This is a genomic window from Aeromonas sp. DNP9, assembly GCF_001728955.1.
GTDB classification, from domain to species: Bacteria; Pseudomonadota; Gammaproteobacteria; order Enterobacterales; family Aeromonadaceae; genus Aeromonas; species Aeromonas veronii.
In genome coordinates this window covers 1-57,430 of record NZ_LYSQ01000022.1, presented here as the reverse complement: position 1 = coordinate 57,430, position 57,430 = coordinate 1, and the positions used below count along the sequence as shown (strand labels likewise).

Here is a 57,430-nt window from a genome sequence, read left to right as displayed (position 1 = left end):
GCACCACGCAGGATCTCGGCGGCCTGTTCCGGATTGTGACGGATCGCCCCGCGGATAAAGATGGTGCAGATGTGGGTACGGGCGGAGAGCAGCTGAGCTATCAGATCAGGTACCTTGTCCTGATCCAGACGAGCCAACGTCTCCAGAATATTGAGGCCGGACGTTTCCCAGAAATTGTTCACCTTGGTCGGCTTGCCATGCTGTATGGTCAACCAGCCATCACGGGCCAGTCGCTGCAGCACTTCGCGCAAGGTCGTCCGCGTCACCCCGATCAACTCGGATAATTCACGCTCGGCGGGCAGAATAGATCCGGGAGGAAAGCGATTGTTCCAGATGGACTCGATGATGTATTCCTCGGCAAACCCAGCTGGGCTCTGCGCTTTTATAACCATGAATTGACTCTGTTGTAATGCGTAAAAAGGCTGACGAATGATATCAAAGCGATGATGGCTGGCAAGCATAAGGTCAGTCCTCTGCTCACATATGGCAAATATAGTGTTGGGAATATGTATCTAATCGCCACGAGGGAGCCAGCCAACCCCGACAAGGTGGTTATAAAACAGACAGATGGGCAGAGATCCATCGGCTATCATTTATAATCGTCACGCTTTTTGATTAAAATCACGAGGAATCAGACAGATAAAGGCCAACATCCGGAGGCACAGGTCGAATCATCCTTGACTGCATAGAAGCAGATCCTAACAACAAAGTTGAGACCCATTATCATGCCAATAAGCCTAGGGCAGGCATTCGCCAAGAACTTCTTGGGCAATGCACCACAGTGGTATAAAAGCGCCATCTTGCTATTTCTGGTGATCAATCCGATAGCCTTCCACCTTGATCCTTTCATTGCGGGCTGGTTACTGGTCGTTGAGTTTATCTTCACCCTGGCCATGGCCCTCAAATGCTACCCCCTGCAACCGGGTGGTCTGCTCGCGATCGAAGCCGTGCTGATTGGCATGACCTCCGCCGATCAGGTCAAACACGAGCTGGTCGCCAATATCGAAGTACTGCTGTTGCTGGTGTTCATGGTGGCAGGCATCTATTTCATGAAGCAGCTGCTGCTCTATGTCTTCACCAAGCTGCTGATCGGCGTACGCTCCAAGATCCTGCTCTCCCTCTCCTTCTGTCTGGTCTCCGCCTTCCTGTCAGCCTTTCTCGATGCCCTGACCGTGATTGCCGTGGTGATCAGCGTCGCCACCGGCTTTTATGCCATTTATCACAAGGTCTCGTCCGGCAAGGAGTTTGGTCACAGCCATGACCATACCGATGATAAGGAAGTCGCCGAGCTCAATCGCCAGGATCTCGATGATTTTCGCGCCTTCCTGCGCAGCCTGATGATGCATGCCGCCATCGGTACCGCGCTGGGTGGTGTCTGCACCCTGGTGGGCGAGCCGCAAAACCTCATCATCGGCGAGCAAGCCAGCTGGAACTTCGCCGAATTTGCCATTCGCATGTCACCCGTCACCGTCCCCGTCTTTATCTGCGGTCTGCTGACCTGCGTGCTGGTAGAGCAGTTCCGCTGGTTTGGCTATGGTGCACGCCTTCCGGACACGGTGCGTGCCATCATGGAGGAGTACAACCGCTACGAAGAGGCAAAACGCAACCCGCAAGACAAGGCCAAGCTGATCGTTCAGGCGTTGATTGCGGTCTGGCTGATTGTCGGTCTGGCCATGCACCTGGCAGCCGTTGGCCTGATTGGTCTCTCGGTCATCGTGCTGGCCACCTCCCTGACCGGGATCACCGAGGAGCACTCGCTGGGTAAAGCCTTCCAGGAGGCACTCCCCTTCACCGCCCTGCTGGCAGTCTTCTTCAGCGTGGTCGCCGTCATCATCGATCAGCAGCTGTTCAAGCCGGTGATCCAGCTGGTACTGGCAGCAAAACCGGAGAACCAGCTGGCCCTCTTCTATCTGGCCAACGGGGTGCTCTCCATGGTCAGTGACAACGTCTTTGTCGGCACCGTCTACATCAATGAGGTGAAAACGGCCATGCTCAATGGTGCCATCGACCGCGCCCAGTTCGATCTGCTGGCGGTAGCCATCAACACAGGTACCAACCTGCCATCGGTCGCCACCCCCAATGGTCAGGCCGCCTTCCTGTTTATGCTCACCTCGGCATTGGCGCCGCTGCTGCGTCTCTCCTATGGCCGCATGGTCTGGATGGCGCTGCCCTACACATTGGTGCTGGGGCTGATCGGCTTTTTCTCTGTCGAATTGCTGCTTGGTCCTGCCACCGAGTGGTTCTATCAGCACGGATGGCTGGTGATGGAGAGTGCGCTGCCAGCGGTACAGCCGGCGCTGCATTAATCCATTGAGATGGTTTCCGAGGGCCCTTTCAGGGCCCTTTTCTTTTCTGCCCCGCTCTGCTCTAATTCAGCCACTGTTTTTTCTGAGAGATCAATGAGATGATCGAGTTTCTCCGCCGTATCGCCGCCCATCGGCTGGCTTGGGGCCTGTTGGCAGCATCAGCCCTGTTCCTCGAGTTGTGCGCCCTCTTCTTCCAGCATGTGCTGGGCCTCTCCCCGTGCGTGATGTGTGTTTACGAACGGTTGGCGACCCTGGGTGTGCTGGCCGCCGGTCTGCTCGGCATGGTGGCGCCGGATAAGTGGTATGTTCGCTGGAGTGCCATGTTGCTGTGGGGCTACAGTGCCTTCCGCGGCTTCCAGCTGGCCCTCAAGCATGTGGACTATCAGGTCAACCCCTCCCCGTTCAACGTCTGCAGCCCGTTTGCCGACTTCCCTAGCTGGGCTCCACTCGATCAGTGGCTCCCCTGGCTCTTTATGCCGGAAGGGGATTGTGCCCAGATCACCTGGCAGTTCTTCGGTTACTCCATGCCACAGTGGCTGGTCGTCATCTTCGCCGCTTACCTGTTGGTCTTCACCGTAGTGGCCATCGGCAATCTGGTGAAAGGGCGCTGCTGCAACTGAGTGTCATGCCCGCCTGGAGATAAAAAGGGGGAGCCATGATGGCTCCCCCTTTCTCGTTCTGGTTGACCGTATTTCTGGTTACGCCCTGGCAGTGCTCATCTTGGCCTTGACCGCGCCAATTACCATGGGCAACAGGGAGATACCGATGATGCCGAAGATCAGCAGGGTAAAGTTGTGACGCACCACCGGCAGATTGCCAAAGAAGTGGCCAGCATAGACGAAGGAGAGTACCCACAGCAGACCGCCAACCAGGTTGAACGCCAGGAAGCGCGGATAGGTCATGGCCCCCATTCCTGCCACGAACGGCGCAAAGGTACGCACGATTGGCAGAAAGCGGGTGATGATGATGGTCTTGCCGCCATGCTTGGCATAGAAGGCGTGGGTCTTCTCCAGATAATCCCGGCGGAAGATTTTGGACTCCGGGTTACGGAACAGCTGCTCGCCGAAGAAGTGACCAATGGTGTAGTTGACCACGTTGCCCAGCACAGCTGCGATGATCAGCACGGCCGCCAGGGTATGGACATCCAGCACGCTGCCCACGGTAAGCGCACCGGCGGCAAACAGCAGGGAGTCACCCGGCAGGAACGGCGTCACTACCAACCCGGTTTCACAGAAGATGATCAGAAACAGGATGGCGTAAACCCAAACGCCATAGTTCTCGAACAGCTCTTTCAAATGCACGTCAACGTGCAGAATAAAGTCGATTGCAAAGAGGATCAGATCCATTTTTTCCATACCCATAAAGTGAACGGCGTGGAGTCTACGCCAATGCCATCCGGGCGACAATCACCGGGGCAGCCTCTTTTTTGTCCCGTAGCGCCCACCTTCAAATGAAACCGTTTTTCCGCTTCCTTCGAAGGTGGGAGCACAAAGAGAGATGCCGAGCGTGGAGTTGAAAGGGGAACTAGGAGGCCTGTTCCAGATCGCTGCGCACTGCGGGGGGCAGGCAACGCTCCCAGCCCCATAGCAACACCAGCAGCAGGGTCACATCATCGAACCACCCCAGCAAGGGCACCACGTCAGGGATAAGATCCACCGGACTGATGCCATAGAGCAGGATAAGGATCACCAGTCCCCTCGCCCACCAGGGGGTACCGGGATGGCGAAAGCCCTGATAGAGACGACGCAATCGTTGCCAAATCAGCCAGCGTTTACGGCTCATGATTCGATCAACTCGCTGCGCAACCGCTGGATCTGATCCCGCAGTGCCGCCGCCTGTTCGAACTCCAGATCCCGGGCATGTTGGAACATCTGCTCCTCCATCCGCTTGATCTCTTTGGCAATCTCGCTGGCAGAGCGGGCATGGTACTCCCCTTGCGGCTCGGCTGCCTTGCGCATCCCCTTGCCTGGTTTGCCTGCCGTGCGGCTGCCCCCCATGTCCATCACATCGCCAATGGATTTGTTGAGCCCTTTGGGGGTGATCCCATGCTTGAGGTTATGGGCATGCTGCAAGGCGCGGCGCCGCTCGGTCTCCTCAATGGCTACCTTCATCGAGTTGGTGATGGTATCGCCGTAGAGAATGACCTTGCCGTTGAGGTTACGCGCCGCCCGGCCGATGGTCTGGATCAGCGAGCGGGTCGAGCGCAGGAAGCCCTCTTTATCCGCATCCAGAATCGCCACCAGCGACACCTCCGGCATGTCGAGACCTTCCCGCAACAGGTTGATGCCCACCAGCACATCGAACTTGCCAAGGCGCAGATCGCGGATGATCTCCACCCGTTCGACCGTGTCGATATCGGAGTGGAGATAGCGCACCTTGACGTCGTGCTCCGCCAGATACTCGGTCAAGTCTTCCGCCATCCGCTTGGTCAGGGTAGTAACCAGCACCCGTTCCTCGACGGCGACCCGCTTGCGGATCTCGGAGAGCAGATCGTCCACCTGCGTGGTCACCGGACGTACCTCGATCTCCGGATCGAGCAGGCCGGTTGGGCGCACCACCTGCTGCACCACATCGCCGCCGGACTTCTCCAGCTCGTAAGGGCCGGGAGTCGCCGAGACAAACACCGTCTGCGGCATCAGCGCTTCAAATTCGTCGAACTTGAGCGGCCGGTTGTCCAGCGCCGAGGGGAGCCGGAAGCCGTACTCCACCAGGGTCTCCTTGCGGGATCGGTCCCCTTTGAACATGGCGCCAATCTGCGGCACCGTGACGTGGGACTCGTCGATGATGAGCAGGCCGTCCCCCGGCAGGTAGTCAAACAGGGTGGGCGGCGGCTCCCCCGGCGCACGGCCGGAGAGGTAGCGGCTGTAGTTCTCGATGCCGGAGCAGTAACCCAGCTCCTGCATCATCTCCATGTCAAACTGGGTGCGCTGGCTGATGCGCTGCTCCTCCACCAACTTGTTGAGGGACAACAGCTGCTCGCGGCGACTGCGCAGCTCCTCCTTGATATGCTCGATAGCCCCCAGAATGGTCTCGCGCGGGGTGGCGTAGTGGGTCTTGGGGTAGATGGTGTAGCGCACTACCGTCTGCTCGATAGCGCCGGTCAGCGGGTCGAACAGGGAGAGGCGCTCCACCTCTTCATCAAACAGCTCCACCCGCAGCGCCAGCTTGTCAGATTCGGCAGGGTAAATATCGATGACTTCACCGCGCACCCGGAAGGTACCGCGTTGAAACGCCATGTCGTTGCGGGTGTACTGCAGCTCGGCGAGGCGACGCAGGATATCCCGCTGGTTGATCACATCCCCCACTTTGAGATGCAGCATCATGCTCAGATAAGCTTGGGGATCCCCCAGACCATAGATGGCCGACACCGAAGCAACGATCACCACGTCGCGCCGCTCCAGCAGCGCCTTGGTGGCGGACAATCGCATCTGCTCGATGTGATCGTTGATCGAGGCATCCTTCTCTATAAAGGTGTCGGTGGTCGGCACATAGGCTTCGGGCTGGTAGTAGTCGTAGTAGGAGACGAAATACTCCACCGCATTGTCGGGGAAGAACTCCTTCATCTCACCATAGAGCTGGGCGGCCAGGGTCTTGTTGGGAGCCAGGATCATGGTCGGGCGGTTCAGGGTGGCGATGACGTTGGCCATGGTGAAGGTCTTGCCCGAACCGGTCACCCCGAGCAGGGTCTGGTGGGCCAGCCCCGACTCGATGCCATCCAGCAGTTGGGCAATCGCCGTGGGCTGATCCCCAGCGGGTTGAAACTGGCTGGCTAACTTGAACAATTTGCTCATGAACACTCCCGACACAAAACAGCAGAGGAGCAGTGTAACCGAGGGTTTGGCAGCGGTATACCCGTGCCATCATCCCGCGAATGGCTTGACCACCTCGGACACCTTCTGTATGATGCTCCTCCTTGCCTGATGTTCCCCCGTAGTTCAGTCGGTAGAACGGCGGACTGTTAATCCGTATGTCACTGGTTCAAGTCCAGTCGGGGGAGCCAATTCCTCACCATCTCGGTGCAAGTTATCCACTTTAGTGCTCTCTCCTGCCAATTTTAATGCACAAGATCCTTCTTGCTGCTGACGCTCCCTTTTGTTACCCGTTCCTGCTCGACAGAGTTTTCTCCTGTCGCACCTAACTATTTGATTTTTATACAAACATTTTTCTTCCGGTATTTTTTGAACAGCCCTTGCATCCCAGTGCTGGCGCGGCTTTCAGGGCGATGAACAAGTTTCATGAACAGGGTTATCCACAGATTCTGTGGGTAAGTGCAGCAAGCCCTGTCAGGACGCGGGATTGCCCTTGATGGCCCCCGGCGAAGAGTCATTTTGCTGGTCAACCTGATTTTATGCTGTTTTTTTGCTCCCTCCGGAACCACCTAGTGACAGGCTCTATTGGCACTTTTCAGAAGCATCTTTTTGCCAACCCATGCCCCGTGGGCGAACGGGTAAATATCAAGCTGATTTGCCCCTCAGCCAACCATGGTGGCCATCGGTTGAATCTGCTGAAACTGATCCCCGCCAAGCGGCTGAACAGCAGAATCTAAAATATCGGCCTGCGCCAGAGCGCTTCGGTCGCGGGCAGCAGATTTCACTAATTGACAACGGCGGTTACAGCAAAAATTGCCAGATTTCATCCGCTTGTCTCCCTATCACGCCGCAGGTTCCACAAATAGCGTCCGATAACGTCCGATTAATCGCTCCCTTGCGCTTCTTTATTGGGGATAGATCCGGCACAATATCGACCCCACTTTTTTCCTCGGTTTTTCCGGGCATGACCATAGATTTCGTGACACTGCTACATCAAAGCGACTCCCTGCTGCTGTTCGTGGTATTGGCCTTCGGCCTGCTGCTTGGCAAGGTGCGAATTGGCAACTTTCAGATTGGCAACACCATAGGTGTGCTGTTTACCGCCCTGCTGTTTGGCCAGATGGGCTTCGAGTTCACCGCCACGACCGAGAACGTCGGCTTCATGCTCTTCATCTTCTGCGTGGGGATCGAAGCCGGGCCCCACTTCTTCAGCGTCTTCCTGCGCGATGGCATCCACTACATCACCCTGACCCTGGTGATCTTGCTGACCGCCCTGTTGCTGACGGTGGGGCTGGCCAAGTTCTTCAATCTGGGGCCGGGCATGGCGGCGGGGATCCTGGCGGGTTCCCTCACCTCGACCCCAGCGCTGGTGGGTGCCCAGGATGCCTTGCGCAGCGGTCTGCTCAACCTGCCCCATCAAACCGATATGCAGGCGGTGCTCGACAACATGGGCATCGGCTACGCTCTCACCTATCTGGTGGGTCTGGTTGGTCTGATGCTGGTGGTGCGCTATCTCCCTTCGCTGGCACGGCTCGATCTCAATACCGAAGCGCAAAAAATCGCCCGTGAGCGGGGCCTCTCCGACAGCGACAGTCGCAAGACCTACCTGCCCATCATCCGCGCCTATCGGGTTGGCCCCGAACTGGCAGCCTGGATCGGTGGCCGTACCCTGCGGGAGACCGGCATCTACCCCCATACCGGCTGCTATGTTGAACGGATCCGCCGCAACGGCATTCTGGCCAGTCCCGATGGCGATGCCGTCATTCAGGAAGGGGACGAGATCGCTCTGGTGGGCTATCCCGAGAGCCACGAGAAGCTGGACGTCAACTACCGCAACGGTAAAGAGGTGTTTGACCGCAACCTGCTTGACCTGCAGATCGTCACCGAAGAGATAGTGGTAAAGAATGACTCCGTGGTAGGCCGCCATCTGGTGGAGCTCAACCTGACCGAGAAGGGGTGCTTCCTCAACCGGGTGGTACGCTCCCAGATCGAGATGCCGTTCGATCGCAACATCATGCTGCAAAAGGGCGACGTGTTGCAGATCAGCGGCGAGAAGCAGCGGGTCAAACTGCTGGCCAACAAGATCGGCTTTATCAGCATCCACAGCCAGACCACGGATCTGGTGGCCTTCACCACCTTCTTCGTACTCGGCCTGCTGATCGGCTCCGTTTCGCTGGTGTTCGGTCAGATCGAATTCGGTCTCGGCAACGCCGTCGGCCTGCTGCTGGCAGGCATTCTGATGGGTTACCTGCGGGCCAACCACCCGACGGTCGGCTATGTGCCGCCCGGCGCGCTCAGATTGGCCAAGGATCTCGGTCTGGCGGTCTTTATGGTGAGTACGGGTCTGAAAGCCGGTGGCGGCATCCTCGACCACCTCAGCGAGGTGGGTACGGTAGTGCTCTTCTCCGGCATGCTGGTGACCACCTTGCCGGTGCTGGTCGGCTATCTGTTTGGGGTCTGGGTGCTCAAGATGAACCCGGCCCTGCTGCTCGGTGCTATCACAGGTGCCCGGACCTGTGCCCCGGCGATGGATGTGGTCAACGAGGCAGCCAACAGCTCCATTCCGGCGCTCGGTTATGCCGGTACCTATGCGGTGGCCAACGTGATGCTGACCCTGGCGGGCTCCTTTATCATCGGCTTCTGGTTCTAGCAGCCATCACATTACCGCTAACAAAGAAGGGAGCCTCATGCTCCCTTCTTGCTATCTGCCCCGCTAGAGAGATGTAGATCAGGCTCATTGATGTGGCGTCACCTCCCCCCACCATCTGCGCTGAAATCTGCCACTAACCCACTCTTCCTATTCCAAAATGGCCGATGCTCTGCTCTGCTCTGCTCTGCTCTGCTCTGCTCTGCTCTGCTCTGCTCTGCTCTGCTCTGCTCTGCTCTGCTCTGCTCTGCTCTGCAATGAGTGATGGCAGCTCCCGAAGACAAAAAAAGCGCCCTGAGGCGCTTTTTTCATATCAACCGGATATCAGCCTTTGAACTTGCTGAACACCAGAGAGGCGTTGGTACCGCCAAAGCCGAAGCTGTTGGACATGACGGTATTGAGTTCGGCCGCTTCGTACTCGCGCACGATGGGTAGACCTTCGGCCTTCTCGTCCAGAGTCTCGATGTTGATGCTGGGAGCGATAAAGCCGTGTTCCATCATCAGCAGGGAGTAGACAGCCTCGTGCACGCCCGCAGCGCCCAGCGCATGGCCGGTCATCGCCTTGGTGGCAGAGATCTTGGGACCGTTGGCGCCAAAAAGCGTCTGGATAGCTTCAAGCTCTTTGGTATCACCCACCGGAGTGGAGGTGCCGTGGGTGTTGATGTAGTCAACCTTGCCTACACCCTGCATCGCCATCTTCATGCAACGCACCGCGCCTTCACCGCTCGGGGCGACCATGTCGTAGCCATCGGAGGTGGCACCGTAACCGGTCAACTCGGCATAGATGTGAGCGCCACGGGCCAGCGCATGTTCCAGCTCTTCGATCACCAGAATGCCACCGCCACCGGAGATAACGAAACCGTCGCGGTTCGCATCATAGGTACGGGACGCTTTTTCCGGCGTGTCGTTGTACTTGGTGGAGAGCGCGCCCATGGCGTCAAACTGGATGGTAGAGGACCAGTCCAGCTCTTCACCGCCACCAGCGAAGACCACATCCTGTTTGCCAAGCTGGATCAGTTCAAGCGCGTGACCGATGCAGTGAGCAGAGGTGGCGCAAGCTGAGCTGATGGAGTAGTTGACACCCTTGATCTGGAACGGGGTCGCGAGGCAAGCAGAGGTGGTGGAAGACATGGTGCGCGGCACCATGTAAGGGCCCACACGCTTGACCCCTTTCTCACGGGCGATGTCCACAGATTCCGAGGTGTTCTTGCCGGAGGCACCACCTGAACCGACCACCAGGCCGGTACGCTCGTTGGAGACCTGATCTTCCGCCAGACCGGCATCTGCAATGGCCTGCTGCATGGAGAGGTAGGCGTAGGCCGCAGCGTCGCCCATGAAACGCATGACTTTACGGTCGATCAGTTCAGACGGATCGAGTTTGATGTTACCCCAGACACGGCTGCGCAGGTTGTGCTGCTCGAACTGCTCGGAATAGGTGATGCCGGATTTACCTGCTTTCAGGGAGGCCAGCACTTCTTCCTTGTTGTTGCCGATACTGGAGATGACGCCGATACCGGTGATCACTGCTCTTCTCATTAATTCATCTCGTCTGGAAAAACTGGCGCCAAGTCTACCCGCTTTCGGCTGCCAAACTGGTCTGCTTTCACGTAGAATGCCCGCGATTTTGTGACGCGAGCCGAGGAAAACGTGAGTCAAACATCCTTACATCATGCCCGATTGGACTGGAATGAAGCGGGAACTCCTGTCTCCAGTGACTTCGGGGATGTGTACTTTTCCAATGATAACGGTCTAGGTGAAACCCGCTACGTCTTTTTGCAGCAAAACCGACTACCTGCGCGATTTTCGCACCACGATAGTGACAGTTTCGTGATAGGTGAAACAGGTTTCGGCACAGGCCTTAACTTTCTGGCGACAATGCAAGCCTTCCTGGAACAGGCGCCTCAATCCGGCAACGGCTCCCGTCTGCACTTCATCAGTTTCGAGAAATACCCCCTGACCCAAGACGATCTGCGCAAGGCGTTGGCCGCCTGGCCTGAACTTGACCACTTGAGTCAGGATCTTGTCGCCCAATGGCCGCTGCCGGTTTCCGGTTGCCACCGCCTGCATTTTGCGGGTGGCCGCATTCGCCTCGATCTCTGGTTTGGCGATATCAAGGATATGCTGCCGCAGGTGCCTCACCGAACAGAAGGTCTGGTGGATGCCTGGTATCTGGATGGTTTCTCCCCTGCCAAAAACCCGGAGATGTGGACACAGGAGCTGTTTGATGGTCTCGCTCGCCTCGCCCGTCCCGATTGCTCCATCGCCACCTTTACCTGTGCCGGTTTTGTCCGTCGCGGCCTGATTGCCGCCGGTTTTGCCATGAAGAAAGTGAAGGGCCACGGTAGCAAGCGGGAGATGCTGGTGGGGGATCGCACCGACAAGCAGCCGCAGCAGACCATCGCCCCCTGGTATGCCCGTCCTGCCGGACGCGCTGGCGAGGTGGTGATCATCGGCGGCGGCATCGCCTCGGCCATGACGGCGCTCTCTCTGGTGGAGCGGAGTCGCAAGGTGACGTTGCTGTGTGCAGATGACGAACCGGCCACCGGCGCCTCGGGCAACCGCCAGGGCGCGCTCTACCCCCTGCTCAACGGCGAGCACGATGCCCTGTCACGCTTCTATTCCCTCGCCTTTGGCTATGCCCGCCAACGGCTGCTGGCGTTGGCCGAACGCCATCCTATCGCTTTCGAATTATGCGGAGTGACACAGCTCGGTTATGACGACAAATCGGCAGCCAAGTTGGTGAAAATGAGCCAGGGCCCCTTCCCGTCCGAACTGATGCATCCCCTCTCTACAGCAGAGGTAGAGCAGGTGGTTGGCCTGCCCTGTGGCCACAGCGGCGTCAGCTATCCGCTGGGAGGCTGGCTCTGTCCGGCCGATCTCACCCGAGCCGCCCTGAAAGAGGCGCAAGCCAGCGGCCTGCTGCAGGTGGAGTACCACACCCAAGTAAGCGCCATTGCCGAGCAGGCCGATGGCTGGCAAGTAGAAAGCCAGGATGGCCGCCACTGGCAGGCCCCCAATCTGGTGGTCGCCGCCGGTCACCAGTTGCCAGCACTGCTCCCCTTTGCCGAGCTGCCGCTCTATCCGGTGCGCGGTCAGGTGAGCCATTTGCCGACCACGGCCAGCTTGCGTCAGGTCAAGACCGTGCTCTGCTACGATGGCTACCTCACGCCAGTGCACAACGATCAACACTGCATCGGCGCCAGCTATGGCCGTAACCAGAGCAGCCTTGAGTTTCGTGCCGATGAACAGATCCAGAATCAGGTGCGGTTGCAAGCCTGCCTGCCGGAGCAGACCTGGCCCGCCGAGGTGGATGTGAGTGGCAATGAGGCGCGCGTAGGCGTGCGTTGCGCCAGCCGGGATCACCTGCCGGTGGTGGGGCCAGTGGCCAGATTGCAAGGTCTGGCTGATCACTATGCGCAGCTGCAGCATGATCAACACAACGCCCAGCCGCTCCCCCTTCACCTCGGCCTCTATGTGCTGGGGGCGCTCGGCTCGCGGGGCCTCTGCTCGGCGCCGCTCTGTGGTGAGCTGCTCGCCAGCGAGATCTGCGGCGATCCCCTGCCGCTGGCCGCCGATCTGCTGGAAGCGCTCCACCCAGCCCGTTATTGGGTTCGCAAACTGCTCAAGGGCAAAGCGCTAGTCTGAACCTGACTCTGCAAGGAAATAGAATGGCCGCCCATCGGGCGGCCATTCTATTTATCAAATCGTGCGATGCTGGATATTGCGTCTTGAGATAGCGCTCACTTGGGCCAGTGCACCCCGAGCTGTTCGCCGTAACCTGTCTGACGCTGGAATCCGTCGAGCCGTCCCTTGATCTTGTTCAGCTCGCCACTGCCTGCTGCCCACGCGGCATAGCGCAGCGCCTGGCAATCTGCATGGCCCGGTAACGCCGCAATGGCGCCCCCCACCTGATTGGCCCCCTGCAGCACCATCTCCTTGAAGCGGGATTCGTAGTCAAACATGCTGGAGAGCAGCCGCCCCCAGCGCTGACGGGCAGGATCGTTACTGTTCGCGCTCTGACGCCAGCGGGGCAGCAACACAGTGGCGTTGGTGGTCACCGTCACCCGGTTGAGCTGGCAGCGACCCGGCAACTGCTCGGTATCCAGCTGCCAGTTCACCTGATAACTCGCCTTGCCGAGTACGGGCTTGCCATTCACCTTGGGAGCACTCTGGGCAATCGCCCGGGCAAGCTGCTCCGGACTGGTTGCATTGACCTCATAAAAACGGACATTGATGCGGGACTCTGGCACCACTTGCGGCCGGCTCGGTTGAGCCTGACTCATCAGGGGCAACAGCAACAACCCGACCCCCACTACTCCATAAACCTTGCTGACCATGCCAGACTACCTTCCTTGATTGCACGGGCGGAGTACCAACCTTGGTGAACCCCACCGCCACACAGATGACGGGTATAGCCTATGTGTGACGACGAGGCGGCGCAATACAATGATGGGCCCAAAAATCAGAGCACGCTCACAGGTTGCGTGAGCAGAGTATGGCACAAGGCCAAAACTGTATTTTTATTGAGCATGACGGCTGATGCGCTGCCAGTCGAGGTGATAGTTTTTCACATTGATGTCATGACCATCTATCTGAATAAAATGATCATTTTTAAGGCGGTTGGCAAAAAAGTCCTGATCTGCCCCCTCATTGAGCCACAGCTCGCAAAGTCCCCGTTTTCCCTCTTTGGCATAGAATCTCGGGGTGACCAGCAGCGCAACCCCATCTACCCGGATGGCATGACGGGCCAGGCAGTTTGCTTCCGTGGTTTTGGATGCCAGCGCGGCAAAACGGGGTCTGTTCCCCTCGGCAACCACCAGTACCCCGTAAGAGTGAGGAGCCATAAGACGCCGCATGGCGACCGCCTGATGAGGACCGGTTTGATGAAAACCGTCATTGGTTACCGCAAACACGCAAGTAGGTGAAAATAGCATCGCAAGCAGGAAAATAGAGCGTTTAATGCCTGAAAAATCACCAACCACCATATAAAAGCCTCAAAAGACAACCAAGGCTGGCAAGGGTAGGTAGCCAAACCCGCTGGGTAAAGTACCTTTACCTTTCTTTAATTCTGTTCACGGGGTTAAACGTTGATTTAGCTCACACAACATCCGGTTTTCAGTCGCCACTCTACCCCTATCGGAATAGACTCCCTCCACTCTCATCCAATCAGAAGGCAACATATGCTCGAACTCATCGTTGGCACCCTGGTCACCCTGGTGGTGGGCCGTGCCATTTTCAAAGGATACTCCGCGACCGGGGTGCTGCTGAGCGGCGGCTTGCTGCTGCTGGTCATCACCGCCATGATGGGCAAGCCGGTACTGCCGAGCAAGGTGGTCAGCACCGGTTATATCGCGACCGATATCTTCGAATACATCCGCTTCCTGCTCAATGACCGTGGCGGTGGACTGGGGATGCTGATCATGGTGCTGTGCGGCTTCGCCGGCTACATGAGCCATATCGGCGCCAACACCATTCTGGTCAAGCTGGCCAGCAAACCGCTCGGTATCATCAAGTCCCCCTATATCCTGCTGGTGGCTGCTTATCTGGTAGCCTGCGCCATGTCGCTGGCGGTCAGCTCCGCTACCGGCCTCGGCGTGCTGTTGATGGCTACCCTGTTCCCGCTGATGGTCAACATGGGGATCTCCCGTGGCGCGGCAGCCGCCGTGTGCGCCTCGCCAGCCGCCATCATTCTGGCACCGACCTCCGGTGACGTGGTGATGGCTGCTCAGGCAGCCAACATGCCGCTGCTGGACTTCGCCTTCAAGCTAACCCTGCCCATCTCGCTAGTGGCGATCGCCTGCATGGCGGTGACCCACTTCTTCTGGCAGCGCTACCTTGATCAAAAATCCGGTGAGCACAACGAGCCGGTCGCCCCGGGTGATCTGGTGACGACTGCGCCTGCCTTCTACGCCATCCTGCCCTTTACCCCCATCATCGGGGTGCTGGTGTTTGACGGCAAATGGGGTCCGCAGCTGGATATCGTCACCATCATCGTGATGTGCATGGTGCTGGCCAGCCTGCTGGAACTCGTGCGTATCCGCAATGGCAAGGAGCTGCTGGACGGTCTGCAGGTCTGCTGGCGCAACATGGCTGACGCCTTCGCCGGTGTGGTCATGCTGCTGGTCGGTGCCGGCGTATTTGCCCAGGGTCTGATGACCATCGGCTTTATCGACACTCTGCTGGCTCACGCGCAGGATCTCGGCTCCGGCGGCCTGATCATGATGCTGTCACTGGTGGTGATCACCACCCTGGCCGCCTTCACCACCGGTTCGGGCAATGCCCCCTTCTACGCCTTTGTGGAGCTGATCCCTAATCTGGCCAGCAGCCTTGGCATCAACCCGGCCTATCTGGTGATCCCGATGCTGCAAGCCTCCAACCTGGGTCGCACCATTTCTCCGGTCTCCGGGGTGGTGGTCGCCTGTGCGGGGATGGGCAAGCTCTCGCCGTTTGAGGTGGTCAAGCGCACCAGTATGCCGGTCGCCGTCGGCCTGCTGGTGGTGATCGTCGCCACCCAGATCATGGTACCCGCCTGATCGCTGACCAGCCCGGCACCCTGCCGGGCTGGTATCCGCCCCCCCCTTTGCAGTAGACTCGGTGCTCATTTTCCCCCTAAGGAGGACCGAGATGAGTATTACGGTTCAACTTGCCCATTTCAGCGATTGCCACTCCCACTTCGATGGCGCGCCCATGAGCTTCTCCCCTGTCGGTGAAGGCCAATGGCGCACCCAGTGCGGCGGTTATGCCCGGATCCTGACCCGACTGACCCAACTGCGTGCCCAAGCCGCAGCAGCCGGCCAGCGTTTTCTGTTTCTGCACGGTGGCGACTCCTTTCAGGGCTCGCTCTATTTCAACCGCTTCAAAGGGCGCGCCAACGCCGACCTGCTCGCCATGCTGGCCCCCGATGCCATGGTGCTCGGCAACCACGAATTCGATCTGGGCAACGGCCCGCTGGTGGAGTTCTTGCGCCAGCTCGATTTTCCGGTGCTGGCCGCCAATCTGGACAACAGCCAGGAGCCTGCCGACACAACCCTCGGGCTGTGGGATATCCCCCACCTCTACGATGCCCATCAGCCCTGGCATCGCCGGGTGATCGACGGGGTTCCCTTTGCGCTGCTCGGCATCACACTCGCCCAGATGGCTGCCATCGCCAACCCGGATCCCCACACCCGTTTCCACGCGGTCGCCGACACCCTCACCCGAGTGCTGCGGGAGATCAAGCGCGAAGGGATCCAGCATATCGTGCTGCTGAGCCACCTCGGGCTGGATCAGGACAAGCTGCTGGCCGAGCGCTTCCCCGAGCTCAGTCTCATCATTGGCGGCCACACCCACAGCCTGCTCGGCGATCTCGCGCCGCTGGGTCTGCCAAGCGAAGGCAGTTATCCGCTGATGAACAACGGGGTGGCTATTTTGCACGCTGGCCACAGCGCCCTCTGCCTCGGTGTCTGCGAGCTCACCTTCGATGAGTCGGGCCGCGTCGTGCAGAGTCAGGGACAGCTGGAGTGGCTCCCCTGGCAGCCCTGGCCGTTCGCCTCCACCTCACCCGCCGGGCTCACCTTCTGCGAGCCGGATCCACAACTTGAACAACATCTGGCCAAACGCTATCGGCCAGAAATCGAGACCATGAGCCAGCGCATCGTTACCCGGCTGGCGGCGCCACTGCCCCATCAGCGGCTACCGGATGCCACCCTGCCTCACGGTAGCCAGCTCGCCCCGCTGGTGGCCCGCGCCATGCTGACCGCCGCTCGTGAACAGGTAGGCGAGGTGGACTTTGCCCTGCACAATGCTGGCGGCGTGCGCTGCTCGCTGGAGCCGGGCCCCTTGAGCGAAGCAGATATCGCCGGTCGCCTGCTGCCGTTTGCCATTCCCCTCACCCTCTATCGGGTGCACGGTCACGAGTTGGCGGAAGCGCTGGAGAATGCCATCGACAATGCCACCAACAACGGCGTGGTCGGCAATGGCAACGGCAGCTTCCCCTACACCGCAGGGGTGCAATTCACCTATCAGGCCGATCGGCCCAAGGGTCAGCGTATCACCCGACTGGAGTGGGAAGCCGCCCCCGGCCAGTGGCAAGCGGTCAATGCCGAACAGGTCTATCGCGGAGTGTCGAGCGCCTATACCGCCTCCGGCAAGGAGGGCTACACCGCACTGGCGCGGACCCTGACCCAGCACAATCAGGAGCTCGGCATCACCCTGGCCGACGCCTTTATCCGCTGGGCTCGCCACCTGCCAGCGCTGGAAGCACAGCCGCCCCTGATTGAGTACATCAATTGATGCAAAGGGGGATGGCTTTGCCACATCCCCCTGACGGCCAATATTGCCGCAGCCAGCGCCCGGTTCCCTGCAAGAACCGGGCTTTTTCGAGAATATTTGCCTCACACGGGCCCACCCCATTGCATCGCACTCACTAGCTCGGCAAGATAGGCCCGCTTTCAAGACCAGCTGCAGGAACAGGCGACTTCATGAATCACTCCATCCGTTTCACCCCTCCTCGCGTCAACCCGGGCATCAAGCCAGCCATCGTGCTGCTGACCGCCCTGCTGGCGCTGCTCTTCTGTCTGCGCAACCCGCTCTTCCACGCCATGGCGCCGGGCTTTGATGCCTCGCTGTTCGCGGTGATGGGCAAGATGTGGAGCGAAGGGGGCGTGCTCTATCGCGACATGATCGACATCAAGGGGCCGATGATCTTCGCCCTCGACGCGCTGGGCTATGGACTGGGGGGATTTGTCGGGATCTGGGCACTGGAGTGGGTGCTCTGCTGGCTCGGACTGCTGGCCAGCTGGCAAGCCTTTGCCCAGCTCGGACTCTCGTTCAAGGCGCGCCTTGGCGCCATGCTGGCGGTGCTGGCTCTCTACGGCACCCGTTACTACTACGGCAACATGACCGAGGACTGGACCTTCCACCTCGCCCTCATCGCCCAGTGGGCCTTCATTACCCTGCTGCTGGACAAGGGATTTCGCTGGTGGCCGGCGCTGGTGGCGGCCCTCACCTTCGCCATCGTCGCCTGGATGCGCACCAACAACGGCGCCTTCTGGGGTGCCTGGTATCTGGTGCTGTTCTGCCACTGGTGTCTGCACGAAAAGTGGCGTGACGCCATCTTGCTGCTCATCTCCAGCCTGCTGGGGTTGGCGCTGATTGGCGGCCCGCTTTACGCCTACTTCCAGCAACATGATCTACTGGCGGCCTTCAAATACTACGCCTTCGACATCTTCTTCGAGGGGAGCTACGGCAATGGTTTCTCCCCCATGGTGGGCGCCGTCGGCCTGCTGCGCACCGGCCTCATCATGCTGCTGCCCGCCTTCATCATTCTGATGCTGAGCCGCCGTCAGGAGTGGTATCTGCCCGCCCTGCTGGCGACCCTGTTTGGGGTGCTGTTTACCCTGATCGCCAACTCGGTCTCCGGCCATGTGTTCGATCACTACGACGTGCTCTATCTGCAACTGGCGGTGCTGCCGCTGGCGGTATTGCTGGATCGCAGCGAACAGCAGGCAGATGCCATCGGCCTGCTCTGCATCTCGCTGGTCGTCTTGACCGCCAGTTGGCTGCTGGCCCAGCAGCTCGCTTTTGGCTGGAGCACCAAGGAGTGGTCCCTCGAGCGGGTCAACGAGGTGCTCGGCACCAGCCTGCTGTGGGCGCTGCCGGTACTTATCCTCATCCCCCTCTGGCGCGCCTGGGATGTGCGCAGTGCCACCCCCTGGCTGGCGACGCTGGCCATGCTGCTGCTGATGATCAACAACGCCTGGGAAGGGACCTTCAAGGGGCGCCCCTTCAATCCGGCGGCGCAGGTACGGGTCGATCGCATCAAGGCCGAGACCAGCACGAGCGACAAGATCTGGGTCGATGGCATCCAACCGCAATATTATCTCTGGACCGATCGCCAGCCGGCTTCCGCCTACCTCTTCTTTGCCAACGTCAATCCGCCCTATGACGTGCGCGAGCGGGTGCTGGCCGATATCCAGCGCCAGAGCCCGAAGTTCATCATCGCCAAGCCGGATCGGGTGAGCGAGGAGCTGAAAAAGCCGAGCTCCCCTTCCCATCTCGCCTTCTATCAATACCTGACCAGCCACTACGAAGAGGTGGATCCGGGTCTCTATCGTCGCCGCTAACCAGCGCAGAGACGCAAAGGGCGGCCATTTGGCCGCCCTTTTTCCATCCCCTCACGCCTCACCAGTAGGCAAGCAGGCCCGCGATGACTACAATGGCCCACTTTTGGATGTAACGGGTGACACCATGGCGGAACTGACTTATCTGGGCGGCTATCCCGACCCTCTCAAGGCACAGGTACAGCAGCTGATTGCGGCAGGCAAGCTGGGGGAGATGCTGGCCAAACGCTACCCGGAGAGCCACCAGATCCAGAGCGACAAGGCGCTGCTCGCCTACACCATGGAGCTGAAGAACCGCTACCTCAAGAGCTCGGCGCCCCTGTCAAAGGTGGTGTTCGATGGCAAGATCAACGTGATCAAGGATGCCCTCGGCCTGCACACCTACGTCAGCCGGGTGCAGGGCAGCAAGCTCAAGGCCAAGAACGAGATCCGCATCGCCGCCCTGTTCAAGGAGGCACCGCCCCCGTTTCTGAAAATGATCGTGGTGCACGAGCTGGCCCATATCAAAGAGAAGGATCACAACAAGAGCTTCTATCAGCTCTGCCAGCACATGGAGCCGGACTATCATCAACTGGAGTTTGATCTCAGGCTCTGGCTCACCTGGCGCGATATCGACAAGGCCAGCCGCTAGGCTGACAACCGTTTCAGGGAGGAAACATGTCATTTGCCGCCATCCCCTTTGGTGCCACCCGCTTTATTGCCACTTTGGTAATGACCAACTTGGGCCACGCTGCCCATCCCCGCTTCACGTCACGCGGGCTGCTGGCGCTACTGCTTCTGTTCGCGGGCCACAGCGCCTGGGCCGATGAGCGCTGGCAGAGCGACAGCTATCTGGTCGAGAGCTTTATGGCCATCGCCATGGAGCGGGAGTATGGCGAAGCCAGGCAGACCCGTTTTGCCCGCTGGCAGCAGCCGATCCGGCTGCAACTTATCAACGAGTCGGGTGACAAGCCGCTGCAGGCCGACGTGGTGAAGGTACAGGCGGCCCATCTGGCCCGCATCACCGGCCACTCCATCAGCATGGTGGCCGCAAAGCCCAACCTCACCCTGATCATGACCGACTACAACAAGATGAAGAGCTGGGCCAACCGTACTATGGGAGGCGATCCATCGGTCAAGATGGCGCTCAAGGAGGGGCTCTGCCTTGCCAACTTCGCAACCAATGCGAAACACGAGATCAGCCGTGCCACCATCATCATTCCGGTAGACTACAGCCGGGCCAAGGGTCGCTTTCTCGACTGTGTGGTGGAGGAGTTCACCCAGGTGATGGGGCTGCCCAACGACTCGGACAAGGTGTTTCCCTCCATCTTCAATGACAACAGCATCGACAGCTTTTTGACCGGGCTGGACTATGTGCTGCTCAAGATGGCCTATCACCCGGCCCTCAAAGCCGGAATGAGCAGTGGCGAGATCCGCGCCGCACTGCCTATCGCGCTGGCCGATCTGCGCGCCAAAGGGGAGATCCGCGAAGCCAACCGCCGGGTGCAGCAGCAGAGCCTGAAAAGCTGGGCAGGGCTGTAACGGGCCTGGCTCAACCCAGAGCCAGACAAGCCACCGCAAACCTCTCACCACCAACAAAAAACGCAGCCACTTGGCTGCGTTTTTTGTTGTATGGGTATCAGCAGTGCATTAGCGGGCATGCCTGTTTATCCGCCGCCCATTTATCCAACGCCCGTGTTATCCACTGACCGTGCGGGATCAGGAGGCGACGTTCTCTTCCGGCATCCAGCTCTCGGCGTTCTCCCACACCTCCTGCACCATGGCTTCGGCCAGCTCTTTGTCTTCCTTGCTGGCACGGCTGACGGTCAGGGCCATGGCGCTGCCCGGCGCGACCCGCACATGGATGTCGGGGAATTTTTCGCCAAGCTGCTTGAGCAGCTCCTGACGCAGCGCCTCCATGGTCGAGGTCGGGATCTGATGTTTTCTGTCGATGATGATTTCAAGACGCATAGGAAACTTCTCCATGATTTATAACTGTATTTTTATCCAGTATTCATGGGAAGTAAAGTGCCAACTTGCACCAATCAAAAAAGATCCAGCTGCTGGCCGCAGATCCGGTCGAACGACTCTCCGATAAAGGGCAGGATGGCGTCGGCAATGGGCCGCAACTGCTTGTCGATATAGTGTTCGTAATCGATGGCACTGCGCCTGTATTCCAGCGGCTCGGGGCCATTGAGGGTCATCAGATAGGCGATGGCGCCCCGATGCTGATAGCGCTGGGGCAGACCGCGGCGCAGGTTCTCCTCATCGGCCAGCCGCGCTGCCCGCACATGGGGCGGCACATTCTTCTGATACTCTTCGAGCTTCTGGCGCAGCCGTTTGCGGTAGATGAGCAGATCGTCGTGACGACCGGCACGAGTCTCATCCACCATGGTGCGCACATAGCCGCTGGGATCTTCATCGTGAAACACCAGCTCATAGAGGCGGGTCTGGAACTGCTTGGCCAGCATGGTCCAGTCGGTGCGCACCGATTCGAGCCCCTTGAATACCAGCTGTTCACTCCCCTCACTGGCCTTGCCAACCAGCCCCGCATAGCGCTTCTTGCTCCCCTTCTCCAAGCCGCGGATGGTGGGCATCAGAAAGCGGCGATAGTGGGTCTCGTACTGGATCTCGAGATAACTCGGCAGGTCGAACTCGCACCTGATCAGTGCAGCCCAGTTATCGTTGATCATTTGAGCCAGTCGCTGGCCGATTTCGTCCGCCTCATCGGGGCTGGTCTCGCGCCCCAGATGAACAAAGGTGGAGTCGGTGTCGCCATAGATCACCTCGAACCCCTTCGCCTCAATCCACTCGCGGGTCTGCTGCATGATGCTGTGGCCACGCAGGGTGATAGATGAGGCAAGGCGCGGATCATAGAAACGGCAGCCCCCCGACCCCAGCACGCCGTAGAAAGAGTTCATGATGATCTTGATGGCCTGGGAGAGCGCCTTGTTGCTGGCGGCCTTGGCCCGATCCCGCGCCGCCCACAATGTAGCGATGAGATCAGGCAAGAAGTGGCGGGTTCGGGAGAACATTGCGCCGCGAAAGCCCGGAATAGCGTGCTCGGGATGCTGCAGCCCCTCGATGAGCCCCATGGGATCGATGCAAAAAGTGCGGATGATGCTGGGATAGAGGCTCTTGAAATCGAGCACCAGTACATGGCGATAGAGACCGGGTTTGGAGTCCATAACATAACCGCCGGGGCTCGCCAGCCCGCCATCGGCTGGCAAATTGGGGGCCACGTATCCGCCACGGTGCAGCCGCGGCAGATAGAGGTTGGTAAAGGCCGCCACCGAGCCCCCCACCCTGTCCAGCTCAAGGCCGGTGAGGGAGGCGCGCTCGATGGCAAAGGGGATAAGGTGGCAGTAGTCGAAGATCTCCCACACCAGCTTGCAATCTTCCAGGTTATAGCGGGCCAGCGCCTCCTTGTCGGAGTGGAACAGCTCGGTGATCTTCTCCCCCCGATTGGCCACATCCTCGATATCCTTGCCGCGGCCGAGCAGTTCGCTCGCCACCGCATCCAGGCTGTAGCTGGCAAACTGCCAGGTGGCGCTTTTGAGGGTGTCGATGCCATCGAGCACCATGCGCCCGGGGATGATGACGTTGCCGGTCTGGGGATCGCCCCGTGACGAGCGCCAGAAGCAGAGCTCGCGCCCCCGCCCGAGCCGCAGCCGCCGCTTGTTAAGCTCGGCGCGGCGTAGCAGCAGGCGAAAGTCAAAGTTGACCACGTTCCAGCCGATGACCAGATCGGGGTCATGCAGGCTGAACCAGCTCTCCAGCGCACTCAGCAGGGCGCTCTCGTCCTCTACCCACTGGACCTGGGTGCCCCAGCTCTCGGCATCCGCTTCCGGGATGCCAATCATGATGACCCGCGCATCCTGCTCACTATAAAGACCGACCGAGAAGAGGGCCCCGTCCATGGCGCACTCCACGTCGAGGGACACCCAGGAGAGGGTTGGCGTCACCGCCTGCGGCGCGCAGCGTGCCTCGTTGACCTCCCAGTATCCCTGCTTGCCCCCCTTTTTTACCGCCCGGCCATCGAAGCGCACACCAGCGGTGATGAAGCGCTCCATCAGGAAGCGCTCCGGCAGCCGGATATCCGCCTCGAAGTGCTCCAGCCCGCGAATAAGCAGCAGCTCGATGGCACGGTGAAAGGCACTCAGGGTAGCGAAATAGCAGCCCACCACACGGCGGCCATCGAAAGTGTGCATCGGCAGGCGGCGAAACCGCCCGCTCACCCCGGCCCCCTTGAACAGCTCGGCAGCTTCTGCCATATGGCTCTGCGGCAAAAAGAACACCGGCTCCTGCCCCGGCACAACCACCCGCACCGGCCCCTGCGCGCTCCAGAGCCACATCACGATTTCGGTGGTTGCAGGCAGCCCGTTGCGACCGCGCACGTCCCGACCGTGGCGGGTCAGGATAAAACCGTCGAGCGGCGGAGTGGCGGGTACAGTGGGCTGGGTTGCAGTCATGAAGCGTAAAGGGGCTGTCCGAGAATGGGACTATTGTACGTTCATACAGTGCCTACTCGCAATCGTCACGCTGGCTGCGAGGCGGGAGTCAAACTGGTAAGCTCGATCCGGTCGTTATTCCCGCTCATCCCGTTCTGACCACTCTTCGCCGACAAAAGGAGTCTTTGTGGCAATCTATTCCCTGCTGGATCAGCTGGCTATCCCCTACCAGCGTGTCGATCATCCCCCCGTATTTACCTGTGAGGAGGCGAGCAAGCTGCTGCCCGACCTGCCCGCCGCCAAGACCAAGAACCTCTTTTTACGCGACCCGAAAAGCGAGCGGCTGTTTCTGGTGGTAAGTCCGGAGGAGTACCGGGTCGACCTCAAGGCGCTGGCAGCCATGCTCGGCGTCAAGCGGCTGAGCTTTGGCTCCCCCGAGCGGCTCGATGCGGTACTCGGCCTCACCCCGGGCTCGGTGACCCTGCTCGCCATGGTGCGCGACAGGGAAAAAGCGGTAGAGCTGGTGGTGGATGAGGCCATCTGGCAGGCCAAACAGGTGCAGTGCCATCCGCTGGTCAACACCGCAACTCTGATCATCCGCCTCGACGACGTGCGCCGTCTGCTGACTCATCTGGACAGGGAGGCCATCGTAATGCGCTTGCCTGCAGCAACCTGCGATTAGCACAACGTCTGGCGGTTGGGTTCACCCTGCCGCCAACACAACCACCTTTCACGCAGCGAAATTGACTGACAAGACAATAAAATGGCTCCTTGTGCGCTGATAAATCGCGTCAGCAATTGCCATCGTGCAAGAAGTCGGAGGTGAGCACATTCGGCCATTTAACCAATTGATAATAGGTTGGATTCATGTTGTGATCGGCCACTGCCAGCAGGCGATACCCCATCGCCTGTTCGTTCACAGGTGACTTCCCAGAGAGCCCCTTGATGCCAAGTCTGTTTTCCTCAGCCCAGTTGTTGAGTCTGGTGCTGTTCGTCACGCTGTCACATGTGGGGGTAGCCACCATTTTCGCCGCCATGTGGCACACCCATCGCCAGATCAGGGCATTGATCTACTGGTCAGCTGGGGAACTGGTTATCGCGGGGGCTTTTTGCTGCCTCCTGCTGCGCCCCCTTGAGGGAAATGCATCCCTTGCCAATATTCTCTGCACCAACCTGCTGTTGATGTCGACCACCCTGCTCTATGAACGGGGGATGCGCCACTTCTTTCGCCGTGAAGCCGACCAACTGGGCTGGCTGCTGCCCGCCGTTACCCTCGGCGGTTTCGTCCTGTTTGCCCTGACCGCCCTGCAGCAACCCCTCTTTGATGTGCATAGCCGGATCATCGTGCTCTCCGGCGTGCTCTCGCTGCAGATTGCGCTGCTTATCTGGCAGCTCTGGCGCTACCAGCGGCTGGCCCCCGTCTATCGGGTGCTGCGCTTTGCCATTCTGCTGCTCGGCCTGCAACTGCTGTTGCAACTACTGCGGATCGCCAAACACCTCTGGCAGCCGGAGCTGGCGGCCAACTCCTTCACCGACCCGCTGCTCGGGCCTGTGATCCTGCTCAGCCTGCTCTTTACCATCGCCCGCAGTTATCTGCTGCTGAGCCTGGTCCACACCCGCCAACAGCAAGCCCTGCTGGCCACCCAGCGCAAGCTGGAGCGGCGTGCCAATCAGGACGAGCTGACCGGCCTGTTCAGCCGCCACTATTTCGAACGCCAGGTTGCCCTGCGTGCCCGCGAGGTGACGAGCCCCGGCCAGCTGCTGCTGATCGATCTGGACAACTTCAAGCAGATCAACGACCGCCACGGCCACCCCGCCGGTGATGCCATGCTGCGGGCCGTGGGTCGGGTGCTCACCAATACCCTGCCTTCTGAGGGCATGGCCGGTCGGCTTGGCGGCGATGAGCTGGCCCTGCTGCTGATGGCGGACCCGCAGACCCTACCCGACTACTGCCACAGCGTGCAACAGCAGATCGCCGAGGCGACCCGGGAGCTGGCCGGTGGCCCCATCAGCCTCAGCATCGGCCTCACCTCGCTGCACCCTGACGAGGGGTTTGAAGCGGCCTACCTGCGAGCGGATCAGGCTCTTTACGCCGCCAAACAGGCTGGAAGGCAAAGGGCCTGCGTGCAGGAGCTCCACCACAACGAGCCGCAGCCGCTGCCGCCCTGCGCGCTCCTGTCATGAGCGCAGTTCTCGCTCTGCAGTGCCGACTGGCCAGGCTGGCAGATACCCCGGCTTACCAGCGCTATGTCACCGAATGCGCCGAGGACGGACAGCCGCTCTATCAGGTGGCGCAATTTGACCCGAACGGCTGGCTACAGAGCCTGCTGGATCACGCCAAAGGGAGCAACTTGCCCAGTGGATACCTGCCGACCACCACCTATTTTGCCCTCGATGGCGAGGAGATCATCGCCACCCTGCGACTGCGTCACGGTGACAATGAGGCAACCCGCCAGTGGCTGGGTCATATCGGTTACAAAACCCGCCCCTCTCGCCGTGGCGAAGGGGCCGCGACCATAATGCTGCGCTGGGTACAACAACAGGTGCTGGCAGCGCCGGTGCTAATCAGCTGCGGCGAAGATAATCTGGCCTCCCGCAAGGTCATTACAGCAGCCGGTGGCGTGTTGCTGGGGCGGCGCTTCCATCCGGGGGATCGCAACTGGCTGGAGATGTATCAGCTAGCCCCCTGCCCCAGCCCCAGCCCCAGCCGACCATAGCCGCAGCAGTAATAAAAAGAGCGCCCCGAAGGCTAATGCCGATCAGTTAAGGATCCATTGACCGATCCTTCTGTTGTGTGAAAATCCGAAACCTGTTGATTGGTTTCGGATTTTTTATGCGTATCGCTCACGCTCTCGACTTCCTCCACGCCAGCAATGCCGCTCAGTTTGAGTCACTCTCAGACTTCATTGCTCCCGAGCGCATAACAACGCTGCTTGCCGAAGAGGATGTCGTGACCCTGCGTCGCCGCCGTATGCCCATATAGCGTCTGGTCTGGGCCATTATCGGCATGGCTATCTTCCGCCACGTCCCCATGACCCAGCTGGTTAATCAGCTTGATATCCTGTTGCCCGGCGACCGCCCCTTTGTTGCTCCCAGCGCCTTTCTGCAAGCTCGCCAAAAACTGGGGGACAAGAGCATCGAGCGGCTGTTTCACGAGACCGCCTCTCTCTGGCACCAGCAGGCCAATCATCCGGGTTGGGCCGGGCTGCAACTGCTCGCCGTTGATGGCGTGATGTGGCGCACACCCGATACCCCGGACAATGCCGCTGCCTTTGCCAAGCCCAGTACCCGGCAGGGCGAAACCGCCTATCCGCAGGTGCGCATGCTCTGTCAGATGGAGCTGACCAGCCACCTGCTCACGCAAGCCGTCATGGAGAGCTGCGCCGTCAACGAGATGGTACTGGCCGAGCAACTCATCGCGCGCACGCCGGACCACTCGCTCACCCTGTTCGACAAGGGGTTCTACTCCCTCGGCCTGCTCCACGCATGGCAGGCTGCGGGCGTTGAGCGGCACTGGTTGCTGCCGCTCAAAAAGGGCACCCAATACGAGGTGGTGCGCAAACTGGGACGCCAGGATGCACTGGTCTTGCTGAAAACCAGCCCACAGGCGAGGAAGAAGTGGCCGCACCTGCCGGACACAGTGGAAGCCCGCCTGCTGACCCGCCACATCAATGGCAAGGAGCGCCAAGTATTGACCTCAATGGTCGACCCGATGCGCTTCCCGGGTGCCGACATCGTTGAGCTCTACAGCCACCGCTGGGAAATCGAGTTGGGCTATCGGGAGATGAAGCACAGCCTGCAACAACACCGGCTGACCCTGCGCAGCAAGAAAGCGGCGGGGATACGGCAAGAGCTGTGGGGCGTGCTGCTGGCGTACAACCTGCTGCGCAGCCAGATGGTAAAGATGGCGGCGAGTCTGAAGGGATACACGGCGAGCCAGCTGAGTTTTCACATGGCATCGGTGTACCTCATCCATGAACTGAGCTGCATGCCGTACCTGTCACCGGGGAGTATCCCGAAGCGGGTGGCAGAGCTGGAGAAACAGGCGGGGCAGTTTGTATTACCGGAGCGAAGGGAGCGGAGTTACCCCCGCAGTGTGAAGCCAAGGCCACAGAAGTACAGTGTGAAAAAAGCCAATAAAAACAATGCCAGTCAGGCTTAACTGACTGGCATTACGCCCCGAAGGCGCTCTTTTTGCGAACGTGGCAAGACCGTTAGTAGCTGTCTTCCTGCTCCGCCTTCATCCGGGCCTGACGGGCATAGGCCTCCTCTTCGGCGCTCTCGATTTCCTGCAGCACCGAATCGAGATCGATGGCGGCGCGGCTCTCTTCAAAGTGACCGGTCAGCTCGCTCTCAGGGGTGAGTTTGCCATCTTCAAACAGCGCCCACATCTCCTGGGCATAACGGGTCTTGAGCAGCTCGGGGGCATACATGCCGTAGTAGTTGCGCATGTTGTTGACGTCCCGCTCCAGCATCGCCTTTGCCTGATTGTTGGCGGCAGCATCCACCACCTGGGGCAGGTCGATAATGACGGGGCCCTGGCTATCCACCAGCACGTTGAACTCCGAGAGATCGCCGTGGATAAGACCGGCGCAGAGCATCCGCACCACATAGCGGATCACCTTGTGGTGATCGATGACCGCTTGCTCGGGGGTGAGTGCCACATCGTTGAGGCGCGGCGCGACATTGCCATCCTCATCGGTGATAAGTTCCATCAAGAGGACACCATCGAGGCAGACATAGGGCTGCGGCACCCGCACACCGGCAGCAGCCAGCTTGAACAGGGCGTCGACCTCGGTGTTCTGCCACACCTCTTCATGCTGCTTGCGGCCATATTTGGAGCCCTTCTCCATGGCGCGGGCGCTGCGGCTGTTGCGCACCTTGCGCCCCTCCTGATAGACCACGGCCTGCTTGAAGCTGCGCTTGGAGGCCTCTTTATACACTTTGGCGCAGCGGATCTCGTCGCCGCAGCGCACCACATAGACATCGGCCTCTTTGCCGCTCATCAACCGGCTGACGACCTCATCGACCAGGCCGTCATCAACCAGAGGTTGGATTCGATTTGGAATTTTCATGGCCGCCCTTTTACCCTATTTCTGCTCTCGAAGATAGCTCCGCGCACGCTCACCTGCCTCTCCCTTTCATAAGACACCCTGTTATCCCCTGTTTGCGCTGTTTTTGTCCACCCGTTCGCCTTAAAAACCACCAGCAGCAGGCCAAATACGAAAGGCGCCTGTACCAACAAAAATGGCCCGCATGCGGGCCAATTTTCAAGGTTCGGGCGGCAAGCCTTGACGAATACGCTGGATCCCCGCTTCATAGAGGCCGTCATCCCCCTCCTGATGCTCCAGGGTTTCGAAGATCTTGAGAAACCACATGTACTGCTCGGGATGACGTGCCACCTGCATCTCCACCACCCGGTTCATAGCGTTGACGTCAGCCAGCAGATCGGCGGTGGGATAAGGATCAAACGGCGGCTCGATCTCCAGCAGATAGCGTCCCTCATCCTCGTCATAGCTGGCAAAGATGGGCACGGCTCTGGCACCGGTCAGCTTCACCAGCTTGGGCAAGGCTGGCAGGGTTGCCTTGGGGCGGCCAAAGAAGGGAACAAACACACTCGCCTCGCGGCCGTGATCCTGATCCGGCAGATAGAAAAAGCTGGCGCCGGCGCGGATCGACTTGATCGCCGGTTTGATCCCGGCGCTGCGCTCGTACACTTTGCCCCCTTTGGCCCGCTCGCGATTGATGTACCAGTCGAACACCTGATCTTTCGGGCTCTTCATCATGGTGCACATCTCGATGCCCATCATGGAGAAGTAGCGGCCAATCATGTCGACCGCCCAGGTATGAGGCACCACCAGGATCACCGGGCGGCCCGCGGCTTGCTCCGCTTGCACATGCTCCCAGCCGGTGACCTTGATGCGGCGGGTCAGCCGCGCCTTGCTGCGCCAACTGAGCTCGCCAAAGCCCATAAAGGTCTTGAGACCGACCCGGATCGATTTGAGCAGCAGCGCCTGACGTGCGGCGGCATCCAGCTCGGGAAAGCAGATCTTGAGGTTGGTATCGGCGATATATGCCTGTTTTTTCGAGAAACGCAGCAGGGTCGGTGAGACCAGATCGGCAAAACGATCCCGCAGCCTCGCAGGAGTAAATGCCAAAAGGGAAAGCAGGCCCAGCGCACACCAGCTACCCCACCATTTGGGATGCAGCAGGCGGCTATGAAATGAGGTATCAAATACCGGATCTAACGCAGACATGGCGGCCATCAAGTCATCAAAAACAAACGGTTATTGTAGTGATCCTGACATTTTTTTCTACCCTGGGGAGGCTAGCCATCGACCAGCAAGGCACTGATCAGACGAGTTATCATAAAAAATGGCCCACCTGGGGCCATTTCAATCAACGCAAATTCTGGGTCAGCCGTGGGGCGACAATCCCTTGCGGATCCGCTGGATCCCCGCCTCGTAGAGGCCATCCAGCCCCTCCTGATCTTCACGGGTATCGAAGATCTTGAGGAACCACATGTATTGACCCGGATGGCGCATCAGCTGCTGTTGCACCATGTCATTCATACGACAGGTATCTGCCATCACATCCTCGGTGGGATAGTTGTCAAACGGTGCCTCAATCTCCAGCCGGTAGCAGTGGTTCGCTTCGTCATAGCAGGCGAGCAGCGGCACCGCCTTGGCGCCACTGACCTGTACGAGACGGGGCAAGGCAGGCAGGGTCGCTTTGGGATAGCCAAAGAAGGGGGCGAAGATGCTCTTCTCGCGGCCATGATCCTGATCCGGCAGATAGAAGAAGCTGCGACCGCTCTTGATGGTCCTGATCACTGCCTTGATCCCGGCGCTGCGCTCATAGACGCGGCAACCGTTCTTGGCTCGTGCACGGTTGAGGTGCCAATCAAACACCGGATTGCGCGCCCGTTTCATCATGGTGCACATCGGCACCCCGCGCTGGGTGAAGCAGTAACCGGCGGCATCCACCGGCCAGGTATGAGGCACTACCAGGATCACCGGACGACCGGCAGCCCGCTCCGCCTCGATATGCTCCCAACCGATCACCTGCATCCGGCTCATCAGATAACGCTGGCTGCGCATGGTGAACTCACCAAATCCCAACAGACTCTTGAGGCCGACCCGGATCGAGGTCAGTGCAATGGCATCCCGCTCTTCCGAGCTCTTGTCCGGGAAGCAGATCTCCAGATTGGTTCTGGCGATATAGATCTGTTTTTTCGAGATACGAAACACCAGCGGTGCCAAGGCTTCGGCCAAACGGTCGCGCAATCGCACCGGCACAAAGGCCAGCAGCATCAGCACACCGAGCGCCAACCAGCTGAACCAGTAGCGGGGATGCAGAAAACGGGCTTCAAAAGAGGAGTCAAATACGGGATCTTGGGACGACATGTATTGGGGTCGAGCGAAAAAGTGGTGTTGCATTGTAGTCGTCCTGACAGGTAATACCAGTTAAATCCATGGCAAATAGCCCGCCACAGACGCCACATCAAAAAACCATAAAAAAATGCCCCGCACTGCGGGGCATTTTGCTCGTTACACAACCAGAGTGGAGGCTCTTTGTCCATCCATCGTATGACTGGTCGTTTATCCCGTCGCTCTCGGAGCGCACTGCTTATCCATTTCCCGATGTCACATCGTCAAGATTTATCGGTGAGCACCCTGGCGGGCCATGCCGTTATTCATTTCGGTATCACGCTGCGGCAGAAAAAACATCAGGTAACGCAGTGCCACATACCCGACGATGACGGTAGCCACCCCCAGCTCGAAGTGGGCCAGCAGTCTGATCTGCTCGACGTAGTGACTCCCTTGCGCAAACCCTTCAACCAGATGAGCCACTTTGAACAGGGCGGTGGCACCGATCACCAGCGGGAAAGTGAAGGCAGCATAACCCGGCGAGAAGGGCAGACGCAGCAATTTGATGAAGGCCAGATAGATGATACCGGTCATCAGGATGGCGATCCCCAACAGCACGGCCACCAGCAGCAGTGACGGCTCCTGGCTGACGGTCAGATAACCGGCCAGAGAGAGGCTGGCAGGAGCCGCCAGAATGGCGATGGTCGGTTTGGCGGCATCCGGCACTTCATGGCTGAAGATCAGGCGATAGAGCATCAGCGGCAGCATCAGGCCATAGCAGATGATCCCGAACCAGAGCAGACCGTTGGCCAGCGGGGCAAACTGACCACCCGGGAAGGCGACGTCAGCCACGATGATCCCCACCGGCGGCACGAACCAGCTCGGCACCATGTGGTGGATTTCAAACTCTTTGGCGCGATGCCAGATAAAGGTGGCCAGGAACAGCAGGTGAACTGCCACGGCAAACAGCCAGAGGGCCTCGCCCGCTTGCGGCGCAATCATGCCGAGCGCTTTGGAGACCACCATGGTACCCATGGCATAGGTCGGTACCACACTACCCACCACAGGGTGAGCGAGATCCTGCAACAGCAGGCGGGGGTGAAGCAGAAACTTGAAGGTCAGGATCACCAGCAGCACGGCCGCAATGGCAGCGCCCAGCAGTTGCATCCGGCCATCGAAGTGACCGGCATTTTCCCAACACCAACCAAGGCTGGCGATGCCCAGCGCCAGACCCGCCATAGGGGTTGGGGCGGCAGCCAGTGATTTACGGGTTCTTGCGATCATGATGACACCTTTCTATTGATGACTATGGCGATAGGATAATGCCCCCTTATCGTTTACGATATCTAAATGAATTAAATCAATCATTCAGGAAAACCAAACACGATGAAACTGACCCTGCAGCAGCTGAAAGTGTTCGCCACCATTGCCCGCTATGGAAACCTTGGCCTTGCCGCCAACGAGCTCTGCCTGAGCAAGGGGGCCGTCTCCCAGTCGCTGCAGGAGCTGGAGCGCCAGCTCTCCACCCCGTTATTTGACCGCATTCACCCCAGATTGCAGCTCAACAACGAGGGGCGCCTGCTGCAACCAGCTGCTGAAGAGCTGCTGACCCGGATGCAGGATATCGAGAACCTGTTTAGCCCCGATGCCGAGCCTAGCGGCCAGCTGCGCCTTGGTGCCAGCCAGACCATCGGCAACTACCTGCTCCCCACCCTGCTCGCCAACAGCAAACAGGAGCTGGGACTCCCCCCCAAGGTGACCATCAACAACACTCACCTGCTCTGCCATGCGCTGGCCAACTTCGAGCTGGATATGGCACTGATCGAGGGGGAGAACCACCACCCCGACCTGCTCGCCGAACCCTGGCTGCAGGACGAGATGCTGGTGGTAGCCCCACCCGGTCACCCGCTTGCCAACAAGAAGGAGCTCTCCCTCTCCCGTCTGGGGGGCGAGACCTGGGTATTGCGTGAAGCACAATCGGGCAGCCGCGAGCAATTTATCCAGCAGATCCAGCCCGAGCTGCCCCGCTGGCAACCAGGGCTTGAACTCAACACCCTGGAGGCGGTGATGCTGGCGGTGGAGAAGGGGCTTGGCATCTCCTTTATCTCCCGGCTGGCAGCCTCGGATCGCCTGGCAGATGGGCGGCTGATCGCCCTGCCCCTCTCCCGTCGCTTCCCGCGCCAGCTCTCCCTTATCTGGCACAAGCAGAAGTACCACTCCACCTCCCTGCGCCACTTTATCCACTTCTGCCGGGCTCAGGTGAAGGATGCCGAGGTGAGCCGCGCAGAGTAACGCGCGCTCGGAGCGCCGCTGGCAGACCCGCCCGCCAATAACGGAAAAAGCAGAGAGGGAGCCACGGCTCCCTCTCTTTGATTCGCTTGCTCGGTATCACTGCGCCAGACTGCGCAACCAGCTGATCTCCTCGCCCCAGATGGACTCGTCTATGGTCTCGAGGATCAGCGGAATGCGATCGAAGCGATCATCATTCATGATGTGGTGGAATACTGCCTCTCCCAGATTGCCCTCCCGCAAGCTGTGATGGCGATCGACCCGGCTGCCGAAAGTGCACTTGGCGCCGTTGATATGCATCCCCTTGAGATAGTGAAAACCCACCGTACGGTCGAACTCGGCAAAGACGGCGGCACAGCTCTCGGCGGTGCGCAGATCGTAACCGGCGGCAAAGGCGTGGCAAGTATCGAAACAGATCCCGACCCGGCTCTTGTCCTCCACCCCCTCGATGATGGTGGCAAGGTGCTCGAACGACCAGCCGAGGTTGGTCCCCTGCCCTGCGGTATTCTCAATCACCGCCGTCACCCCTTCACTGCGCTCCAGCGCCCAGTTGATGGACTCGCTCACCAGTTTGAGGCTGGCCGCCTCTGGGATCTGCTTGAGATGGCTACCGGGGTGGAAGTTCAGATAACAGAGCCCCAGTTGCTCGCAACGCTTCATCTCGTCGAGAAACGCATCGCGGGATTTGGCCAGACCATCGGGATCCGGGTGGCCCAGATTGATGAGATAGCTGTCGTGGGGCAGGATCTGCTCCGGCAGAAAACCGGCCTTGTCACAAGCCGCCTTGAAGGCACGGATGGTGGCATCCGACAAGGGGGCCGCCTGCCACTGACGTTGATTCTTGGTAAAGAGGGCAAACGCGTTGGCCCCGATGGCCTGGGCGCGGGCGATGGTATTCTCCACCCCACCGGCCGCACTGACGTGGGCTCCAATATATTTCATACAATCTCCTCAATACGGCAAGCCGCCATTATGCCGATCCCGCCCAGCCACGCCAAACCGGGATATCCGATAGCGGGTATCGACAAATAGCGCTGCCTTGGCAAAGCGGCTGCGTTTCATGGCGCAATCGGCCTGCTCTGTAGCAACCTCTCCCCAGAAGGGATAGTTAGAGCCCGTCCACGCCAGCATGGCGCCCATAAAAAAACGCAGCGTATCGCCTGAGCAATAACGCTGCGTCTTTGGGTCTCTCGGCCGTCCCCCTTGCCGTGACCCGAATGGCCAGCGACAAGGGAGCAAGAATGCGCGGGGAGAGTCGCCTTAGAAGGGCATCTTGAAACCTGGCGGCAGTTGCATGCCACCAGTCAGCTCGCCCATCTTGGCCTTGTTCTGCTCTTCCACACGACGCACGGCATCGTTGCAAGCGGCGGCAACCAGATCTTCCAGCAGCTCCTTGTCATCTTCCATCAGGGAGGGGTCGATCTCGATGCGACGGACGCTGTGGCTACCGGTCATGGTGACCTTGACCATGCCAGCACCGGCTTCACCGGTCACTTCCATCTGAGCCAGCTGCTCCTGCGCTTTCTGCATACGCTCTTGCATCTGTTGGGCCTGTTTCATCAGGTTCCCCATTCCACCTTTACCAAACATATGTCGTCTCTCGTCTTGAAATCCGGCATCCAGCGCCGGGCTGTGGGCTTGTCTGTCCTAGATGGGGACAGCCAAACCGCTTTTCAACCGGAAGCAAGCTCCCGGCCACGGAATTTAGCGGTTGAGGGGCTCGATGCTCTCGTGATGGAGCACGGCACCAAACCGCTGAACTAAAAACTGCACGTTGGGATCCTGCTCCAGATCCCGGCTCACCTGCTCGCGTACCCCGAGATATAGGCGGTGTTCGATCTCAAGGGGGGTCTCCTGGTCGGGCACCACACCGAGAATTACCTCGACCTGTACCGGTTGCCCGAGCGCCGGGCTGATGATCTCGGCCAGATCGGCGCGCGCCTTGTCGCTCACCAGATGGCGCTGTTCGGGCTTGAGGGTCAGCAGTACCTTATCCCCTTCCCGCGTCATCACCGAATTGATGGCGAGCTGGCGCAACCGTCCCCCCACCTGAGTGTGGGCAATCAGTTCGGCCCAAGGGTCGCCACAACCATTGAGCAGTGACGAAGGGATAAGGCGGGTCGCCTCCCCTTCCTGTGGCTCCTCATCACTCTCGAGCTCATCCCAGTCGATGGTCTCCATCACTGGCTGGGCGGGCTCGCTCTGCGCCACAGGGGCAGCAGCCACCGCAGTGATCGCAACGGGCGCGACCGGCTGGGGCGCTGGGGCGGGCGTCACCGCAGGCGCAGTGGCGCTGCGCTCGCCGGGTCGATAGCTCGGCTGCCCGTCGAGATCCCAGGGGGGCAGATCGGTTGGCTGGGCCGGAGCCGTAACGGGAGCGTGACTCATGGCCGGAGTCTGCTCGACAAAGCTCTGATTGAGGTACTCTTCGTATTCCCCGTTGTCACCCTGCGGCTCGTAACCGTCGCCATAGAGATCCACCGGCGGCAGATCATCATAGTGACCCATCGCCGCCATCCCCTGCCCGGCCGGTTGGCTGACCGGTGCTGACGGTTGGGTAACGACCGGAGCGGCAGCGGGGGCGACGGGACGCGCAGGGGCAACCGGCACCGCGCGCGCAGCCGGCGCCGCCGGGGCATCCTGACCACGCTGGCGGCTGCGCAGCATGTTTCGCTTGCCCAGCAGGCTCTGCATGCTCGATACCGCTGAAACCGGTTCAGCAGCGGTAACAGGCGTTGCTGTCGGTTCGAGCGCGGGCTCGAAGGCGGCGGTCAGCGACTCGCCACGGGAATAGTCAGCATCGATTGCCGCATGCTCGCCAGCATCAGCGGGCTGTGCAGCTGAGTGCGCAAGTACATCGTGATGTACATTTGGCAAAGCGGGCTCGGGTTGATAACCCATGCCCGCAGCTTCGCGCATCAGCTCATCCTGCTGGCTGAACAGCTCGGCGGCTTGCGCCTCCTCCTCACTATCAGCGGGGTTGGCGGTGTCATCCACCATCGCGGACGCCATCGCCGACAGGGAGGCATCAGCCACTGGCGCAGCCGCGTTGGCGACAGGCGGGCTGGCTAGCGGTGCGGGCACGGCGCCGCTGATCGGTGCCAGTGCGGCCGATTCAGCGGCCGGGCGCTTTCCCGGCAAGGAGGCAACCGGGGTGGCGCTGCTCACTGCACTGCTCGCCATTGATGGAGGCAACGCGGTGAGGCTGGCCGGATGCAGGGCATCGCGCCTTGGCGAGAATGCGAGCATCCGCAGGCAGGTCATCTCCAGCGCAGTGCGGCCATCGGGGGCCCAGGGCAGATCTTTACGACCCCCCAGCACAATCTGGTAGCAGAGCTGCACCTCTTCCGGACTCATCGCCTTGGCCAGTTGCAGCAGGGAGTCGGCATCCGCCCCCTGCTCCTGCACGCTGGCAGGCAGCAGCTGCGCCATGGCGATGCGATGGAGCAAGCCCTCCAGCTCGGCGTGGAGCTGATCAAAATCGGGGCCCAGGGTAGCAATCTCGGTGATCTTGGCCATGGTTGCCGGGGCATCTTGCCGCAAAATGGCTTCCAGCAGCTGGTGCAGGTGGCGATGATCGAGCGTGCCCAGCATCGTCAGCACGCTCTCGAGACGCACGCTGCCGTTACCGTGAGCCAGTGCCTGATCGGTCAGGCTCAGGGCATCGCGCATACTGCCGTCGGCTGCTTTGGCCAGGGCCAGCAGCGCGCGTGGTTCGAAGGGTTGACCTTCCTGGTCCAGCACCCATTCGAGCTGCTTGGCGATTTGGGTCTGATCCAGACTCTTCAGATGAAACTGCAGGCAGCGTGAAAGGATGGTAATGGGCAGCTTCTGCGGATCCGTGGTGGCCAGCAGAAACTTCACATAGGGAGGCGGCTCTTCCAGGGTTTTCAGCAACGCGTTGAAGCTGTGGCGCGACAACATGTGCACTTCATCAATGAGGTAGACCTTGAAGCGGCCGCGGGCCGGGCGGTACTGCACGTTGTCGAGCAGCTCGCGGGTATCTTCTACCTTGGTGCGGGACGCCGCGTCAATCTCCAGCAGGTCGACAAAGTTGCCCTGATCGATCTCGCGGCAGGTATCACAGACACCACACGGGTGGCTGCTGATCCCCTGTTCGCAGTTGAGGCTCTTGGCCAGAATACGGGCGATGGTGGTCTTGCCGACCCCGCGGGTACCGCTCAGCAGATAGGCGTGATGCAGCCGTCCCTGATCCAGGGCGTTGGTCAAGGCGGTCAGCACATGTTGCTGGCCTACCACTTGTTCAAACGTATGGGGGCGCCATTTACGCGCCAGAACCTGATAGCTCATAAATCCATCATGCAGGGAAGACAAGGCATTGAGGCCGGATGCTAACACAAATGGCGGGCTGGCTGTATCGGCTATCGGTCAGAGCGGGAGGGATCGCTTGATTTTCAAACCGATGCCCGCAAGGGCATCGGTTCAATGCAGGCCCGATGCAGAGGATCAGGCCGAAGAGGCATTACTCGCCGGCCAGCTCGACCAGTGAGACCACCTTGATGCCAGCGGCAGTCAGGCGGGCATCGCCGCCCAGAGACGGCAGGGAGATGATGAAGGCCGCATCGGCCACTTCACCACCGGCACGGCGGATCAGCTTGACGGTCGCATCGACGGTACCGCCGGTCGCCAGCAGATCGTCCACGACCAGCACCTTGTCACCGGGCACGATGGCATCGGTGTGCAGTTGCAGGGTGTCGGTGCCGTACTCGAGGGCATAGGACTCCTCGATCACTTCGCGCGGCAGCTTGCCCGGCTTGCGGACCGGCACGAAGCCCAGTCCCATGGCGAAAGCGACCGGTGCACCAAAGATGAAGCCGCGGGCTTCGGTGCCAACAATCTTGGTGATCCCTTGATCACGATAATGATTGGCCAGCAGATCGATGGTGGCCTTGAAGGCCTCGGCGTTCTCGATCAGGCTGGTGATGTCACGAAACAGAATGCCCGGCTTCGGATAGTCGGGAATGGTCTTGATGCTTGCTTCGATAAATTTCAGGGTTTCCGGATTCATGTGTTGACCGCTTATTTTTTTGACCCAGGGGTGGCCATTTTTTCTCAATTCCCTTCTGCGGGAAATAAAAAAGCCTGTCACGCAAAAATGACAGGCCGACTCCATAGCATTATTGCTGCAATAGCTTAGGGACTTCACTTCACCATTGCAACTGGCTCCAGCACCGGCAGACGCATTAACCAGGTGAGCAGGATCACCATTATGACAACCAGCAGCCCCTTGACCCACAGCAGTGGCACCACCGCCAGCGACACCGAAAAGGTGAGCAAAATGAAGATAATGGCGCGCCGTCTGGCCTGACGACGAATTCCGCGATACTGCTGCCAATCCACGATGGGCGGGCCAAACCAGGGATGGGTCAGCAACCAGCGATGAAAACGGGGCGACGAGCGGGCAAACAGGGCGGCAGCCAGCAACATGAAGGGGGTAGTCGGCAAGAGCGGCAGCACAATGCCCACGATACCGGTGGCAAATGCCAGCCACCCGAGCGCCATCAGACACCAACGCTTCATTCCTTCTCCTTGCGTGATTTATCTCCCTCTAGCCTAACAGAGTTTGAGCGGGTGCTGACAGCGGGCCGCAACCCCACTACAATCTGCCCTCTTTTTTCTTGCCACTCTCGTCGGAAAGCCGTTATGCGCGTTATTTTGGCCCCCATGCAGGGGGTACTGGATCACCTGATGCGGGAGGTACTCACCTCCGTCAATGATTACGATCTCTGCGTGAGCGAGTTTATCCGGGTCGTCGATCAGCTGCTACCCGCCAAGGTGTTCTACCGCCTCTGCCCTGAACTGCTGCAAGATGGCAAAACCCGCGCAGGCACCCCGGTGCGGGTACAACTGCTGGGGCAACACCCCGAGTGGCTGGCCGAGAACGCCGTGCGCGCCATCGAGCTGGGCTCCCCCGGCGTCGATCTCAACTTCGGCTGTCCCGCCCCTACGGTCAACAAGAGCAAGGGCGGTGCGGTGCTGCTCAAAGAGCCCGAGACCATCTACCGCATCGTCAAGGCGGTGCGCGAGGCCGTGCCCGCCCATCTGCCGGTGAGCGCAAAAATTCGTCTCGGTTACGATGACAAGGAGCTCTATCTGGAGAACGCTCAGGCGGTCCTCCAGGGGGGCGCCAACGAGCTGGCCGTTCATGCCCGCACCAAGCGCGAAGGGTACAAGGCCCCCGCCCACTGGGAATATGTGGACGCCATTCGCCGCGCCCTGCCCATCCCCGTCACTGCCAACGGCGAGATTTGGGATCATAAAGATGCCCTCACCTGCGCCAGGGTCTCGGGTTGCGATGCCCTGATGGTCGGACGCGGCGCCGTCTCCCTGCCCAATCTGGCCAACGTGATGAAAACCGGCTGCCCGCACATGAGCTGGGTCGAGGTGCTGCAGTTGATGGTGAGCTATACCGAGCAGGATCTGGCCAGTGAAAAAGCCGACTACTACCCCAGCCGCATCAAACAGTGGTTCAGCTACCTCAAGCGGGAATATCCCGAAGCAGACCTGCTGTTTCAGGAGATCCGGGTGCTCAAAGAGACGGATCCGATCCGCGATGCCCTGCTGCAAGCAGCCAAAAGCCACGGCTAACCACCTTTAACTTGACGCATATCATCTTGATAGAGTTATCGGATCCCTATACTGCCCCGAATCTGTCGTCTGTCCTGTGGGGGATAATGTGTGTGAAATGACGCAAGCACAGTTGACTGTCTGGCGTAATCGCCTGCTGTCAGACTGGGCCCAAGTACGAGAAACGCTGATCGGTCAGCTCAAAGCCTGCCGCCGTGACGAGTGGGCCGAACAGGTCGGTCACTGCGAGCAGGATCAACTGGTGGAACTGACCAGCCGGCTGGATCTGCCGAAGGTTGAGCAGAGCGTGGCTCGCCTCAAGCGGATCGATGCGGCACTCTGCCAGATGGATCTCGGCCTCTATGGCCTCTGCTCCGATTGTGAAGAGCCGCTTTCCATCGAACAGCTGGAACAGGATCCGACCCTGCAACGCTGCCCGCGCTGTGAAACCCGTTATCGCAAAGTGTTACAATCAAAAGCACACACATCCGAAGAGATCTACAGATTGTGGGCCGAGAAGAACGAACCAAAGATAAATCAATAGCTTACTCATACATCCGACTGAGTTCCAAGCAACAAATCAAAGGTGATGGAGCAAGACGGCAGATTGAAGCTGCCGAGCTGTATTGCAAGCAACATGGTCTAACACTCTCATCCAAGACATTCCGCGATCTGGGCATTTCTGCTTATAAAGAAGTGGATCGCCCTTCCCTTTCAGATCTTCATCAGTGTATTGCCAACGGCACGATTAAAGCTGGTGATGTTGTCATTCTTGAAAAGTTAGATCGTCTGAGTCGTCAAGGCATCGTCAAGACGCAGGCAATGCTTCAAGAGATATTGTCTCAAGGTGTTGTAGTAGTCAGCCTGATGGATGGGCTTGTGCTTGATCGTGATTCACTAAACGACCTGACATTAGTGATCCGAATCGCTGTAGCTAGTGACATTGCCTATAAAGAATCTCTGGCTAAATCTCAACGCATACAAGCGAACAAAGACGCGGCCAGAGAGAAAGCAAAACAGGGCGTTGCAATCCCTCGCAAGCTGCCATTTTGGCTGTCGTTAATTGATGGAAAGTATCAGTTCAATGATCGCCTCCCCGTGCTGAAAACGATCATCGATATGAAAGGTGATGGTGCGTCACTCGCTAAAATTGCGGGCTATCTGAACAGCTCTGGTATTCCCACTGCTAATCATAACGGTGTCTGGAACCCGAGCACTCTCCGCGATGTGATAGCAAATCCTTGTCTGTATGGGACCCATCAAGTCAGAGTGAAAGTCCAGGGCAAGTATCAGCCGAGCGAGTTGATCAATGATTATTACCCTGCGGTAATCAGCTTTTCAGAGTATCAAGAGCTTAACAGTCGAGCAGTTCAACGCCCCGCTGGCAGAAGTGAAACGAATCACATTAGTGGGTTGGTTTACTGCGAGCACTGCGGCAAGAAGATGGCAGCAAAGAGCCGCAAGAATAAAACTGGCAAGGTCACTTACTACTACTGCCGATACGCACTCTTGGAAAGCTGTGAGCACAAGGCACACGTCCGAGACCTACATAGCCATGTGATTGATAATGCCAATCGTCTCGAAATCAAACAGACGATCAAAGACGACAAACGCGCTAACGAAATTTTGATCGAGTTGAGTCAGATCGATAACAGAGTCCGAGAGCTATCTGAATCACTGGCAAGCATGACAAGTACAATCGCCACGACTGCTGTTATCAGTGCCCTCTCCTCTCTCGAAGAACAGAAGAAGGCGCTAATCGCAGAACAAAAGCAATCAATGCCGATTGCTGCTGACGCTGTTAAAACACTGCTGACGCTGGTGGATGATCCCAAGCAGTTCAACATCCAGTTAAAGAAGATTGTTCGCGAGATCAGAGTTAGTCAAAGCGGCAAGGGTCATATCGTCAGCGTGAAGCGACACGATGGACACAAGATTGTTTTTCATACCAATGGTGCATTCACCACTGATACCAAGCAATTCTTGAGCGAGATTAGAGAACTCAACCAATAGGCCGCGAAGCGGCCTTTTTCATGCCCGTTTGACAGGCTGGATACGGGGATAAACGGGCTCATAGCCCGAGTCGCTGCACAACTCTCTGGCACGTTGTGATGCTGAACTCCGATCCTCTAGCAGTCTTGATACCACGAGCATACAGACTCTCGGCCATGCGCTTGAGACTGTAGCCATTTCTACGCATTTCAGCAAACTCCGCTCTTAAACCCTCTGCTCGCTCGTCTGCGGCTGCTTTAGTGGCTTCAACTCTCGATTCGCGATCCCCTTTATATCCACCCAGCTTAACGCCACGCGCTTTCGCTTGCTGCAATGCGGCTTTTGTACGCTGAGATATGAACTCTCGTTCCTGCTCTGCTAACGCTGCATACAGATGAATCTGGAACTTATCAGCGAACGGCAGACAAGCGATTCGAACGTCCACCAGCTTGATGACATGCGCCACTGTTTCAACGTCACGACTCAAGCGATCCACTTTAGCAACAAGAAGCGTTGCGCCAGTTTGTTTGCATAACTCGACAGCGGATTTCAAAGTAGGACGATCATTCAGATTGCCTTTACCGGAACGAACGTCAACGAACGTTTCAAGCACTTCATGATCACCAGCATAGTGGGACAGAAACAGATCTGTGTCGCGCTGCTGTGCCTCTAACCCGAGTCCGCTTTCTCCCTGCCCTTTTGTACTCACTCGATGATAAACAACTACTTTCATTGTCAAGTTATTCCGGGCTGTTATTGATTCAATATGAACATGATAACAGGAGGCCATAGGCATTCAACATATTACATCGCTCGTTGTTGATGTGTATGACGTAAGAATAGGCAAAAGTTGACAGGCATTTTGGCCTATGATCCGAAATCACTAAGAAAGGTGAGAGATAACGTCCTAGTTTCATATTGCATCGAGCATGATTACCACTAACTTTGATCATGTTTGAAAAGTTACACTAAAATACTTATTTCATGTTCGAACGATATATATGACTCGATTTTAAAATAAGTATTTTAGTGTAACTTTTTAGAAGGTGATCAATGACCACCTCCAATCGGCAATGAAAAATCGTGATTATTCCACATGCTAACTGATTTTCACCGCTCTTTAGGCAGCGGCATTTTATCGTATGTGTTCATGTTCTTTTTCACCAACCGGAATATTTCAGATAACAGTCTAAGATCCACCACTGGCTCATTTTTGAAATCAGTAACTAGGCAATTATTCGCCGAGACCTCAGCGCGATACATATAGCCCTTGTGGAATATCACCATATTAATCTCATGCCATGTAATTGGGATAACTACTGTCGTTTTATTAAACCGTTTATCGGCTCGGTATTTCTTGAATCGCTCAACAATAGATGTGCACCAATTTTTCATGATGCGGAATGGATTTTTAATTATAAATTTCATGTTAACTCCTGATAATTATTGATAGGGGGGCCATTGTATTGATGACATTATGACTACAACACAGCCACAGTCTTCTGTTTCGTATAAAAAATGGAAATTCCAAAAACTTTTTTCGCTGGGTTAAACTGGGATGATGATTTCACAGTCTTTCAGATATTCAGCGTCTTCACGGCGCGGATGCTCAATCAGCAGGTAATCCCGGATCTTGTTGATATCACCCTTTCTGATTAGCTCTTGAATCTGACGTGTCTTGGACAAATGGCATGGATTGCACACGCTGACGAAATTATCGCGGCAGCGAGCATGGTGGTGATTAGGGTCAAGTGATAGTTCAAGATGGTGGTCAACAGCAATAGCGGTGCGACGGCCACAATGCTCGCATATTGGATAAGAGGCCCTATGGCTTTTAGATAGCTTTCGCCAACCACTTGAATTATAGAAATCCATGTTGGTATCTAAGCCTTTGACTGTTGTTTTAGTATATTTCCGAGATTTGTGGACTTTCTTGTGGGCAGGACAATACCAGCCGCTACCTTCGAATACGGTAGTGCAGCTTGGATGGCTACAAAGTTTTTTCATATTAGCTCCTTTTATTTTATTTAGGTGACCACCTGTGGAGCCCCAGAGAAAAAAGTTTTCACAAGTGATTAGCGTGGATCAGATTATGTCGAGGCTGTGATAGGAAAGAGTCGTTTTTATAAAATGCCCCCCCTATAGCAAAATGAGCACAATGTTTATTACCGTTGGAGGTAGTGTTATTATTACTTCATCAAGAGTTGCCTCTTGTCTGATTTTGTTTCGGTAGTCCACTGATTTGAATATTTCATGATGTTTATCACCCTGTTTTTATGCAGTATAATAAACAGGTATTTCACGATATATCCTTTTTAAAGCCAACTCCCTTGTGGGTTGGTTTTATTTTGATCGATGAAAAACACACACTTATTAGTTCAAGGAGAATAAAATGGCAGTTACAAACCCAATTACCTCATACGAGAGAAAGATAATCGAGACTTACGGCCTCACCATGTATACATTCGCAATCACAGGTCATACGAAGTCCAAGATTTATAACTGGATCAAGAAATACGATATCAAAGTTCCTGAAATGGCAGATGTTCACCAACGTGTTACTGATATCGTTAAACAGTACGAGAAGGACAAGCAATGACCGAAACTGTTTATATCAATGACAAGGAGCATATTCTACGGAGGCTTGCCGAGTTCGTGAGGGATAGAAATGTATTCTATCTGGCGAGGAAGGGAAAATGCTCAGGGAGCAGACAGGAACCAAGACATTTTGTTTTATTCGATGTTAATGGTGATAGTGCTGAATGGTATTCTTACAGTTACAAGACTCTCAATGCCGTTTTTAAGGCATGGTGTATTGATAACCATAACGAACGATTTTTAATGTCATTCGGTGAACTGGGATTCAAGTCTATGGAAAACTTCGCTGAATATTTCGGTATAAAGAAGGAAGGCATATATCGAGGCGGTAATAAAAACCAGCTTAAAAACTGGTTAGATCAAGATGAAATAGAAGAACGTTATGGATTTAAGGCAAGGATCTACGATGTAACACTCAGGAATAATCGCCTTTTATTCCACGCGCCGAGAGTATCGGCTTTTTGTGAATCAAATTAAAATCAACTTTATGAGGAAAGTAAAATGATGAAAATTCAAATAATCCACCAATTCAAAGGAGATATATCGTGGAAAATACCCATAAATCGAAGTTTTCGATTCAAGAAGTAAAAGAACTATACGCCGATGCCGATCAAATCAAAATTTATAGTGCATTGGATAAATTCGGCCTAGACGAGCATGAGATTAAACACATGCTTGAATTAGAGGAGGAGTTTAGGCCGAAACTGGCACTAACTCGACTCGTTAGCCTGCTTAAAGACAAGGAAGAAGTAAAGAAACAGATTCAGAAGAACATGACGACGGATGAATCGTTGTTACATTTCTATGATTACCTGAATCGAAAAAACATATTCTACCTTGGTGACACCGAAGAATTCGTAATGCTTGAGCCGGTGGGATATGAAGACGAACCACACAATTACAGGTGGACTACTCTGACATTCAAACAGCTAAAGGAGCGTTATGATAATGGTGATCATCCGACTCCTAGAATCAAAACACTTGATAATATTCTATTAGATAGCAGGGTTGATTCTGGCATAGGTGCCATTTTTAAAATGGCAAAATGCTACCTCGGTGGCCGCGAGACAACTCGCCGATTCAATTTTAGAACGTCTTCATCCCGACGCATGGATGAAGAAACACTGAATATGTGCGAGGTGGAGAAAGAAAAGTGGATTATGAACTCGGACGAGTATCACATTGCAGATCCCCGTAAGCCAGATCCATATATTAAGGCATTGCTATGGTCTATTTCAGGAGAGAAGCAGGAAAACTTTGACCATATATGTAAATGCATTCTCTGGAAACTAAAGGGCAATGTTATGCACACATTGCCGTCATTAGTGTTATTCGGTGGTCAGGGTTCAGGTAAATCGACATTCACCAGTGTACTTATGCCCACTGTGTTTCATGGTTCTAGTTCTTGCGTATCAGGTAAAATCGACGATTTGAGCCGATTTAACAGCTATATGGAAGGTGCACATCTTGTATATTTTGATGAGGCAAAGCTAGACAAGCGTTTCAATGAAGAACTGAAAAAAACAATCGGTAACGTTAGCATACCCATCGAGAAGAAGGGACAGGACAAATATTACATCGACAACCTTGCCTGGTATGTGTTCTGTACTAACGACGAATTCGGCGCTGTTGCATTAAGCCAAGACGCCAGTGAGAACAGGCGATTCAGTATTTGTAAGGGCAACGATGCGCTGTGGAAAGTAATAACACGAGAATTCGGAGTTAGCACTGAGGCAGAGGCAAGAGATATTGAACGTCTTGTTATAAACGCTTGCAAAGACAGAAAAGCAGTAGCGCAGACTATAAAGTGGATCGAGAAGACTTACTGGGAAAGTATGAATAACCGCTGTCCAAGAGCATTGCACGGTGAAGACTATGAAAATCTATTGGGTATGCAGAAGTCGGATAAAGATCATCTGGCGGAAGATATTCTTATGTCTTGCGTTAAAAATGAGACACTTGCGCCGATGCGTGATTGCGTGAAACTGTGGCGAGAAAGAGCTGGCACAGCACGACACTCGAATTATGACGAGCGAGCGATCAAGACTCTGTTTGCAGAAGTGGCGAAACGGAACGGGTGGAATATCACGGGTGATAAACGAAAGCAAATTGGTGGTGTGATGTACAATCCAAACGTGATAATCACCGGCATTGATTTTAAACAGGTTGTATATAGCGAACTTGAAAGAAACTTCGACCAATATATTAGTGATCGTGAATTCGAGGAGGTAACAGGTAGTGTGGAAATAGATTCTCCTACTAAGTTAAAAGGCGTTGATTTTGATTTCGGTTTGTCTGCGGCCAACGATGACGAGTTGGAAGAACTGCTCAAATAACACTTGCAGTCGGTTGCAATATTTTTTGCAAAGTTGCAAACCGACTTGCAAGTAAAAAATCACATAAGCTATTGATTTAATTGAGGTTTTTCAAAAGTTGCAACGGTTGCAGATTTTTCTGACCAAATCGCCACAGCCAGCGGCACCACCAGAACTGAGATACAGGTTGTATTAGTAATCACGTATTATTTTTTCCAACTTAAAAAAAAATTTACAAGTGTTACAACTTTCTCTGGAAGTCAATGGCCACGCTGGCTGGACCGATTTTCGTGGTTGCAACTCACTTGCAACTGTTGCAAAAAAATTTGCAACTTTCACCAACAACATGAAAAGACCTGAAGGCGCGAAGCGCCTTTGAGTTGCAAAAAATATTGCAACTCGGTTTGCAACTCAAATACAAAAATTTGCAACTGTCTACAAGAATCAAAACACAACAGTGGCAAAAAAGGCAAAATTTTGCCACTCATTTTGCCACGAGGAATTCAGGCACCACGCTGCTTAGACCACTATTTTGCTTATTTTGTTATTTTTTTAAAAGTTTAGAAATAATATAATAGAGTATTACTCCATACACTGCTGCTTCTCTTCTCTGGAGGAAACGTGGTGGTGGCGAACTTACATATTTTTCTTGTAAAAATGGCAAAATTTCACGGAAGTCAGTGGCCACGCTGGCTGGACCGATTTTTCGATGGCAAATCAAAAGACAAACAAATGGCAAAAAGGCAAACCGTTTTGTCAAAACACAAATCATAGGAGATAACGTGGAATTTAATATATCAATTAACAAAGAAACATCATCTGACCGCATGATGACAAAAACAGAAGCAAATGAAAAGGCTTATCGCGGCTGGAAAATAACTACGCTTGATTGGACTGAATCAAAAGTCAAGACTGTTTTCAAATGTGAGTGGATGGCAGGGCTATCAACTGACGGACGTAAACGCAAAGAATCAATCGCCGGTGTCGGTGTTCTATTTCTTGATATAGACGACCCAACAAAACACGGCGCTGAACTGCTTGATATAGTCCACCAGCGACTGTCTAACGCTGGCTACGCTCATGCAATTGCTACCTCTGCTAATCATATGCGAGAGAAGATCAAATCGTCTGGTGAAGTCTTACCAGCTTGCCCACGCTTGAAGATAATGATACCGCTGGCATCACCTTACCTATTCGTCGGCAATGAAGAAGAACGAGAACAGAAGCGGGAGAACTGGAAAGCTGGTGCAAAACGGATTACCGCATATTTTGAACGTCTGTTGGAATGCGAGTTGGATCATTCAAGCCTCGATGCTAATAGGTACTCATACAGAGTTAATCCACAGGCTGATAACTTCGAATTCAGATTCGCAGACGGTAAAGGACTCGATGCTAAGAATTATTGCTATCCGGCACCGGTGAATTATCTTGCGGAAGCTCGACGCAAAAGACTTGCGGAGCGATTTAACGGCGATGACAGCATGGAACGAGTCAAAGACGCCGCTCGGTATTTTTTTAGTGAGCACAGGGGTCGGGATGAATGGGTAAACGTGTGTTTCGCTGTGGCGAATTTATTCGGGATATATGAACTAAAGAACATGACGACGATGACGAAAGGAGAGGAATCTGGGTTTTCTCGACAAACGAGTGGAAGAACTGTCGGCGCTGGGACTATTATCCACCTAGCGAAGCAATACGGCTGGGAATACAAGAAATAAGCTGGTGGCGCAGCCACCAGCAATAACGATTGTTTACTGGTGTGTGGAGCCTGTTATCATTACCAAATAAATCGTTAGCCAATAAGAGTGCCTTCTACCTCGAAGATCACTTCGTCCACTATTGTTTGCGGCTTTGGTGGGCACTCTTATTAGTTAATCGCACCCGCAAAGTGTAAAGAGGTAGAAGTTGAAAAGTTTAGAAGATTGGAAGTTAGAATACGAACAAGATGAATTTTGTGGCACTGAATTAAAGACGCCGAAAGGCGGTGTTTTAACTGTTGTTGGGATTGCTGGTAAACAGGGGGCAAATAAGTTATACGCTTGTCATTGCTCTATTTGTCACCAAGACGAACAGATGTTTCCAGAGTTAGAAACAAGCGTAAAGAGGAGTCTTGTTAAACAGGGTTCTGTTCCTTGCGCCTGTTCTAAAACCTATCGGTGGAATGATCGTCAATATCGTTTGAGATTAACTAATCCAGACTATGAGATTATCAGTCAAGAACCGATCACTGGTGCCAGACAGAAAATCAAACTCAGATGCAATCATGACGGATATGAGTGGGAAGCTCAAGTGAATAACTTGTTGAATCACGGTAGAGGATGTCCGAAATGCGCTGATAGAAATCAGAGAAACGATGACCCAATAACTCCGGTGATGAAACGTTGTTCTGAACTCGATATCAAGTTCCATGGATTTGTTGGCGGAGAGTATAAGAACAAAAATACAAGACTGGATTTAGAATGTCATTGTGGAAATAAGTGGAAGCCAAGTTATGATAGTTTCGTTAATCATGGTGCTGGATGCCCCGCTTGTGCTAAGACTGGCTATTCACCTGATAAAGCAGGCGTTTTTTACGTGGTTCACTGGCATAAAGCCGATCACGAGTTCTTGAAATACGGCATTACGAATAAAGGCGAACAGCGTATCACGCAACAGATGAACTCCACAGATTACACGCCTACAATTCTCTACTTCCCTACTTTCAGTGACGGTAACGTGGCCGCTGAACTGGAACGAGAGTGTGACGCTAGACGTAATGAGCTATACGGGTGTAAGGGAGTAGTCTCTAAAGAAGACTTCCCAGACGGATATACCGAGACAATGAACGTGGATCAGTATGATTGGATCAATGAACTGGTGTTTGAATCTACCATGTGCCGATTAAAACCTCTTAAATAACATCGTGGGTAATGGGTATTCCCACGATTAGCTCCGCAGCCGCCTTCGGGCGGCTTTTTCATATCTCTATCACTGTGAAACTCAGTTTTCCAATCAACGAATCCCTGCTCGGATTTACCGCCCTGATTTGTGCAATCCACTGAACGCAATCCTGCACTGAGCTAAAAACTTAGCTGATTAAAAGCTCCACAGAGAGTCACCTAAATAGTTCATACAAGGAGCTAAAATGACAACGACTGAATTTATCAATGCGCTATCCCAGCGTACCAATATCCCAATAATCACCTCGAAAGATTTCATATTCATAGAATCGTCCGGCATCAAGGTATTAGAACATCATCACAAGATTGCGGTGAGTGTCTCCGGTAATGGTGAACAAGCTGAAACGCGATACAGCGATCCCTCAAACGAACTGATGCAGATACTCACACAAGCATTCGAACAAGCGGCAAAACGTCACCAGCAGCGTCTGGCAGATGAACGAATCAATCACATGAAGGACATGAAGGAGAGGAAGAATGTTTAATCCGACCAATATTGAAATGAAGGGCTTTGGCTTCGGCTTTAAAGCGAAACAATTTGAAGAAGTCGAACAATTTGAAGAAAAACAAGATGAAGTTTTCGAAGAAGCCACCAGCACCATCGACCCAGAATTCGAGATCGAGATTCGCCGTTTTGTTCGCTGTTGCTGGGCACACGGTCTCAAGGACGACTGGATTGACTCGCTGACAAAAACGAAACCCAACCCCTCAATTGCAGGTATGACTGGGCTACCGCGTGACGTAGTGGTCGAACTGATGAGGAATGAACTCAATGCAGTGGCAGAGATCGCTGAACGAGAGCGCGAGCTGGAAGCAGAGCGAATCGGTAAACTGTATGTCTGATGACATTTCTGATGACATTGAAGAGATCGCTGGTGGCTCGCTGCCAGTGATTTACCGTGATCTTGTCGTAGGTCGCTATGATGACATTAGCGAGGTGATGGAATCGATTCCTGAGCTGTTTGGCGTTGAATTGGAGCTGTTGGATTGTTATAGCCACTGGAAGATCGTCGAGACAGACGAACTTGATAGGATTTTAAGTGAACTGATTAGATAGCAAACAATTGATCAATACTGTGCGCCAGCACTTCGCGAAGCGATTATTCATTAAGTAGTATTATGATCAATATATTAATTATAGTAATAATTATCGCCTTCGGCGAAGTCGCTAACGCGACAATCTTATTAATGATTATTTTAATACTGATTTTTAATTATTAATATCTATCACTCACTGCGTTCGTGAAATCGCTAACGCGATAAGTTCAAAACCATTATAATCACACTTCGAATCCAGTAAACATTTTCAATCAAAAATAATTTGATAGCTCACATTTCAATCAATCGTCAACCTTTGTTTATTATGGCCATAATCAATGTTATGATCACAATATAACAAGGAGACAGTAAAATGATCTATCAAACAGCAAAACAAATCTGTGAACAAACAGACCAACACATTTCAAACATTTTCAAATCAATTTCAAATCTATGCCAGAAACACTCTATCAAGCCCACCAGCATTGATTTTGAAATCAAAGACAGCAAACTCCACTCACTGCTTATCAACGATCTGATGTTTACTCGTGGTAAATCGAATCACTGGGAGCGTGTCTAATGTCAGAATCAGGATATTTCAGTGGTCTATTCGGTGAAGATTCTGAATGGACTTTTCTCTGCCAAGAAACAGAGTACCGAAACAAATTCACGCCTAATGAAGATACTTTGTTTTTCTTCCACAAGAAACGCCTAATCGATTATTTCATTCAGGAATTTCAAGCGAGAGATACCTCGAATCGCTATTCACTGAAACAAGACGGTAATAGAGTTTTCTTCACCGACGGTTCACGCAGTATGATCACCTTGATTGTCGGTACAAATCACTTTCAACTTGATTTTGATTTCGGTGGCCAACTTGCTTTCAGCGCTGTTTTTGAAGCCAGTAATCGTGAACGATCATACTATTGGAAATCGAGCGAGATTATCACCGCACCTGGGCTTTATGCCGCGTTAGATATCATCATGAATCCTATTACCGCTGATAACTTCAAGTGCTAATGTTTATTATCATCATAACACATGATAATATTAACCTGTTGATGACTGTACCACTTGTGAAAATTACATTATCTGAGGAATATATCATGACCCATTAATTTAAAAGGAGCTATATCGAAATGCCTACTATTCAAATCCAAACCCAAAAAGAACTCTCTGAATCTGAAATCATGCGTCTGATTCAAGAAGATATCTTCCATCAGATTCACTCACGTTTTAACAAACTCGAAATCCCGACTGGTGGTATCATCGAAACACGTAACGGGTTCAGATTCGAAATCGATCACGGTGGTATCGAAGCTATCATGATTTCAAACGGCCACATTTTCTTCCAAGAAAAGGACACGATTGCCAAGGTCATCACCTTCGAGGGTGACCGATTCCGTATTACCGATGAAGAATATCACCCTGCCGTAGTGAGTGAGATTGCCAGTATTCTGCTTGAAGAGTTCGATCACGCCGAAGGCCAAGAGCTGTATGATAAAGCCAATCTGACAGACCTGATTAACATCGCTTTCATGTTCGGCGAGAAACATCGCTGGGTCACCTCTGAGGCTGTTTATGTCGATGATGCCGACCGCGATTTTAATGTCATTCTTGAAGCAGACGCTCATTTAATCAGTATTCATGCTGGCTTCGAAATTGATGGTTTGTCTCCGTTTAATCAAATCAGTCGTCATTGTGCTTTGCCCGCTAAAGCAGTTCGACTCACTATGAATAAATTCCGCAATGCTTATGCCAGCGTGAAGGGAGTTTAATCCATGAAACTAAAAAAACTCTCTGATAAAAAACTGAAAAAACTTGCTGCTGAGAAATTCATGAAACCGGTAATCGATAGCCTACGTGATATGGGCTATCGAGCCCATAATATCAAGCGTGGCAAGATCGACGGTGTTTATACCTCTGACACTGAATTCGGAATCTTAACAGTTATTCTTGGTAACACTGGTGATATTGAGCGTGATATCGGCACGGCTGCATTCACACTGGTAGAGAAAGACTTCCAGATGATGATTGCATTTGCTCATAACGGTAAATTCGAATACCTTTGTCCACCGGATTATCGCCAACATCTTGTTGAAGAGATCATTAGCACGTTACACCGCTATTATGAGCCGTCAGAAGACGCCTGCCAACGTGATAATATTTCACTGACAGACCTCCATAACATGGCATGGATGTTCGGCACCGAGCACCAAGTTGACGCTGACCGCGCTATCGCTGTTAAAGTCGATGGACATATCACTGTTGGTGTTATGGCTAAGGATAACTGGTATTTGATCATGCCTGTTATTGAAGGTGAAGACGAAGATAAGGACGAAGGCTATCGGATTTTCAAATATGATGATATGCCTGCCCGTGCAGTCGAAGATATCAAATCCAAATGTCGTGAACGTTATGCAGAAGCCCTTGCTAAACAAGTATCTGAACTAATCGAATGATTAAGGCCCCTTCGGGGCCTTTTTCGTTATTGGAGATTCTTTTCAGCGTTAGCGAGGAACAATAGATTGGTAGCAGTCAAATGAATCATATAACTAACAAAATGCTCTGGAATGTCTATTACTTCGGGGCCTTGCCCATGACTACCCATTTTATTTCTAATTCTTGGCACACCAGTTATAAGAATAGATTTGAGAATGTTTAATATTTCTTTAGGCTGACTAATTTGCCATGCGGGGAACAAGCCGTTAGCTGAACATGATTCAATCAGAGGACTTGCGGTGGCCTTGTCTTTCTCATAACTCCAACCACGCTTTTCATGAATCGCTTTCATCATACTTTCGAAAGAATTCCCACAACTGGAGATAGCCTCACGATATCGACCATGCCTATAGTGATCATGTGCCGTCATGAATTCATGTAAAGAACCTGCATAAAGGGGTTCGGAGTTTAATGCGGTAAGAATGGGCACCATGACTTCTGATTGTATAAATTCACTTTCAATTTTAATAATTTCAAGACTCTCTTTATCAATTTGATAGCCTACCGCAGACTCTCGAAATCTAGTATTGATTTCGTCAATGAGAGTTCCAACCTCAACATTTAATAAATCCCTTTTGCTATACTGATCGACTCGAACCATTACTAGGTGTAGCACACTCAAGAAGCCTTCCATATCGGAATAGTTTTCCACGTATGAAAATATCACTTGAGTTTCATAGTTCTTTTTACTGTACTGTCTAATTGCAAATTCGTCATGAGGGAGAAGTCCACCATTCTCAACCTCTATAATATATTTGACATCGCGGTATATGGGATTCATCACTCTATCTCGAACGGAAAAGAGTGCCTCATATATTTTTAAAATCTGAAATTTTAATTTTTGTGGTATTACGTCATACTGATAAACATCATTGAACTCACCGCGAAGACGTTTTTGACGCTTTGAATATGTTTCATGAATAGCCATCGTTGTTCCCTAACCCCATCAATTGATAAACAGGATTTTACCATCGTGGAGCTGTATGACTACAGAAAACAATCGTGTGCTTTTAAGCGTCAAAGTAAGGGATTCCACGCCCACGAACTGTGAGGGATGCACATCAGTGCATCCGCTCAACCCTCAGCACTGGTTACTCCGTCGTTCCTGTCCAATACTCACCGTATCAGCCTGTTCGAGGGTATGCGTTGTGTACAGACTCTTGTTGTTATGGTGTTTGTGTTGCCAGGCTACGGCACAGGAGTCATTGGTCGTGGGCTGGGTCGACTGGCAGCCCTTCAGTTATCGCAATGAACAGCAACAGCTCCGCGGACTGGATGTGGAGCTGCTCAATGCCATCTTCCTGCGGGCCGGTTATCAGGCCAAATTCAGTGAAATGCCCTGGGCTCGCGTGCTGCACGAGCTGAAATTCGGCACGGTTCAGCTGACCATGTCAGCCAATATCACCGCCGAGCGGCAGCAATATGCCCGCTTCAGCCACCCCTATCGGGAAGAGGAGACGGCCATCATCATCCGTCGGCAAGATGTCGAACGCTGGCGCGGGATCACCACCCTCGAGCAGTTGATCAACACCCCCGATTTCCATATCGGGGTGCTCAAGGGCTTTGATTACGGCAATACCTTCCGCCAGTTGATGGCAAGGCCCGAGCTGCAGCCTCGCTTGCAGATGCGCCTGCGGCTGGATCAGCTGCTGAAGATGTTGCAAGGGGGTCGGATCCAGGGGTTTATTCTGGATCCCCACGGACTGCAGGGGTGGCAGGATAAGGATGAAGCGCAGGATCAGCTGCATACCCTGCTGCGTATCGAAGTCACGCCGGTTCACCTGATGCTGAGCAAAGAGAGCACTACTGAGGCGCAACTGCAGCGGATCAATCAGGCTATCGATCAATTGAAACAGAGTCCCGACTATCAGCAGATCCTCGATCGCTATCAGTTCAGATCCCTGCATTCACAGGAAAACACTCATAAGTAAGGGGAGCATCAGCTCCCCTTACTGTCTCAAGCAAACCCAATCCTGTTTCAAACAACCCTGGTTGCAACTTGCCAGGACGTTTTGGTCACCGATAACGTGATGGGTTAAGCCTGGCTATCAGCGTCCCAGCACAATGTCGGCAAGGTGGGCGAAGTGGTGGATTTCGTGGGTGGCATCGCACTCGCCCGCTTGCCGCGCCGGGTTGTACCAGCAGGTTGCCAGCCCCTGCGCCGCCGCCCCGGCAATATCGGTTTTCGGATTATCCCCCACCATCAGCACCCGCGCAGGATCCGGCTGCCCCATCAGGGAGAGGGTGTGCTGGAAAATAGCTGGCGCCGGCTTGGTCACCCGAATTTCGTCGGAGATCACCAGCGGCTCGAACCACTCGCTCCAGCCCAGTTTGCCGAGCCGCCCCCGCTGGGGCACGCTGAAACCATTGGTGATGATCCCCATCCGCACCTTGCTGCGCAGCTGCTGCAGGGTCTCGACCACCCCTTCGAGAGGCATGCTAAGGGCAATGATCTGCTCTAGAAAGGTGTTGTTCATCGCCATGGGATCGGCGGCAACCTGCTGGGCAAAGAGGGAGAAGCGGGTCTGCTGCAACGCCCTTGCATCGATCTCGCCGTCGTTGTACTGCTGCCAGAGCCCGTGGTTGAGGGCGTGGTACTGCGCCATGCTGGCGTCATCAGCTTGTACGCCATAGATCTGCAAGGTGCACGTCAGCGCAGAGGCGACCGGAAAATCGAGCAGGGTTTCATCCAAATCGAACAGCACCCAGTCATAGCTTGGTTGTTTCACAGAAATCCTTGTAATCATTCAGATTGTTCAGAGGCTTGGCGACCAACTCTGCCAAGCGGGCTGGCCAGCAGATCCAGCGTGAGACGCACGCCGAAGCCGGTCACTTCGCTGGAGACCACCCCATTGCCCCCCTTGTTGCGAAAACCGCTCAGGTCGAAGTGCAGCCAGGGGGTCTGCTCGGGCACGAAGTGGGCGAGGAAACGGGCCGCATCAATGTGATCCGGCGAACTGCCCGGTGCACACTGCAACAGATCGGCCCACTCGCTCTCGATGTTGTCGTCGTAATCGTCATCAAGCGGGAAGGGCCAGACTCGTTCACCGCTGCGCTGACCCAGATTGACCAGCGATGCTATCCACTCGCTGCGATTGGTAAAGACGCCGCTGTAGCGGCTACCCAGCGCCCGTTTGCAGGCCCCGGTCAGGGTCGCGTAATCGAGCAGCAGATCAGGGGTATCCTGCACCGCCATCGCCAGGGTGTCGGCCAGTACCATTCGCCCTTCGGCATCGGTATCAACCACCTCGATGGAGGTGCCATTGATGGCGGTCACCACCTCGCCGGGGCGATAGGCGTGAGGGCCGATATGGTTCTCGGCAATGGCAAGCCAGCAGTGTACCTCGTAAGGCAACTGGGCTCGGCTGATGGCGTAGAGGGCCCCCAGCGCCACCGCGCTGCCACCCATGTCCAGATGCATGCCATACATGCTGCCAGAGACCTTGAGGTTGTAACCGCCAGAGTCGTGGCAGATCCCCTTTCCCACCAACGCAATGCGGCGCACCGGCTTGGGTGGATAGTAGCTGAGCTTGACCATGGCCCCCTGATTGTCTTCCGAGCCACGAGCAACGGCCAGAAACGCCCCCGCCCCCAACTCGGCCAGCTGCGCCTGATCATAGTGATGACACTGCCACCCCTCATCTTGCGCCAGCTTGCTGACAAACTCGCGATAGCTGGCGGCCGTCAGCTCGGAGGCAGGCAACACCGCCAGATGGCGCGCCAGCCCGTTGCCCCCCGCTTCGCTGTAGAGGCGCGCCAAGTCCAGCACCACCGCGGGTGAAACCTTGATCTGCTGATAGCTCCAGCTGCTTTCACTGCGGCGCTTGCTGGTGGGCAACGAAATATTGGCGGCAAGCAGGGCTGACAACATCACTTCGGCCAGCATCACTCGCTCGGAGGGAGAAAAACCTTCCAGATGCAGCCCAAGCCGCTCCACATTGAGCCCAGAAAGAGGAGCAATCCAGCCTCGGATCTGTTTATAGAGGCGGTGATCCCGCGTCACGCTGCCGGCCACAAACATCACCTGCAACAGGGTATTGCCGTGCATCAGGGTAAAGGGCGCTTTTTTCCCCAGCGCAAGCTGGGTCTGGAGACCTGCAAGAGCGGGCAGCGAAAGCAAGGACTCCTTCTGCTCTTCGGCGATCAGCAGCAGTTGCAACGGCAGCCCTTGGGCAAGGGCTTCGGCCAGCGTGGCATCCCGGCTTTCAATAGCAGGAGGAAGATAGGTGAAGGGAGTGATCACAGGCGCGTGCCTCATCCATGAAGAGATACCTGATGATACCCAACAAATGGTTGATACGACCAGTTTTGGTCTTGAAAAAGCGTCAGAAATAGCAGCAATCACCAGATGGTGACGAGCATCAAGAAGGATTGTTCAATGATTGGCAATGCAGGAAGGGAACGTACAGAAAGTTGGTTGCGGGGGCCGGATTTGAACCGACGACCTTCGGGTTATGAGCCCGACGAGCTACCGAGCTGCTCCACCCCGCGTCCGAATTGTCACCCC

The 57,430-nt window shown here is 55.4% G+C and carries 53 protein-coding genes, 2 tRNA genes and 2 pseudogenes (1 of these 57 cut by a window edge); 30 read left to right on the top strand and 27 right to left on the bottom strand.

Annotated features, from left to right (window positions below; all coding sequences use genetic code 11):
* Positions 1–392: the 5' portion of a fatty acid metabolism transcriptional regulator FadR gene (fadR, locus tag A9G06_RS15690; protein ID WP_026034983.1), read on the bottom strand. 322 nt of this gene lie to the left of the window's left edge; only the first 392 of its 714 coding nucleotides appear in the window; the start codon lies at positions 390–392; the stop codon falls past the left edge of the window.
* A gap of 333 nt (positions 393–725) precedes the next feature.
* Between fadR and nhaB the strand changes: the two genes are divergently transcribed.
* Both nhaB and dsbB read left to right on the top strand, forming a co-directional pair.
* Positions 726–2,306, top strand: coding sequence for a Na(+)/H(+) antiporter NhaB (gene nhaB, locus A9G06_RS15685; protein ID WP_069555805.1), 1,581 nt, complete (start codon positions 726–728; stop codon positions 2,304–2,306).
* 98 nt (positions 2,307–2,404) lie between these two features.
* A complete protein-coding gene (dsbB, locus tag A9G06_RS15680) occupies positions 2,405–2,926 on the top strand; it encodes a disulfide bond formation protein DsbB (RefSeq protein WP_005336895.1) in 522 nt (173 codons plus the stop codon).
* Positions 2,927–3,004: 78 nt separating this feature from the next.
* On the opposite strand, the gene A9G06_RS15675 is transcribed toward dsbB, so the two are convergent.
* The 3 genes from A9G06_RS15675 to uvrB all read right to left on the bottom strand — a co-directional run bounded on the left by A9G06_RS15675 (position 3,005) and on the right by uvrB (position 6,097).
* Complete coding sequence (locus A9G06_RS15675) at positions 3,005–3,652, bottom strand: DedA family protein (protein WP_069555804.1); 648 nt, start codon at positions 3,650–3,652, stop codon at positions 3,005–3,007.
* A gap of 178 nt (positions 3,653–3,830) precedes the next feature.
* Positions 3,831–4,088, bottom strand: a complete 258-nt coding sequence (locus A9G06_RS15670) for a DUF1232 domain-containing protein (protein ID WP_005360976.1) — start codon at positions 4,086–4,088, stop codon at positions 3,831–3,833.
* A complete protein-coding gene (gene uvrB / locus A9G06_RS15665) occupies positions 4,085–6,097 on the bottom strand; it encodes an excinuclease ABC subunit UvrB (RefSeq protein ID WP_069555803.1) in 2,013 nt (670 codons plus the stop codon). Before uvrB ends, A9G06_RS15670 begins: the two co-directional genes overlap by 4 nt.
* A gap of 133 nt (positions 6,098–6,230) precedes the next feature.
* Here uvrB and A9G06_RS15660 point away from each other — a divergent pair.
* Positions 6,231–6,306 (top strand) — tRNA-Asn (locus A9G06_RS15660).
* 471 nt (positions 6,307–6,777) lie between these two features.
* On the opposite strand, the gene A9G06_RS22290 is transcribed toward A9G06_RS15660, so the two are convergent.
* The gene (locus A9G06_RS22290) at positions 6,778–6,942 is read right to left on the bottom strand and encodes a hypothetical protein (protein WP_162515106.1); all 165 of its coding nucleotides are present in this window, start codon (positions 6,940–6,942) and stop codon (positions 6,778–6,780) included.
* 137 nt (positions 6,943–7,079) lie between these two features.
* Between A9G06_RS22290 and A9G06_RS15655 the strand changes: the two genes are divergently transcribed.
* Positions 7,080–8,765, top strand: a complete 1,686-nt coding sequence (locus A9G06_RS15655; protein WP_069555802.1) for an aspartate:alanine antiporter — start codon at positions 7,080–7,082, stop codon at positions 8,763–8,765.
* Between the two features lie 321 nt (positions 8,766–9,086).
* On the opposite strand, the gene fabB is transcribed toward A9G06_RS15655, so the two are convergent.
* Positions 9,087–10,298: a beta-ketoacyl-ACP synthase I gene (gene fabB, locus A9G06_RS15650; RefSeq protein ID WP_058058450.1), complete on the bottom strand. Its 1,212-nt coding sequence runs from the start codon at positions 10,296–10,298 to the stop codon at positions 9,087–9,089.
* Between the two features lie 90 nt (positions 10,299–10,388).
* Here fabB and mnmC point away from each other — a divergent pair, with 90 nt between their 5' ends.
* On the top strand, positions 10,389–12,407 hold the full coding sequence (gene mnmC, locus A9G06_RS15645) for a bifunctional tRNA (5-methylaminomethyl-2-thiouridine)(34)-methyltransferase MnmD/FAD-dependent 5-carboxymethylaminomethyl-2-thiouridine(34) oxidoreductase MnmC (RefSeq protein ID WP_171903398.1): 2,019 nt from the start codon (positions 10,389–10,391) through the stop codon (positions 12,405–12,407).
* 95 nt (positions 12,408–12,502) lie between these two features.
* Here the strand turns inward: mnmC and A9G06_RS15640 are convergent, their stop codons facing one another.
* Positions 12,503–13,099, bottom strand: coding sequence for a DUF922 domain-containing protein (locus A9G06_RS15640; RefSeq protein ID WP_069555800.1), 597 nt, complete (start codon positions 13,097–13,099; stop codon positions 12,503–12,505).
* A gap of 183 nt (positions 13,100–13,282) precedes the next feature.
* Complete coding sequence (locus tag A9G06_RS15635) at positions 13,283–13,747, bottom strand: hypothetical protein (protein ID WP_069555799.1); 465 nt, start codon at positions 13,745–13,747, stop codon at positions 13,283–13,285.
* Between the two features lie 195 nt (positions 13,748–13,942).
* Between A9G06_RS15635 and dcuC the strand changes: the two genes are divergently transcribed.
* The 5 genes from dcuC to A9G06_RS15610 all read left to right on the top strand — a co-directional run bounded on the left by dcuC (position 13,943) and on the right by A9G06_RS15610 (position 20,383).
* Positions 13,943–15,295, top strand: coding sequence for an anaerobic C4-dicarboxylate transporter DcuC (dcuC, locus tag A9G06_RS15630; RefSeq protein WP_069555798.1), 1,353 nt, complete (start codon positions 13,943–13,945; stop codon positions 15,293–15,295).
* 91 nt (positions 15,296–15,386) lie between these two features.
* Complete coding sequence (locus tag A9G06_RS15625) at positions 15,387–17,033, top strand: bifunctional UDP-sugar hydrolase/5'-nucleotidase (protein WP_069555797.1); 1,647 nt, start codon at positions 15,387–15,389, stop codon at positions 17,031–17,033.
* Between the two features lie 188 nt (positions 17,034–17,221).
* On the top strand, positions 17,222–18,865 hold the full coding sequence (locus tag A9G06_RS15620) for a hypothetical protein (RefSeq protein WP_069555796.1): 1,644 nt from the start codon (positions 17,222–17,224) through the stop codon (positions 18,863–18,865).
* Between the two features lie 124 nt (positions 18,866–18,989).
* The gene (locus tag A9G06_RS15615) at positions 18,990–19,493 is read left to right on the top strand and encodes a M48 family metallopeptidase (protein WP_033137854.1); all 504 of its coding nucleotides are present in this window, start codon (positions 18,990–18,992) and stop codon (positions 19,491–19,493) included.
* A gap of 26 nt (positions 19,494–19,519) precedes the next feature.
* Complete coding sequence (locus A9G06_RS15610) at positions 19,520–20,383, top strand: DUF2927 domain-containing protein (RefSeq protein ID WP_069555795.1); 864 nt, start codon at positions 19,520–19,522, stop codon at positions 20,381–20,383.
* A 177-nt stretch (positions 20,384–20,560) separates the two neighbouring features.
* On the opposite strand, the gene A9G06_RS15605 is transcribed toward A9G06_RS15610, so the two are convergent.
* Positions 20,561–20,812 carry a DinI family protein gene (locus A9G06_RS15605; protein ID WP_005333426.1) on the bottom strand — a complete coding sequence of 84 codons (252 nt, stop codon included), beginning with the start codon at positions 20,810–20,812 and terminating at the stop codon, positions 20,561–20,563.
* A 74-nt stretch (positions 20,813–20,886) separates the two neighbouring features.
* Entirely contained in the window at positions 20,887–23,313 is a 2,427-nt protein-coding gene (locus tag A9G06_RS15600; RefSeq protein WP_069555794.1) for a DNA polymerase II, read from the bottom strand.
* 166 nt (positions 23,314–23,479) lie between these two features.
* Here A9G06_RS15600 and A9G06_RS15595 point away from each other — a divergent pair, with 166 nt between their 5' ends.
* Positions 23,480–23,974 carry a prolyl-tRNA synthetase associated domain-containing protein gene (locus A9G06_RS15595; protein WP_069555793.1) on the top strand — a complete coding sequence of 165 codons (495 nt, stop codon included), beginning with the start codon at positions 23,480–23,482 and terminating at the stop codon, positions 23,972–23,974.
* 109 nt (positions 23,975–24,083) lie between these two features.
* Here A9G06_RS15595 and A9G06_RS22485 read toward each other — a convergent pair whose 3' ends face one another.
* Positions 24,084–24,212 carry a hypothetical protein gene (locus tag A9G06_RS22485; protein WP_265062747.1) on the bottom strand — a complete coding sequence of 43 codons (129 nt, stop codon included), beginning with the start codon at positions 24,210–24,212 and terminating at the stop codon, positions 24,084–24,086.
* 25 nt (positions 24,213–24,237) lie between these two features.
* Here A9G06_RS22485 and A9G06_RS15590 point away from each other — a divergent pair, with 25 nt between their 5' ends.
* From A9G06_RS15590 to A9G06_RS15580, 3 genes and pseudogenes are all read left to right on the top strand, one after another.
* Positions 24,238–25,476 carry a GGDEF domain-containing protein gene (locus tag A9G06_RS15590; protein WP_069555792.1) on the top strand — a complete coding sequence of 413 codons (1,239 nt, stop codon included), beginning with the start codon at positions 24,238–24,240 and terminating at the stop codon, positions 25,474–25,476.
* Complete coding sequence (locus tag A9G06_RS15585) at positions 25,473–26,009, top strand: GNAT family N-acetyltransferase (protein ID WP_069555791.1); 537 nt, start codon at positions 25,473–25,475, stop codon at positions 26,007–26,009. The genes A9G06_RS15590 and A9G06_RS15585 overlap by 4 nt, the downstream gene beginning before the upstream one ends.
* Before the next feature lie 116 nt (positions 26,010–26,125).
* A pseudogene (locus tag A9G06_RS15580) lies at positions 26,126–27,454 on the top strand (IS4 family transposase).
* 52 nt (positions 27,455–27,506) lie between these two features.
* On the opposite strand, the gene A9G06_RS15575 reads toward A9G06_RS15580, so the two are convergent.
* From A9G06_RS15575 to A9G06_RS15560, 4 genes are all read right to left on the bottom strand, one after another.
* Positions 27,507–28,367: a PA4780 family RIO1-like protein kinase gene (locus A9G06_RS15575; RefSeq protein WP_069555790.1), complete on the bottom strand. Its 861-nt coding sequence runs from the start codon at positions 28,365–28,367 to the stop codon at positions 27,507–27,509.
* 195 nt (positions 28,368–28,562) lie between these two features.
* On the bottom strand, positions 28,563–29,558 hold the full coding sequence (locus A9G06_RS15570; RefSeq protein WP_069555789.1) for a lipid A biosynthesis acyltransferase: 996 nt from the start codon (positions 29,556–29,558) through the stop codon (positions 28,563–28,565).
* Positions 29,559–29,708: 150 nt separating this feature from the next.
* Positions 29,709–30,698, bottom strand: a complete 990-nt coding sequence (gene lpxM, locus A9G06_RS15565) for a lauroyl-Kdo(2)-lipid IV(A) myristoyltransferase (protein ID WP_069555834.1) — start codon at positions 30,696–30,698, stop codon at positions 29,709–29,711.
* 255 nt (positions 30,699–30,953) lie between these two features.
* Complete coding sequence (locus A9G06_RS15560; RefSeq protein WP_005333439.1) at positions 30,954–31,946, bottom strand: TDT family transporter; 993 nt, start codon at positions 31,944–31,946, stop codon at positions 30,954–30,956.
* A gap of 102 nt (positions 31,947–32,048) precedes the next feature.
* On the opposite strand from A9G06_RS15560, the gene A9G06_RS15555 reads away from it, so the two are divergent.
* Positions 32,049–32,954: a LysR substrate-binding domain-containing protein gene (locus A9G06_RS15555; protein ID WP_069555788.1), complete on the top strand. Its 906-nt coding sequence runs from the start codon at positions 32,049–32,051 to the stop codon at positions 32,952–32,954.
* A gap of 96 nt (positions 32,955–33,050) precedes the next feature.
* On the opposite strand, the gene nfo is transcribed toward A9G06_RS15555, so the two are convergent.
* From nfo to A9G06_RS15530, 5 genes are all read right to left on the bottom strand, one after another.
* The gene (nfo, locus tag A9G06_RS15550) at positions 33,051–33,893 is read right to left on the bottom strand and encodes a deoxyribonuclease IV (protein ID WP_069555787.1); all 843 of its coding nucleotides are present in this window, start codon (positions 33,891–33,893) and stop codon (positions 33,051–33,053) included.
* A gap of 318 nt (positions 33,894–34,211) precedes the next feature.
* On the bottom strand, positions 34,212–34,541 hold the full coding sequence (locus A9G06_RS15545) for a YbaB/EbfC family nucleoid-associated protein (protein ID WP_005333445.1): 330 nt from the start codon (positions 34,539–34,541) through the stop codon (positions 34,212–34,214).
* A gap of 114 nt (positions 34,542–34,655) precedes the next feature.
* Positions 34,656–37,262, bottom strand: a complete 2,607-nt coding sequence (gene dnaX / locus A9G06_RS15540) for a DNA polymerase III subunit gamma/tau (protein WP_069555786.1) — start codon at positions 37,260–37,262, stop codon at positions 34,656–34,658.
* Between the two features lie 172 nt (positions 37,263–37,434).
* Positions 37,435–37,980, bottom strand: coding sequence for an adenine phosphoribosyltransferase (gene apt, locus A9G06_RS15535; RefSeq protein WP_005333447.1), 546 nt, complete (start codon positions 37,978–37,980; stop codon positions 37,435–37,437).
* 134 nt (positions 37,981–38,114) lie between these two features.
* Positions 38,115–38,492, bottom strand: a complete 378-nt coding sequence (locus tag A9G06_RS15530) for a YbaN family protein (protein WP_005352406.1) — start codon at positions 38,490–38,492, stop codon at positions 38,115–38,117.
* Positions 38,493–38,615: 123 nt separating this feature from the next.
* On the opposite strand from A9G06_RS15530, the gene dusC reads away from it, so the two are divergent.
* The 3 genes and pseudogenes from dusC to A9G06_RS15515 all read left to right on the top strand — a co-directional run bounded on the left by dusC (position 38,616) and on the right by A9G06_RS15515 (position 41,552).
* Positions 38,616–39,560 carry a tRNA dihydrouridine(16) synthase DusC gene (gene dusC / locus A9G06_RS15525; protein ID WP_069555785.1) on the top strand — a complete coding sequence of 315 codons (945 nt, stop codon included), beginning with the start codon at positions 38,616–38,618 and terminating at the stop codon, positions 39,558–39,560.
* Between the two features lie 97 nt (positions 39,561–39,657).
* Positions 39,658–40,002, top strand: a pseudogene (locus A9G06_RS15520) (TraR/DksA family transcriptional regulator); the annotation flags it as partial.
* A 44-nt stretch (positions 40,003–40,046) separates the two neighbouring features.
* Positions 40,047–41,552 carry a recombinase family protein gene (locus tag A9G06_RS15515; protein ID WP_083243807.1) on the top strand — a complete coding sequence of 502 codons (1,506 nt, stop codon included), beginning with the start codon at positions 40,047–40,049 and terminating at the stop codon, positions 41,550–41,552.
* A 58-nt stretch (positions 41,553–41,610) separates the two neighbouring features.
* On the opposite strand, the gene A9G06_RS15510 is transcribed toward A9G06_RS15515, so the two are convergent.
* The 3 genes from A9G06_RS15510 to A9G06_RS22020 all read right to left on the bottom strand — a co-directional run bounded on the left by A9G06_RS15510 (position 41,611) and on the right by A9G06_RS22020 (position 43,538).
* Positions 41,611–42,264 (bottom strand): recombinase family protein, encoded by a 654-nt coding sequence (locus tag A9G06_RS15510; protein ID WP_069555783.1) that lies wholly within the window; start codon positions 42,262–42,264, stop codon positions 41,611–41,613.
* Between the two features lie 377 nt (positions 42,265–42,641).
* The gene (locus tag A9G06_RS15505; RefSeq protein WP_069555782.1) at positions 42,642–42,959 is read right to left on the bottom strand and encodes a hypothetical protein; all 318 of its coding nucleotides are present in this window, start codon (positions 42,957–42,959) and stop codon (positions 42,642–42,644) included.
* Between the two features lie 120 nt (positions 42,960–43,079).
* Positions 43,080–43,538: a hypothetical protein gene (locus tag A9G06_RS22020; protein ID WP_139126257.1), complete on the bottom strand. Its 459-nt coding sequence runs from the start codon at positions 43,536–43,538 to the stop codon at positions 43,080–43,082.
* A 385-nt stretch (positions 43,539–43,923) separates the two neighbouring features.
* Here A9G06_RS22020 and A9G06_RS15500 point away from each other — a divergent pair, with 385 nt between their 5' ends.
* The 11 genes from A9G06_RS15500 (at position 43,924) to A9G06_RS15445 (ending at position 52,883) form a co-directional block, all read left to right on the top strand.
* Positions 43,924–44,130, top strand: coding sequence for a hypothetical protein (locus tag A9G06_RS15500; RefSeq protein WP_069555781.1), 207 nt, complete (start codon positions 43,924–43,926; stop codon positions 44,128–44,130).
* Positions 44,127–44,606, top strand: a complete 480-nt coding sequence (locus tag A9G06_RS15495; protein ID WP_069529945.1) for a hypothetical protein — start codon at positions 44,127–44,129, stop codon at positions 44,604–44,606. The genes A9G06_RS15500 and A9G06_RS15495 overlap by 4 nt, the downstream gene beginning before the upstream one ends.
* A 68-nt stretch (positions 44,607–44,674) precedes the next feature.
* The gene (locus A9G06_RS15490; protein ID WP_069529947.1) at positions 44,675–46,465 is read left to right on the top strand and encodes a primase-helicase family protein; all 1,791 of its coding nucleotides are present in this window, start codon (positions 44,675–44,677) and stop codon (positions 46,463–46,465) included.
* A 659-nt stretch (positions 46,466–47,124) separates the two neighbouring features.
* Complete coding sequence (locus tag A9G06_RS15485) at positions 47,125–48,162, top strand: hypothetical protein (RefSeq protein WP_139123928.1); 1,038 nt, start codon at positions 47,125–47,127, stop codon at positions 48,160–48,162.
* Positions 48,163–48,349: 187 nt separating this feature from the next.
* A complete protein-coding gene (locus A9G06_RS22015) occupies positions 48,350–49,342 on the top strand; it encodes a zinc-ribbon domain-containing protein (RefSeq protein ID WP_139123929.1) in 993 nt (330 codons plus the stop codon).
* Positions 49,343–49,568: 226 nt separating this feature from the next.
* The gene (locus tag A9G06_RS15475) at positions 49,569–49,868 is read left to right on the top strand and encodes a hypothetical protein (RefSeq protein ID WP_069529951.1); all 300 of its coding nucleotides are present in this window, start codon (positions 49,569–49,571) and stop codon (positions 49,866–49,868) included.
* The gene (locus tag A9G06_RS15470) at positions 49,861–50,226 is read left to right on the top strand and encodes a hypothetical protein (RefSeq protein WP_069529952.1); all 366 of its coding nucleotides are present in this window, start codon (positions 49,861–49,863) and stop codon (positions 50,224–50,226) included. The genes A9G06_RS15475 and A9G06_RS15470 overlap by 8 nt, the downstream gene beginning before the upstream one ends.
* Entirely contained in the window at positions 50,219–50,440 is a 222-nt protein-coding gene (locus A9G06_RS15465; protein ID WP_069529953.1) for a hypothetical protein, read from the top strand. Before A9G06_RS15470 ends, A9G06_RS15465 begins: the two co-directional genes overlap by 8 nt.
* Positions 50,441–51,000: 560 nt before the next feature.
* A complete protein-coding gene (locus A9G06_RS15455) occupies positions 51,001–51,441 on the top strand; it encodes a hypothetical protein (RefSeq protein ID WP_069529956.1) in 441 nt (146 codons plus the stop codon).
* Between the two features lie 119 nt (positions 51,442–51,560).
* On the top strand, positions 51,561–52,199 hold the full coding sequence (locus tag A9G06_RS15450; protein WP_069529958.1) for a hypothetical protein: 639 nt from the start codon (positions 51,561–51,563) through the stop codon (positions 52,197–52,199).
* A 3-nt stretch (positions 52,200–52,202) separates the two neighbouring features.
* Positions 52,203–52,883, top strand: a complete 681-nt coding sequence (locus A9G06_RS15445) for a hypothetical protein (RefSeq protein ID WP_069529960.1) — start codon at positions 52,203–52,205, stop codon at positions 52,881–52,883.
* Between the two features lie 26 nt (positions 52,884–52,909).
* Here the strand turns inward: A9G06_RS15445 and A9G06_RS15440 are convergent, their stop codons facing one another.
* Positions 52,910–53,851: an STM4504/CBY_0614 family protein gene (locus A9G06_RS15440; protein ID WP_069529962.1), complete on the bottom strand. Its 942-nt coding sequence runs from the start codon at positions 53,849–53,851 to the stop codon at positions 52,910–52,912.
* A 283-nt stretch (positions 53,852–54,134) separates the two neighbouring features.
* On the opposite strand from A9G06_RS15440, the gene A9G06_RS15435 reads away from it, so the two are divergent.
* On the top strand, positions 54,135–54,854 hold the full coding sequence (locus A9G06_RS15435) for an ABC transporter substrate-binding protein (protein ID WP_083243806.1): 720 nt from the start codon (positions 54,135–54,137) through the stop codon (positions 54,852–54,854).
* 117 nt (positions 54,855–54,971) lie between these two features.
* Here A9G06_RS15435 and yjjG read toward each other — a convergent pair whose 3' ends face one another.
* The 3 genes from yjjG to A9G06_RS15420 all read right to left on the bottom strand — a co-directional run bounded on the left by yjjG (position 54,972) and on the right by A9G06_RS15420 (position 57,414).
* Positions 54,972–55,652: a pyrimidine 5'-nucleotidase gene (gene yjjG / locus A9G06_RS15430; protein WP_069555779.1), complete on the bottom strand. Its 681-nt coding sequence runs from the start codon at positions 55,650–55,652 to the stop codon at positions 54,972–54,974.
* A gap of 14 nt (positions 55,653–55,666) precedes the next feature.
* Positions 55,667–57,166, bottom strand: a complete 1,500-nt coding sequence (locus A9G06_RS15425) for a leucyl aminopeptidase family protein (protein WP_069555778.1) — start codon at positions 57,164–57,166, stop codon at positions 55,667–55,669.
* A 171-nt stretch (positions 57,167–57,337) separates the two neighbouring features.
* A tRNA-Met gene (locus A9G06_RS15420) sits at positions 57,338–57,414 on the bottom strand.
* Between the last annotated feature and the right edge of the window lie 16 nt (positions 57,415–57,430).

Bases quoted from the DNA above. Each gene is read 5' to 3' on its own strand.
- nhaB (WP_069555805.1), top strand. From the start codon at position 726: ATGCCAATAAGCCTAGGGCAGGCATTCGCCAAGAACTTCTTGGGCAAT.
- dsbB (WP_005336895.1), top strand. From the start codon at position 2,405: ATGATCGAGTTTCTCCGCCGTATCGCCGCCCATCGGCTGGCTTGGGGC.
- A9G06_RS15675 (WP_069555804.1), bottom strand. From the start codon at position 3,652: ATGGATCTGATCCTCTTTGCAATCGACTTTATTCTGCACGTTGACGTG.
- A9G06_RS15670 (WP_005360976.1), bottom strand. From the start codon at position 4,088: ATGAGCCGTAAACGCTGGCTGATTTGGCAACGATTGCGTCGTCTCTAT.
- uvrB (WP_069555803.1), bottom strand. From the start codon at position 6,097: ATGAGCAAATTGTTCAAGTTAGCCAGCCAGTTTCAACCCGCTGGGGAT.
- A9G06_RS22290 (WP_162515106.1), bottom strand. From the start codon at position 6,942: ATGAAATCTGGCAATTTTTGCTGTAACCGCCGTTGTCAATTAGTGAAA.
- A9G06_RS15655 (WP_069555802.1), top strand. From the start codon at position 7,080: ATGACCATAGATTTCGTGACACTGCTACATCAAAGCGACTCCCTGCTG.
- fabB (WP_058058450.1), bottom strand. From the start codon at position 10,298: ATGAGAAGAGCAGTGATCACCGGTATCGGCGTCATCTCCAGTATCGGC.
- A9G06_RS15640 (WP_069555800.1), bottom strand. From the start codon at position 13,099: ATGGTCAGCAAGGTTTATGGAGTAGTGGGGGTCGGGTTGTTGCTGTTG.
- A9G06_RS15635 (WP_069555799.1), bottom strand. From the start codon at position 13,747: ATGGTGGTTGGTGATTTTTCAGGCATTAAACGCTCTATTTTCCTGCTT.
- dcuC (WP_069555798.1), top strand. From the start codon at position 13,943: ATGCTCGAACTCATCGTTGGCACCCTGGTCACCCTGGTGGTGGGCCGT.
- A9G06_RS15625 (WP_069555797.1), top strand. From the start codon at position 15,387: ATGAGTATTACGGTTCAACTTGCCCATTTCAGCGATTGCCACTCCCAC.
- A9G06_RS15620 (WP_069555796.1), top strand. From the start codon at position 17,222: ATGAATCACTCCATCCGTTTCACCCCTCCTCGCGTCAACCCGGGCATC.
- A9G06_RS15615 (WP_033137854.1), top strand. From the start codon at position 18,990: ATGGCGGAACTGACTTATCTGGGCGGCTATCCCGACCCTCTCAAGGCA.
- A9G06_RS15610 (WP_069555795.1), top strand. From the start codon at position 19,520: ATGTCATTTGCCGCCATCCCCTTTGGTGCCACCCGCTTTATTGCCACT.
- A9G06_RS15605 (WP_005333426.1), bottom strand. From the start codon at position 20,812: ATGCGTCTTGAAATCATCATCGACAGAAAACATCAGATCCCGACCTCG.
- A9G06_RS15600 (WP_069555794.1), bottom strand. From the start codon at position 23,313: ATGACTGCAACCCAGCCCACTGTACCCGCCACTCCGCCGCTCGACGGT.
- A9G06_RS15590 (WP_069555792.1), top strand. From the start codon at position 24,238: ATGCCAAGTCTGTTTTCCTCAGCCCAGTTGTTGAGTCTGGTGCTGTTC.
- A9G06_RS15585 (WP_069555791.1), top strand. From the start codon at position 25,473: ATGAGCGCAGTTCTCGCTCTGCAGTGCCGACTGGCCAGGCTGGCAGAT.
- A9G06_RS15575 (WP_069555790.1), bottom strand. From the start codon at position 28,367: ATGAAAATTCCAAATCGAATCCAACCTCTGGTTGATGACGGCCTGGTC.
- A9G06_RS15570 (WP_069555789.1), bottom strand. From the start codon at position 29,558: ATGGCCGCCATGTCTGCGTTAGATCCGGTATTTGATACCTCATTTCAT.
- lpxM (WP_069555834.1), bottom strand. From the start codon at position 30,698: ATGTCGTCCCAAGATCCCGTATTTGACTCCTCTTTTGAAGCCCGTTTT.
- A9G06_RS15560 (WP_005333439.1), bottom strand. From the start codon at position 31,946: ATGATCGCAAGAACCCGTAAATCACTGGCTGCCGCCCCAACCCCTATG.
- A9G06_RS15555 (WP_069555788.1), top strand. From the start codon at position 32,049: ATGAAACTGACCCTGCAGCAGCTGAAAGTGTTCGCCACCATTGCCCGC.
- nfo (WP_069555787.1), bottom strand. From the start codon at position 33,893: ATGAAATATATTGGAGCCCACGTCAGTGCGGCCGGTGGGGTGGAGAAT.
- A9G06_RS15545 (WP_005333445.1), bottom strand. From the start codon at position 34,541: ATGTTTGGTAAAGGTGGAATGGGGAACCTGATGAAACAGGCCCAACAG.
- dnaX (WP_069555786.1), bottom strand. From the start codon at position 37,262: ATGAGCTATCAGGTTCTGGCGCGTAAATGGCGCCCCCATACGTTTGAA.
- apt (WP_005333447.1), bottom strand. From the start codon at position 37,980: ATGAATCCGGAAACCCTGAAATTTATCGAAGCAAGCATCAAGACCATT.
- A9G06_RS15530 (WP_005352406.1), bottom strand. From the start codon at position 38,492: ATGAAGCGTTGGTGTCTGATGGCGCTCGGGTGGCTGGCATTTGCCACC.
- dusC (WP_069555785.1), top strand. From the start codon at position 38,616: ATGCGCGTTATTTTGGCCCCCATGCAGGGGGTACTGGATCACCTGATG.
- A9G06_RS15510 (WP_069555783.1), bottom strand. From the start codon at position 42,264: ATGAAAGTAGTTGTTTATCATCGAGTGAGTACAAAAGGGCAGGGAGAA.
- A9G06_RS15505 (WP_069555782.1), bottom strand. From the start codon at position 42,959: ATGAAATTTATAATTAAAAATCCATTCCGCATCATGAAAAATTGGTGC.
- A9G06_RS22020 (WP_139126257.1), bottom strand. From the start codon at position 43,538: ATGAAAAAACTTTGTAGCCATCCAAGCTGCACTACCGTATTCGAAGGT.
- A9G06_RS15500 (WP_069555781.1), top strand. From the start codon at position 43,924: ATGGCAGTTACAAACCCAATTACCTCATACGAGAGAAAGATAATCGAG.
- A9G06_RS15495 (WP_069529945.1), top strand. From the start codon at position 44,127: ATGACCGAAACTGTTTATATCAATGACAAGGAGCATATTCTACGGAGG.
- A9G06_RS15475 (WP_069529951.1), top strand. From the start codon at position 49,569: ATGACAACGACTGAATTTATCAATGCGCTATCCCAGCGTACCAATATC.
- A9G06_RS15470 (WP_069529952.1), top strand. From the start codon at position 49,861: ATGTTTAATCCGACCAATATTGAAATGAAGGGCTTTGGCTTCGGCTTT.
- A9G06_RS15465 (WP_069529953.1), top strand. From the start codon at position 50,219: ATGTCTGATGACATTTCTGATGACATTGAAGAGATCGCTGGTGGCTCG.
- A9G06_RS15455 (WP_069529956.1), top strand. From the start codon at position 51,001: ATGTCAGAATCAGGATATTTCAGTGGTCTATTCGGTGAAGATTCTGAA.
- A9G06_RS15450 (WP_069529958.1), top strand. From the start codon at position 51,561: ATGCCTACTATTCAAATCCAAACCCAAAAAGAACTCTCTGAATCTGAA.
- A9G06_RS15445 (WP_069529960.1), top strand. From the start codon at position 52,203: ATGAAACTAAAAAAACTCTCTGATAAAAAACTGAAAAAACTTGCTGCT.
- A9G06_RS15440 (WP_069529962.1), bottom strand. From the start codon at position 53,851: ATGGCTATTCATGAAACATATTCAAAGCGTCAAAAACGTCTTCGCGGT.